Here is a 47,741-nt window from a genome sequence, read left to right on the forward strand (position 1 = left end):
ATGTCTTTGAACAGGTTGTTCTCAACATATACATTACTTGCCTGCTTCCCGATCATAACACCAGCGTAACCATAATCGTAAAACTCGTTGTTCTGTATGGTTATCTGTTTGTTAGAACTGGTAGCTGTACGGGTTTCCAGGTCAATTCCGTAATCCCTGAAGTTAGTGAACGTGTTGTTCTCGATGAGAACTTTCTCACTGTTCTCTATCTCCACAAGACCTGTACTGCCTGAGTGTCCCAGGTATGACTGGTCGGGGTTACTGAATGTGAAACCTGTTATCCTGACTTCTGTTGCGTCATTGATGCGGAATACACTGTAACCTTTCAGCACAGCATCGTTTCCGATCATTTCAATCCCGGATTTCAGTGAAACCGATGAGCTGACCATATATGTCCCTGCATCTACCAGGATGGTACCCTGGTCTATCGCATTGACCGCAGCCTGTAAGGCTTCCACATCGTTGCTTCCGCTGTATACGACCTCTCCGTTATTTGTCTCTACGACCGTTGTTCCGGCGTTCCTGAAAACACTGATATCGTATGCTGCATCCCCGTCACCACTATCTTCCGGTGTGGTGGCAGGTGGAGTCACAGTTCCGCTATCTTCCTCAGTGTTATCCGGGGTACCCTCTTCATTGTCCGTGGGAGGGGTTTCGGGTTCCGGCTCAGGTTCATCCAATGTGACCAGTTCCATGCCCCCATTGAGAGTATAGAACTTCGATATGTCCTGATTCATCAGATTTACCAGGTATCCGTGCCCGAACTTGGAGTACGTGTAGGCGTTGTAATCGGCAGAATCATCGAAGGTGTTGTTACTGAGCGTGAGCGTGTTATCCTGTATTATAGGAAGCATCTTCACACCCATCTTTGCACCTGCTATCTGCCTGATATCCTTTATCTCGTTATCCTGCATGACCACGTTGTCCGCATCCTGCAGGTTGATACCGGTCTTACCTACTCCGGCGATATCATTGTTGTTTACAACAGCATCGTCAACATTCTTTAACACGATTGCACCCTCGTCTCCTTCCAGCCAGTTGTTGACATCAACAATTGTATTGTCGGAGACATTTACCTTGAAGTAGGGCTTAACCACTGTTCTGGCGCTGTTTCGCCCTCCAAGCACGTAGATGCCTGAATCCTGTTTTTCCGCAGTGAAGTCGCCCTTGATGTAGTTTCCGGTAACGGTGACATCATGCACGGGTACAGGATATTTATCATCGCTGTTTATTTGTGCGACTGATATTGGTATCCTGCAGTCTATGATCTCATTGTCTTCAATGAAAAGATAGTTCGCACCGTGACTATCGATACCTTCCCACACGGGATTGTTCTCGATTGTATTGTTCCTGATGTAAATGTATTCCGAATACTGGTAAGTGCTGCTTCCCTTGGAAACCGCAACACCATAGGAGTTCCCGCTAAGTTTTCTTGTATTGATGTCTTTGAACAGGTTGTTCTCAACATATACATTACTTGCCTGCTTCCCGATCATAACACCAGCGTAACCATAATCGTAAAACTCGTTGTTCTGTATGGTTATCTGTTTGTTAGAACTGGTAGCTGTACGGGTTTCCAGGTCAATTCCGTAATCCCTGAAGTTAGTGAACGTGTTGTTCTCGATGAGAACTTTCTCACTGTTCTCTATCTCCACAAGACCTGTACTGCCTGAGTGTCCCAGGTATGACTGGTCGGGGTTACTGAATGTGAAACCTGTTATCCTGACTTCTGTTGCGTCATTGATGCGGAATACACTGTAACCTTTCAGCACAGCATCGTTTCCGATCATTTCAATCCCGGATTTCAGTGAAACCGATGAGCTGACCATATATGTCCCTGCATCTACCAGGATGGTGCCCTGGTCTATCGCATTGACCGCAGCCCGTAAGGCTTCCACATCGTTGTTTCCACTGTGTATTACATTTCCCTCGCTTGTCTTGACGACTGTTGTGCCAGAGTTCTTAGAAACACTTATGTCGTGTTCTATGCCACTGACATCGCTCGTATCATCACTTTCATCCGGGGTCGTGGCCGGTGGGGTCACAGTTCCGGTATCAGTATCTGATTCGCTTGTCTCGTCAAGGGGACGGGGTTCCGGCGGAGTCAGTGGTGGATCGACTGTTGATGTGGTCGGTGTGGAGTCCGTCAGGACTGTGAGTTTTAAGGCACCACCGAACTTTGACTGCATCTCGTTCACCAGCGTTGCGCTGTATGTATAACCGGAGTTTGCATATCCATGGTATCCCACGGAGCTGTCAAAACTGTTGTCTCTGATGGTTGTGCTGAAGCTCTTCTTCACAGCTTGCATCTCTATGCCCTTTGTAGAACCTGATATCTTAATGAGGTTCTTTATGTCGTTATTCTGAACGACCAGGTTATCAGCGTTCAACAGGTTGATGCCAGTGCCTCCAACACCTATTATGCGGTTGTTATCAATGATTCCGCCGTTGACGTCCCTCAGGACTATGGCTCCGTCATCGCTGACCAGCCAGCTGTTCACATCCATGATGGTATTGCCGGAGACATTTATGTTTGTGTATGGCTGAGCATAGTTGCGCGCGCCCAGAACATGTATCCCTGAATGCTGTTTATCCGGAGAGTTCATGTTCCCTTTCACATAGTTCCCGGTAATCACTATATCGTGGACAGGCAGGGGATAGGTCCCCTCATTGGTCTGGTAGGAGACGGCGATTGGCACTTTACAGTCAATAACTGTGTTGTCCTGGATATAGACATGGTTTGCACCATGGCTGTCTATGCCTTCCCATACAGGATTGTTCTCTATCCAGTTGTGCCTGATATAGATGTGCTCCGGGTGCTTGTAAGAGTTACTTCCCTTGGCAACAGCGACTCCATAGGCATTTCCATTCACTTTCCTGGTATTGATGTTCTTGAAGGTATTATCCTCCACATAAATGTGATAGGATTGTTTCCAGATCATAACACCGGCATAACCGTAATCAAGGAACTCATTGTTCCTGATGGTTATCTGCTCGTTGCTATGGGACGTGGAACCCACGGCCACATTAACACCATAATCCCTGAAATTGTGGAATGTATTGCTTTCTATGAAGCAGTTCTTGCTGTTCACGATATTGATGAGACCGGAGCTGCTTCCAACAGACCCGTACAACTGGTCAGGACCGGTGAATTCAAGTCCTCTCACTTTGACATTTGTTGCACTGCTTATCGTGAATATCTTGTAACCTTTAAGCACGGCATTGTTCCCGACTAACTCGATATTGGACTTCAATGACACAGGTGAGCTGATCATGTATGTCCCTGAGTCTATCAGGATAATGCCATTGTCAATAGCATTGACTGCGGCCTTCATGGCTCCTACGTCGCTGTTTCCGTTGTAGACCACCGTTCCATCACTTGTCTTTACAAGTGTTGTACCGGAGTCTTTAGAAATGCTTACCGTGTAATCGATATCTTCGGAGCTTCCTGTTAGGGCTGCTGAAGAGATCACTGCTCCTAAACTTAAATTAAGGAACAAGAAAACCATGAATAGGCTTATCGTTTTTCTTGTAGCATCCATTTTTTGACCTTCTCAACTCATGTTTTTCATTAAAAGTGTTTTTTGTAGTAATCCAGGTCAACCTGTCCGAAACATGCTCATTGATTCAGTATAAAATTCTTCCAAAGACTCTTCGGCGAAAATAAATTTCCACAAGTCCTTTTTATATGACGAATCTTGTATAAATTATGGCATATTGTGACAGGCTTTTTCTAAATATAGTTTAAACTATATATATGCTATCAGAGGTAAAAAAGCTACCAAGTTTGCCTAAAACGCATTCAAGAGCTTAAAAAATCTCTGTATGCCAGGTTAGGCATTAGTTACATCGTATACTAATTTCCATGCTAATTCATGGTTTAAAAAAGATACTTTCTCTTCGAACTTTCCTCCGTTCAACAGCAAAAAGAGAGAAAAATGTTTCTTTTCGCGATCAAAGCATTACCCGGGTATTTTTAAAGAAAAATATTTTTGCTTCCTGTCCCACTATTTGACAGGGAGAATTGGGACAGGTCCATACACTTTTCGGTAATATCTGCAGAGGCATCAAAATGGATCTGGCATTCTGCAGAAAGATCTATAGCGTTATCTTCTATATCTATCACATAGTCTTCTGTCACATGTGACACACTGATCGCACTTCTTGGTTCCAGTATTGTGACAAGTTCCTTGATCCTGTTCTTTTGCACAAGCACATTGTTTGCGTTCTCAAGGTTTATGCCGGTTCCTCCGACCTTTGATATACTGTTGTTGTAAATAAGTACTTCATCAACATTGCGTACTACTATCGCACCGTCATCCCTGTACAGCCAGTTGTTGACCTCTGTAATGGTGTTATCCTTCAGAACTACATTGATGTATGGCTTGACAACTGTTCTCGCATTGTTGCGTCCACCGAGAACATAGATACCTGAATCCTGTTTTGCGGCATCGAAGTTACCCTTTATGTAGTTACCTGTGATAGTTACGTCATGTAAGGATTCTGTGTATGTATCATCTTCAGTGATGTGTGAGACTGATATCGGTATTCTGCAGTCTGTAACCTCATTGTTCTCTATGTAAAGATGGTTGGCCCCGTGACTGTCAATACCTTCCCACATAGGGTTGTTCTCCACGATATTGTTCCTGATATAGATGTATTCTGCATACTTGTATGAAGTACTCCCCTTGGCAACAGCTATACCGTACGAGTTTGTATTCAGCAGCCTTGTGTTGATATCTTTGAACAGGTTGTCATCCACGTAGATCTGACTGGACTGTTTACCGATCATCACGCCACAGTAACCAAAATCAAGGAATTCGTTATTCTTAATGGTTATCTGCTGATTATGGTCAGAAGTGGAACGTGTTACGAGATATATGCCGTAGTCGTTGAAATTGCTGAAAGTGTTGTCCTCTATCAGGCAGTTATTACTATTAGCTATCTGCAGGACACCATAACTCCCACTGCGTCCGGCATACTCTTCCAAAGGACCTTTGAACTCGAAACCTTTTATCCTTACATTGGCCGCGTCGTATATCCTGAATACCTTGTAACCTTTGAGTATGGCGTCATCACCGATCAGCTCTGTGTTCGATCCGATCAGTATTGTTGAAGTGATCGTATATGTTCCCGGCCTGACAAGGATCGTTCCCTGGTCAATGGCTCTTGCCGCAGCCCTGATAGCACTTGTATCATCGCCTTCGTAAAGGACTGCCTGTGTACTGTTATCAATAACCTGCGTCACAGTTCCGCTCTTCTCAACAATGATATCAGGTACTGGCTCTACTTCTTCTATTTCAGTTTCTTCTTCCGTTATTCCATATGTGTAAGCAAAGTACGCTACAATAATAATGAGCAGGAACACTAGTACTAACCCTATCTTTGATCTATTCATTTTTACCCCCGCCTCCGGTATTTATGATCAGTCTACTATAGGTAACTTATTTATTAAAAAATGATTGTCAGAACTCTCCGGGAATGGATAATAACCTTATTTATTTTTTTTAATCCTGCTGAAAATCGTTACTATTCAAAAAAGATTATATATGAGTTAGGTGTAATAGTTAAAGGGGGTAAAAATGAGAGTTCTCATTGATATAGGACATCCTGCGCATGTCCATTTCTTCAAGAATATGGTATTGGAGCTGGAAAGAAATGGTCATCAGGTGCTTGTAACTGCCAGGGAAAAAGACGTTACTGTGAATCTGCTTGAGTCATGCGGCATTAAGTATGAGGTCCTTAGTAAGATTGGTTCTGGAAAAGGTAGTCTTATCCGTGAATGGGTTTCAAGGGACCTAAAACTACTTAAGGTCGCAAAGAAGTTCGATCCGGATATCCTGATGGGTGTCCTTAATCCATGTGTAGCGCATGTGGCATGGCTTACCGGAAAGGCGTCATTCATTTTCACGGATACTGAACATGCCAAACTTGCGAACTACGTTACACTTCCTTTTGCAGATCGGGTGTTCACTCCTTCGTCCTATGCGCGGGACCTGGGGAGTAAGCAGATAAGGTATAATGGATTCCATGAGCTTGCGTACCTCTATCCGGGTTACTTCGAGCCGGACCCGGATTTCTTATCAGATCTCGATCTGAAAGAGGATGACAGGATAATAGTGCTCAGGTTCGTTTCATGGGGGGCAAGTCATGACATTGGTCAGCATGGGATCACAAATAAACTGGAACTTGTTCAGAAGCTGGAAAAGTACGGAAAGGTGTTCATCACCTCGGAACAGGAACTCAATGGAGGCCTTGAGAAATACAGGATATCTGTCAGTCCTGAAAAGCTACATGATCTCCTTTATCACGCAAGCCTGTATCTTGGTGATGGTGGTACCACGGCTGTGGAAAGCGCGATACTTGGTACGCCGGCGGTGTATGTTTCATCCCTTGTGGGGACCATGGGTAACTTCACTGAACTCGAGACTAAATACGAAATGATCCACTGCTTCAATAATTCAGAAGAGGCTCTCAGAAAAGCTATCGGGATACTCAGCGATCCTGAATCAAAAAAGCAGTGGGCGATCAAGAAAGATAAACTCATCCGGGATAAGATCGATGTGAACGAGTTTATAATGGGGCATATCAATCAGATCTCCGGCAGGGCTAAAAAAGAGGGACCTATCCTAGATAAGATCGATGTGAGCAAGTTTGGAATTAAACATATCGATCTGATCTCGGACAAGGCTAAAAAGTAGTTCCAGGTGTCGTAATGTACGAATCGATAAGGCATAATCCGGATATATGGGCTAAGTTCATCGGCAAGGACGAGGAGCTGATAATGCACTCTGGTGTAGACAGTTGTTTTGATTTCGGCCGCTGTCAACTAAGTGATGTCTTATCTCCCGATGTATCCCGGTCTTTGATAGACAGCGGGTTTGAAGTAGTCCTGCCGGAAGAAAAGAAATTTGCTCTTTGTCTGACACACGATGTAGATGATATATATCCCCCTCTGCCGCATACTTTGCTTTCCATGTTCCATTCGGTAAAAGGTGCGAACATGAGTCAGTTGAAAAAACATGCTTTATGGAGGTTCAACGGCAAAGATTATTCTCCGTATCTTAATTTCAGGGAGATAATGGATATTGAGGAAAGCTACGGAGCAAAGTCATCATTCTATTTCCTGACTGCAGAAAAGGATCCTCGCCGGTTTCGGTATGATATCGAGGACGCAGGCAGCTATATGGGAGAGATTATAGACCGGGAATGTGAGGTTGGACTTCACGGTGGTTATTTTTCCTATGCTAATTATGATGATCTTGTAAAAGAAAAGCAGAAACTTGAAAATGTTCTTGGTAGTGAGGTGATAGGTTTCAGGAATCATTATCTGCGTTTTAAGATGACCGATTCATGGGAGGTCCTTTCAAAAGCCGGGTTCAAGTATGATAGCACACTGGGATTTAATAATGCAGTGGGTTTCAGGAATGGGTTGTGTCACCCCTTCAGGCCCTATGATGCCGGGACAGGTAAATCACTGGACATTCTGGAAATCCCTCTTATAGTTATGGATTCCGCACTCTTCAATTGTACCAGCTCTTTTAAGGATTCCTGGGAGCTTATAAAGGGGATACTTGATACCGGTGAGAAGTATAACGGCATAATCACTTTGTTATGGCACAATAGTTCCTTTAGTACGCCTTTCAGGAAGGACTGGAGGAATCTTTACATAAAGATACTTGATTACTGCAATCAAAAGAATGCCTGGATAACAAGTGGTGAAGATATTTACAGGTGGTGGGATAATACATATATCAACTATTCATGATCCGCAAGTGTGGGATACATTTGTTGAGCAGAGCCCTTACGGGACTATTTTCCATAGATGGGATTTTTTGCATACAGTGGAGAAGCATACGGGATATACGCTTTATCCTCTGGGCATGTACATAACAGAGGAACTGATCTGCGTGATACCTCTTTTCTTCAGGAAAATACATGGGGTCAAGGTTGTCTTTTCCCCTCCTCCGCAGACCGGGATACCCTATCTTGGTTATGTGCTGAGTTCGCGGCTTGATGGCATGAAACAAAGCAAGCGGGGGCAGCGTATGTATGAGATCGGAGAGCTGTTCGCAGAAGAGATCAATCGTCTGGGTGCTAACTATGTATCCATTTTACTGACACCGTCATTTACTGACATCAGACCTTTCAAATGGCATGGTTTCATGATCGACCCTTTATACACTTTTGTGATCGATCTGCAAAAACCACTTGAAGATATATTGAAGGAGTTCAACGTCTCGAAAAGAAAGATCATTAAAAAGAACGAGAGCTCAGATATGCAGCTTGTAGAGGACAAAGATGTCTCTCTTTTGTTCGATCTCTCTGTACAAAGATATGATGAACAGGGGCTCAAGTTCCCTGTCACGAGCAAAGCCTATATTGAGGAATTGCAGAGGCTTTATCCTGATCAGGTGAAAGTTTATTACATAAAGGATAAGGATGGCAACACTCTTGGGGCCGTCATGACAACGGAACACAGACGTGTGACATTATGGATCGGCAGCGTAAAACCAGATACCAAGGCTCCTGTTAATGAGTTCTTATACTGGGAATTCATTAAGAAAAGCAAGGCTGAAAATTACGAGCTGCTTGAACTGGGGGGAGCAGACATTCCCCGGTTGTGTGCTTTCAAATCGCAGTTCAATCCAACAATAGAGACAAATTACAGGATATTCAAGAAAGACATGGTGGGGAAAATGGCAGAGTGGACCTATCTGAATGTTTGTAAAAAGAGCAAGTTCTGACAACTTACCTGTTTGGTGGCAGCATATATCTTAATCCGGGGGGTTGAATATTCATATATCTATTGTTAATGATCAGCAGGTATGGGACCAGTTTATAGACGAGAGTTCTTACGGGACCATCTTTCATAAATGGGATTTCCTGCGGACCGTGGAGAAACACACTGGTTGCGAACTTTATCCCCTCGGTGTGTACATAACAGAAGAATTGATATGTATAATTCCTATTTTTTTTAAAAAATTCAACGGTATAAGGATGGTATTCTCTCCTCCTCCTCAGTCAGCAATCCCCTGTCTTGGTTTTGTAGTGAGTCCCCGTTGTGACATCATGAAACAGAGTAAGAAAAGCATGCATATGTATGATATGGGGAAACTGTTTACAGAAGAGGTCGACCGGATGAATGCAAACTATGTTTCCATTGCATTGACGCCGAAGTTCCATGATGTCAGACACTTCAAATGGAATGATTTCACGATCGACACAATGAGCACATTTTATATTGACCTGCAAAGGCCTCTTGAAAATATATTCAGGGGTTTCAGTTCTTCAAGAAAGGATGCAATTAAAAAGCTGGACAGGTATGACCTGGAACTGGTGGAGAGTGACGATATTTCTTCGTTCTATGACAGCTCGGTTGAAAGGTATAGGAAGCAGGGTCTTAAGTTCCCTGTTGCAGGTAAAGAATACCTTGAAGAACTGCGCAGCCTGTACCCTGACGAGGTAAAGCTGTACTACATCCGTAACAGAGAAGGCGATCTCCTGGGCAGCCTGATGACCGCAGAGTATAAGAGAATAACCATGTGGCTGGGAAATGTAAAGCCGGAGGCCAGTCTCCCTGTGAATGAGTTCCTGTACTGGGAGCTTATCAGGAAGGGCAAGGATATGGATTATAATGAGCTTGAGCTAGGGGGTGCGGATGTTCCAAGTATTGCAGCATTCAAAGCCCAGTTTGACCCTTCTCTCCGGATGAAGTACAGGCTTGTCAAAAAAGATTGGATCGGTAACATAGCAGAGTGGGCATTCTTCAACATCTATAAGAAAACTATCTGAAAGGATCGTGGCCTGGAGGGTGTGTCAGACCCTTATTCCGCCATGAAACCCTGTCTGTCAATAAACAGGCGCATCCACAATTCCACTGATATGCATCGCCATATTTCTGTTCCTACAAATATACTGGAAGACTTGCCTTCCACCAGTTTCTCATACATACCTCTTACCATTTCCCCGTCCCAGTACCTTCTTTTGCGGAAACTCTCCGAGTCAATGATCCTGTGGATGATGTCTCTTACTGCTTCATCCTTCAGCCAGCTCTCCTCAGGTGTTGCAAAACCTATCTTATCATGCCTTGAGAGTATGCTTTGAGGCAACTCTCCCTCCATTGCCTGCCTGAATGTGTATTTTGTGACTCCGTCATGGATCTTTTGTCCCGGGTCCATGGAGAACAGATATTCTACGAACCTGTGATCCAGGAAAGGTACTCTGGACTCAATGGAGAATCTCATCGAATTCTTATCCTCGAATCTGAGCAGATGTGGCAGTGAGTATGTGGCAAGACTGCTATAAAGTGCTTCATCCAGCGTGTAAATGTCCCATCTTTCATCCTTCCTGTCCTTATGCTCTGTGACAAAATCAGATGACAGGAAAGGCACTTTCCGGTTATTATAAATGAATCTCTTGATGCTTGAAGGTGTCATGCGAAGGAAAAGGTATATAATTGGCGAAAATGACCTGGACTTGGCATAACAGCTATTAGCCTCTTTCAATAAAAGAGAGAACTTGAACCGTTTAAGTAACTCATAATAATAGTACCCATGAAAATAGTGATAACCTGCAAGGACCTCATCCGCTCCCTGGCCATCCAGAAGTACCTTCATTCCATTATCGCTGGCAAGTTTCATTACTCTGTATTGTCCGTATACACTTGTCCCGCTGAAAGGCTCTTCCTGGGCAAGGAAAAGTTCCTGCAGATCGTTGATAAGTTCTGAAGGTTTCGGACTGATACAGAAGTTCACCGAGTTGGCCATGTTGTTGATCTCCTGCTGGTACACTCCTTCATCAATGGAATTACCCGGAAATCTCAGGGAGAATGTTTTGATCTCTGCATCAGGGTCTACCTTTCTCATGGTCACGACCACCGCTGATGAGTCAATACCTCCGCTAAGGCAACTTCCCACTGGTACATCTGAAATAAGCCTTTTCCTGACAGAATCCGTGAATATCTCTTTTACCTTCAGGTGATCGTTCTCCTCCTTTACAGACTTTGTCTTTACATCATAATACTGATCGATATCTATTTTTTTGGATGAGAGGTCGAATATCATGTTGTGACCCGGCATGAGTCTTTTTATACCGGTGAAAAAAGTGTCTTCACAGTGATCTGTCAGATTGAAGTAAAGATAGTCAAAAACGATAGCCCTGTTCTCCTCTCTGGGAATGTCATGTTCAATAATTGCCTTGATCTCCGAGGAAAATATGAATCTGTTTCCGTCAAAATGATAATACACCGGCTTTATGCCAAACCTGTCTCTGCTAAGGAAAAGGATGTTCTTTGTCTTATCATAGATGCAGAAAGCCCACATCCCGTTGAAATGCTGTACACAATCGGCTCCGTATTCTTCATAAGCATACAGCACGACTTCAGTGTCGGTGTGGCTTCTAAAGTCATATCCTTTTTCAATAAGTTCTTCTTTAAGTTCTAAAAAATTATATATCTCTCCGTTGTATACCAAAATTATTGTGCCATCTTCGTTTGCCATGGGTTGGTGTCCCTTTTCTGACAGGTCCTGAATGGACAGTCTCCTGTGGCCCAGAGATACTTCATCATCCAGATAGCTTCCTTCATCATCCGGTCCTCTGTGTTTGATAGACTCGCACATTCTATTAAGTATCAACTCATCATTCCAGTTAAATCCTGCAATCCCACACATGTAACCACTCTCCGTAATTTTATAATGACCGGAAAACCCCTTTTCCGGATGTCTGTGATCTTATTCACCCACGAATTCCTGCTTTTCGATGAACAATCTCATCCATAATTCTATTGATACGCATCGCCATATCTCCGTTCCCACGAATATGGCAGATGTTTCTCCTTTCAATAATTTCTCATACATATCCCGGACCTTTTCCCAGTTCCAGAAATCTCTTGCCATAAAGCTCTTTGAATCTAGTATCCTGTGAACAATGGGAACCACAGCTTCGTCCTTTAACCATTTCTCTTCAGGGGTCTCAAAACCTATTTTATCATGCCTTGAAAGTACGCTTGCCGGAAGATCATCCTCCATTGCCTGTCTGAATGCGTATTTGGTTACCCCGTCGGATACCCTTAGTTCATTTGGCATGGATAACAGATATTCCGCAAGTTTGTGATCAAGGAAGGGAACTCTTGATTCGAGGGAGAATCTCATCGAGTTCTTGTCAACGAACCTGAGAAGATGCGGGAGTGCATAGAACAAAATGCTATTGTACGCTGCTTCACTTAAGGATGATATGTGCCATCTCATGTCCTCGCGTGCTGCATTCTCTTCAATGAACCTGCGGGCTAAATGTGGCGCTTTCTGATGGTTGTACAGATATCTCTTGATGCCGTCGGGTGTCATGCGCAGGCCAAGATAGGTAAGAGGTATGAATGACTTCGATTTAGAATAATATTGGGTTGCCTCTCTTAATAACTGGGAAACATCGAATTGTTTGAGCAGTTCATAATAATAATATCCGTTAAAGTAGTTACTTCCGGAAAGTACCTGATCGGCTCCCTGCCCATCCATCAGTACTTTTACACCTTCATCGTGTACCAGTTTCATTATCCTGTACTGTCCATATACACTTGTTCCACTGAAGGGCTCTTCCTGCGTAATGAACAGGTCCTGCAGATCGTCTATAAGTTCGGAGGGCTGGGGAGTAACACCGTAATTGGTCGAATTTACTTTTTCATATACATCTTTCTGGTATGAAGCTTCGTCTATCGCCTCTCCCGGGAATTTCATGGAAAATGTTTTAATTTCCGCTTCAGGATTGAGCTTTCGCATCGTAACAACGATCGATGATGAATCAATGCCTCCGCTCAGACAGCTTCCCATGGGAACGTTACTGATAAGCGCCCTGCTGACTGATTCTGTGAACAGTTCCTTGATCTTTCTAGGGTCGTTTGCATTTTCGACTATATTTTCCTGAACATCATAATAACGTTCGATCTCCAGCCTGTTGCCCGCAAGATCGAATATCATGTTATGGCTGGGCATGAGCCTTTTTATACCGGTGAAAAAGGTTTCTTCACTATGATCTGTCAGATTGAAATACAGGTAGTCAAATATTATACTCCTGTTCTCCTTTCTGGGAATGTCATGTTCGATAATTGCCTTGATCTCCGAGGAGAATATGAATCTGTCTCCTTCAAAGTAATAATACATCGGTTTTATGCCAAACCTGTCTCTGCTAAGGAAAAGGATGTTCTTTGTCTTATCATAGATGCAGAAAGCCCACATCCCGTTGAAATGATGGACACAGTCGGCTCCGTATTCTTCGTAAGCACGCATTATGACTTCAGTATCGGTGTGACTTCTGAACTTATGTCCTTTTCCGGCAAGTTCTTCTTTTATCTCCGGAAAATTGTATATCCTTCCGTTATAGATCAGAAGTATTGTACCGTCCTCATTGGACATAGGTTGTTGATTATTTCCGGGCACGTCCAGTATTGCAAGTCTTCTGTGCCCTAGAGATACGTGATCATCTACATATGCTCCCTTTCCATCCGGGCCCCTGTGCCTGATCGATTCACACATTTTCCTGAGTAGTGACTCATCCTTCCAGTTAAAGCCTATAACCCCACACATTTTACCACACTATGATACTATGTTTATTCCCTTATAAGAATTACTGATAATAGTTCGTATTTTTATTTCAGCAAGATTAATTCTTTCTTATATCCTCATAGTTTTTTATCTGAATCTTGAGAATTGTAATGAGTAACTCATATATAGGTTGCAACGCTGTTTGACTCGTATATCTTATTATACTCTTCAAGGGATGCCCACAGTTGTGAATCTTCAGGATAGTAATAGTCCAGTATTGATTCCATAGTGGGAGTTGAAATGAACTCTCCATCTTCTATCGTGGCTAACTTCAACGGCCTCTTGTCCAGTTCACCTGTCCTTATCAGTATGGGTTCTGAACTGTTTGCTCTGAGGAAATCATTTTCAGACGGGTCCACTTCCAGTATGTGGATTTTTTCCATATATGGTGCTGTTTCCATGTACCTGTGTGTCACAAAATCTACCATCACTCTTCCCTCTGATAAATAGCCTGCATGGTCGAAACCGTCTGTTTCTTCTTCGGTCAGATAGAATGTATAGAAGGGCCTTTTGACAATCGGATTATCTGATGCGACAAAATCATTGGATACTGACAGGAATACCAGGACTACGAACAGCAGGATCAACACCCTTTTGGTATTCTTCTTCGATCTCAGGTAGGTTGTGTAAAATCCAAAGGCAGCAACAATAACGATGAAAATGAATGTGTACTCTCCGAATCTCTCTATATTGAAGTGTTCTCCAAATTTGCTTATAAGAAAACCAGGACCGGGGAATGATATAGCGGTGGTGAGCAAACCTGTCAGACATATCATCTTTGCAGGTTCGGATACATTTTCCCGTTTCATAGCTTCCAGCGTTCCAATGAGCACGAAGAAGAGTATGGGGGAGTATTGCAGATAATTGAACAGTTCCTGAAAAGGAGCCGTCAGGACCGACTCGGTAGAAATACTGGTCGGGGCAGGGGCCGTGAGGTTATTGATGATCATGGTAAAAAGGTCTGTTGCAATGTATGCCCAATAGCCGAGTGTTGCAACCACAGCAAACGCCAGATAATCAAAATCAGTTATTCTATGATCCTTGCTTACACTATAGATCCTCTGGAGTGCATACAACAATAGCAATACTATGAGCACGAAGGGTATGGACACAGTGTGATATGCGATTATAGCTACTGTGATGAGAAGTGCCAGGAATATTCTCCGTGAATCTCTGTTATATAACAAGGCCAGTATCAGTAATACCTCAATGAACGATATAGTGCTTCTTGCAATTGCTGCCAGTCCGTATTTGAGGATCTCGGGATAGATAGCAACAAGCAATGCGGTGATGAGTGCCAGTTTCTCTTCCCGGAATATCTTCTTTGATAACAGGTAGGCTGCTGGAGGAATGAACGCAAAGATTATACCGTTTGTCAGATACATGACCTTATATGCTGCGATATCAAGTGATGTAACCATATATGCCGAGGCACCAAGTATGTGCCAGAGAGGGAACGAGGAGTAGAGGTCGAAATTCTCGGTAATGCGCCCTCCATCGACCAGGATCTCTATCATCCATGTGTGGAAGAAAACATCTGTTCTTTCTATAAAGAAAGAGTAATTCAGGTTCACCCCCCAGATTATATCAAGCAACAGGATCATAATCTGGAAAAGTATTATCCATGATCTTTTCTGTGAACTTTTGAATAAAAGTATCTGGGCCAGTACAAGCAGGCCCATTATAGCGATCACTCCGTAGTAACTGTATGGCCTTACAAGGTTGCTATGCAGCAATATCAACGATATGCTGAAGAATATAAAATAGGCGGACAGGAATAACTTAAAATACTCCTCTTTCATTTCCAAAAGATAGTCTGTATTTTTGCTCTGCACCGCATATATGAGAGGTGCCAGAAGCATTGGAACTGCCAGATATGTGCCAAGGAGGGTCAGGTTAGGCTGCCCCATTAAAAACGGTATTGCAAGGCCTACAAATGCCATTACATAACTTCCAAATAGAACCAGCCCAAAGGTGGCCCTGTACATCCTTTTAGTACCCCTAATATTAACAACCCCTAAACCACTATTCAATTTTTAATTATATGATTTAAATCCATCCCTCTTTTCTTGAGATTCTCAATGTGACCAACGTAAGGACTATGTAAGTGATCATCCACGCGTAGCCAAATCCCAGTATCCCGTATTCTGCGAGCAGTATATATGAAAGCCCGATCAACATTAAGAACCTGAGAAGATTGATCTTGATTAGTTTATTTACCTTCATCTGTAAGTTTAATATGGGGACAAGGAAATTATGCAAAGCTACAAAAAAACTTGACAATACAAGGATCTGAAGCAAGGGTAAAGATTCGATATAGTCTGCTCCGAACAGCTGCAGTATGGTGGCACCAAACACATATATAAAAATTATACTGGGAACCAGCAATACGAGCACGGCTACTCCTGATCGCATGAGGTTTCTTTTAATGCCTTCTCCGTAGCTACCCTCTATGAAAAGTGAGGTACTAATGGCCGTGGGTGCTATCCAGATAAGATTGCTTACGGCATATGCGATATAGTACAGGGCAGCTTCTTCCTTTCCGACAAGGCTCAATATGATCGTAGGCATTAACAGGGAAGGACTTTCATACAGCAGGTTGGAAATGTAATTTCCTGAGGAGAAGGTGAATGATTCTTTCAGGAATACTTTGTCGATCTTGGCTTTTAAATTAGCTTTTTTACTTAACAGGTGAAAGCTGAAGATAGTTGAAAGTATGTATGTAATGCCAATGGCTACGAATATTCCGAAGTTTCCCAGATATACAAGAGGTATGAGCAGTGGGACCCTGGAAGAAAGAACAAGGTTCTGCAGGAAGAAATCCTTTGTATCCCTCAGTGCTTTGAAAGCTTCTCCTGACATAAAGAACATCGAGTTCGCCACTACTGTTAATAAGAAAAACGCGGCATAGCCTGTTTTCTGAAGAAGGGATATATTGTGGAGTACATTATTCACGATCAACAGGTATATTATCGCTACAAATGCAGACACTATGGTAGTTATTATAATGGAAGTGTTCAGAACGCTCTCTTTTGCGCTTAAATTTATAAAACGTATAAGCGAGAAATTAAAGCCCATGCTGGAGATAAATACGATCAGCCCGAGGGTGGATATCAGTGCAGTTGCAACACCTACTTCCCCTGTAGGGTACAGCCTGGCAGCTATCAGCCAGAAAAGGAAACCTACCCCGACATTCAATAGCCTTCCCAGTAGCAGGAATATTGAGTTTCGGTAAAGCGGATCTTTCAGACTGGCAGTAAGATCCTCAACATTTATTCTACGCCCCCCTATAATGGGACTTAGTATCTGTAACCATTTCATATGTGTATCACTTATAAGTAGACCCGGTTCAAAGAAATCTGAATAACCGTTGTTAATTATCAGAAACGGTCCTACTATCTATTGTTATTGGTAATTGATATTCATTGACCCAGTATTTGCATTATATAGAGGCTAATGGTTGCTATAAACGCTATCGTCAACGGCAAGATACTCATTCGGAAGAATGAACCAATATCTTTATTCCATTCATCGGATGCCTTTAGCATCTTTCTGGAGGCAAGCAGGACTATGAGGGCAAGAGCTCCGAATACACTTTGATCAGAAAATCCACTATTTATACTTATATTAATTGCTTCTGTTGCAGCATTCTCCGCCACGCCCGAATCTATTAAAACACTGGGATGTATAAGCACCGCTAACGTTCTACCCACTCCAACTAACTTTGTATATAAGGACAGATAACATTAGTCATTTAATGAACTTAACTTTTACTATCTAAATCAAGTAATTCACTAATACAGAAAATATGGGCTCTGTAGAAAACCTAATCGTGATCAAGATCATTGGGCTTAATCCTGTAATTATACTCATAAATTAGTGGTACATTCCAAATTATAGAGATTCTGAATTATTGCCTGAATATTGAGGATTTCTACACAGCCATTTTTATCTCTTATTAAGGACTTTTTTGAATATAATTACAAAAACCCTTAAATACCACTTCCACCCATCTCATCCATAATGTCAAATTCTACCACAACTCACACTTTATGCAATGTATCTGTAGTAGTGGTAGTGCTACACGCTTGAGCATGATAATAGAAACTTTTCTGGCTCAAGCGCGCTGTTTTTGGTTAATTTACTGATTAGTGTATCCTGTGCCGGAATCGTTTCTTTCCACGGAGAATCTAAATGAAAGAAATGAATGGAGCAGAAATCTTAGTTAAATGTCTGGAGGACCTGGGAGTCAAACATATCTTTGGTTATACCGGAGCAGCGATACTCCCTGTATTCCATGCTCTCCGGCAGAGCGATATTGAGATCGTAGTCAATTCCAACGAGCAGTCATCGGCATTCAGCGCGGCGGGGTATTCGCGATCAAGCGATCAGGTCGGTGTTGCCGTGGTCACATCCGGACCTGCCATTACCAATACTCTCACAAGCGTTGCAGATGCTTTTGGTGACAGCATCCCTCTGCTTGTCTTTGCAGGGCAGGTCCCCGAGCATAAGATAGGCACCGACTCATTCCAGCATATCAATGTCAAAGGGGTCTTCGGGGATGCAGCCAAGAAGGTTATCCAGCTATCAAATGATGATAACATCGAAGCAATAATCAAGGACGCCTATTACTATGCGATGTCTGGAAAACCAGGGCCTGTAGTCATAGATGTTCCTCTGGACAAACAGCAGAAGATGCATGAATACCAGTATATGAACGTCCTGAGGTTCGAGGAGAGTTATCACGATGACAGGCACCTGTGCGAGGAGCAATGCGAAGAGTTCTACCAGATGTTCCTTAACTCCAAAAAACCGCTTCTCTATCTTGGAGGTGGCCTGAACTCAGAAGCAGGAAGCCATGCAATCAGGAAATTCAATGAGTATTTCGGGATACCCTCAGTTAATACTCTCATGGCAAAAGGTGTCGTTGATGCAAGGAATGAGCTCAATCTCGGAATGCTGGGAATGTTCGGCACACCCTGTGCAAACATGCTGATTCAGGAGAATGACTTCTTTTTCGCTATCGGTGTCCGCTGGGATGACAGGGTTGCGGAAAAGGTCGGATTCGCAATAGGTACCGACATAGCCTACATTGACATCAATCCTGAGAAAATGCACCAGATAAAGATCGAACGCGGCCCGAAGTTCACATTCATAGGCGATGCTGCCACGGCTATCCGGGACCTGCTGAACTACGCTAAAAAGCACAACATCACACTTGATATACATGAGTGGCAGGAACGTGCCAGATCTCTGAAAAGGTCTTGGCCTCTTGATCACAACCGGGAATCCGGATACATACAATCCGCCGAGGTCATGGCTCTGCTCGCAACTTATGTTGACGGGAACACAAAGATAACCACAGGTGTCGGTAACCACCAGATGCTGGCGGCCCAGCATCTGCCCATGCAGAAAGCAAAATCCTTCATGACATCCGGGTCCTTCGGCACAATGGGCTTTTCCATGCCAACATCCATTGGTGTCCATTATGCGAACCCGGATGCGAGGGTTATAGCCATAGACGGCGACGGCAGTCTCAGAATGAACCTTGGAGAATTGCATACTATAGCATCACTCGATCTGCCTGTCAAGATACTCATGCTGAACAACAGAAGCGACGGTATGGTCCAGAATCTGCAGGATGCAGCCTACGAAGGTGCCAGGACAGGAACACAGAGAACAAAGGATGTCCATTTCGCTGAAATTGCAGAATCATTTGGCTTCAGTTACGCAAAGAGAATAAACGACAGGAACGACCTGAAAAATGCCATGAAAGCATTTCTGAATTCAGAAGGGCCATGTTTCCTGGAAGTCTGCACGGACAGGGAAGAGATCCTGTACCCGAAGGTCCCTGCAGGAGGAGCTTATAAGGATATGATCCTGGGACCGTATATTAAACAGGTATCTGCTGGTACGAAAGATTGAATCCATCTGCCGCAGATCATAAGTGTGCATTTATAGAAAAGAATATTTATAAAAAAAGCGTTTAGCAACCCTGTAGAAATCCTTTATGCTCAGGTATAAAGGAGAATTCTGGAAATATTTTTATGTATTGTAGGATATTGGAAGTATCCGGCGGTCCTGTCTGGATGAAAACGGCCCATATATGCTACCTACATAGCTCATTTAACGAAACACATTAGTTCAATTCGGTGTAAATTATGAAAAAAACGATAATAGCAGGCATATTGCTGGCAGTCATACTGACTGCAGGTTGTACAGGTATTGGCAGCAGTCCGGCAAGAACAGTGGAAAACTTCGTTTTGCAGTTCGAACAAGGAAACTATGATGCCTGTTATGACCTGATGTCATCCAGCTACAGGCAGGATACAGGGCTTGCAGATTTCGTGAATATTTGCAAGGATGCGAATCCTGACAAGTATGAGTTCATAGAAGTGACAAAGGAATACGTTGGTGAGGATGCTGCAGTAGTAGATGTGCTTGTAAACGAATCCTCTGTCGCTATAAAGTTCTCACTTAAGGATTTTTTTGAGATTGAGCCGGAGTATGAGAAGGTCACAGAACAGATAGAACTGGTAAAACAGGAAGACGAATGGAAAATAACCAGATTCCCGTATGCTCTTACCTGAACGATTGCAGAGTGAGGATTAAACTTTCATTTCCATAGTTTGGTGCTTTGACTTGCAGACACTTTTCATGTGATGCATGCAGAAAGGGCAATAAGAGATGAGTGTATCAGCCTTATACTGGAAGAGATAAAACTGATCAATGCAATTGAATTTACCTTCAATAGGACTATTCCTTTAACTCCAGTAATCCTCATCTCTTTTTTCATCACAGTGCATCCTGAGGATATCAGGATAAGGATATAAAAGGGTATAATCATTGATATTCTCACTATCATAATGGAGCACATAGAGCCGGAGAACTTCCTTAAGTGCATCTTCGTCTATCCTGCACTCCATATAGTTTCGAAGCAGATCCTCAAAGAGCTCTTTTTCGCAGGATGACATGGACCTGGCGAACGGGATACAATGTATCGTGCAACAGCAGCCCTGGATCCAAGGTTTCCGGGTTTCTGCATAAGGTCTTTGAATAAAGCCTGATAAGCCGTAAAAGTTCTTTCATACCCGATGCAATCAGCTTGTTTTATCAACCCGCACATTTTCCTGTAAATATTGCTATTGTAGAAAGAAAACAGGAAATGGTTCCTTTCATTGAACTTTATTAGTTCTTCCAGTGAACCGGAGCTTTTGACACGCCTGAGATCAGCAAATGTATATAGTTGGGTCAGAAAATGATCACGTATCCTCTAGTTACGTAACCTGTCATCCTCTTCCATAGGATAGCCTGTGTACTTGGCAAGAATCTTTTTTGCAAAAAAACCCGGACCTTTTTCAATAACCGGTGTCATCTCTGTTACGGAATATACTTTAACGTTCCTGATACCTATAGTAGGAGAACCGGACTTGAATACAAAACCATCCACATAACCCAGCCGATGTATGAAATTCTCTGAATAATCGTTCATTTTTTCGGTAACGTCTTTACCTTACTGTCTTTGGCTGGACCAGACTAGATACCTTGTTCCTTCACAATTCTTATGGGTTCGCGAGGAACCCCGAGGCCAATCTCAACTTCAGGACATACTTTAATGAAATCGACCAGAGGCTCAAGGTCTCTGACAATTCGTGAATGGATCACCTGACCGTTATACCGCACACTAGCAAAATCAAGGCATTTGCTTACAAGTATTATTGGCCGGGGAAATCCTGAAAGTCTTTTGTTGTTCCCATGTCCCTAATTGCCCTATATGTGATATGATGTCCTTGTATTTCTCTTGTTAGAAGATTAGTAATTTCCGGAAAAAGAAGCTAAAAGAGCTGTCAGGAACTTCCACAATTTCAATACGGATGGAATGTGCAGTCTTTCATCCGGAGAATGAGGGTTCTTGATCGTAGGCCCGAAGGATATCATATCCATATCCGGGAACTTCGAACCTATGACAGCACATTCAAGCCCGGCATGTATTACTTCGGTACGTGCTTGTTCACCGAAAGTCTCCATATAGATTTTCTTAGATCGCTGCAGAAGAGACGAATCAATATCCGGCTGCCATGCAGGATAACCGCCATTGTGAAGGACAATAGCACCTGCTGAACTTGAGATATCTTCTATCTCTTTCGTTATTTCAGACAGCCCCGCATCTGCAGAACTGCGCTGAGTGGATATGATAGCAAGATATTCATCCTCCATCCTCATGGTTGCAAGGTTGTTTGATGTTTCCACAAGCCCTGGCACATCCTCCGACATCCTTGCAACACCATCAGGCAATTGTACCAAAAGGTCGATGATCTTTTTTGCCAGGTCTTTTTTCAGTGAAGTATTTACATCCTTGTCCGCCTGTTGTGTAAGTCCTATAGATAACAAGGGGTCATTCTCACGATAATCAAGCCTTGCACCTTTTTCAATATCCCGGATGACTGAGAGGGCATTTTCATATTCATCCTGAGAAATTGCAAACAACGCCTCTGCATGGCGTGGAATGGCATTATGAGCCGAGCCACCTTCAATATTAATCAAATAAATATCAAAACTCGCAAGCAGAGTGTCAAGACTTGTTGCCAGGAGTTTGTTGGCATTGGCTCTTTTCTCGTGTATGTCCACACCAGAATGACCACCAGCCAGCCCGCCAACGGTCATCCTGCATAGAATGTGACCTTCGGGAACAGGTGTGTATTCCAGAGCAATGCGTATGTTCGTGTTCAGTCCGCCTGCACAGCCGATAATGAACACACCCTCATCCTCCGAATCAAGATTAAGTAATATCTTCCCGGAAATGAAATCCGGCATCAGTTCATTGGCACCAGTAAGACCGGTTTCCTCATCGACCGTAAAGAGCAACTCCAAAGGAGGATGAGGCAGATCTTTATCCTTCGCAAGCACCAGTGCGAGGGCAAGAGCAAACCCGTTATCAGCACCAAGGGTAGTACCTCTGGCTTTGAGCCAGTCACCTTCAATATACTGTTCAATCGGGTCCCTTGTGAAATCATGTGAAGAATCCGGATCCTTTTCACATACCATGTCCATGTGGCCCTGTATCACAATAACAGGTGATCTTTCATATCTCTTTGAAGCAGGCACTCTGATAAGGATGTTGTTGACACTGTCGAACTTTACGTTGAGGCCGTTGGCTAAAGACCATTCTTTCAGCCAGTTAGCGATTTTTTCCTCATGCCCCGAACATCTGGGAACACAGTTAATCTCTTCCAGCAAGTCAAGTATTTCCTGTGTGACACGGTCCATATTTCTCATCTTTTGTCCCAGAATCTTATTTGCATTTTAATACTCTTAAAGGATTCCTCACCAGGAATGAGTGATAAATAATATATCTGTGGAACAGGTACTGGTAATACAATGGAGGAATGGGAGCTGAGACCGTGAAAACCTGTGATTGTATAAGCGTGATCCGAGGGGATATAGTAGAGCAGGAAGTAGATGCAATCGTCAACGCAGCAAATAATTCCCTGCTTGGCGGGGGAGGAGTTGATGGTGCAATACATTTAGCTGCAGGCCCCGGGCTTCTTGAAGAGTGCAGAACGCTTGGCGAATGTCCTACAGGCGAGGCGCGGATAACCCAGGGTTATTGGCTTCCCGCAAAATGGGTTATACATACTGTTGGCCCTGTGTGGCAGGGAGGAAACGCAGAAGAAGATCTGTTGCTCGCAAATTGTTACCGGAATTGCCTTGAGCTCGCAGCCGGGCATGATGTCAATAGTATAGCCTTCCCGGGAATTAGTATCGGAGCCTACGGTTTCCCTGTTGATAGAGCTTCGATTATCGCTGTTAATACCATAAAAGGATTTATAGCGGGCAATGATCTGCTGACAGACATCAGGCTTATTTGTTTCAGTGAATCAGCATATTCCTATTACTCCAATGCTGTGAGCAATATCTTCAGTTAACAGTAACATCAGTTGTGGAATATTAGCATTGGATGCTGAGGTTGCACAATTTCTTCGGGTTTTCCTTTTGATCATTTATCAGTTGCACGTTTCCTTCATTTCCATATTGTAAACAGGGCATTAAGAGAGATCCTTAAAAAAATATTTATGAAAGCTTTTTCTTTTAAGGTATATGAAAGTGTTAGTGGTCAAAAACATTCCAGAAGAAGGGCCAGGCATCCTTAAGGATATTATGGATGTTAACCGGATCCTGTATGATATCATTGACCTTGACTCCGGTGAAATTTTTCCTGATCCGCAGAAATATGCTGCTGTTCTTGTATTTGGTGGTCCGGACAGTGCCAATGACAGCACTGAAAAGATGAACGATGAACTTAAGAAGGTCAGGAAAGCTGTCGAGAACGGAATACCGTATATGGGAATATGCCTGGGAATGCAGGTCCTTGTAAAAGCATGTGGAGGCAAGGTCCGCAAAAACGATATTAAAGAAGTTGGTTTTAAAGGTCCTGATAGTGAATATTTTAAAATCGATGTGTGCCCAGGCAGAGAAAAAGAAAGTCTCTTAAAAGGGCTGGAAAGTTCCCTTAAAATATTCCACCTGCATGGAGAAACTGTTGTCATTACCGATGAAATGGAGTTGCTTGCCACCGGGAAGTTCTGCAGGGACCAGGTAGTGAAGGTCGGAAATAATGCTTACGGATTTCAGGGGCATTTTGAACTGACATCTCATATGCTGGATATGTGGCTTAAAACCGATCAGGATCTGAAAACGCTTAATGGCGATGATATCAGGAACGATTTCAGGATTATCCATGAAGAGTACAGGGATAATGCTGAAAAGCTATTCACAAATTTTCTTCATATAGCCGGACTTATATGAAAATGGGGAAGTGACCTTGAAAATACTAGGTTCGTTGAAGACTGACAGACTTATCGTACGGGGGTACATAACCGATGACCTTGAAGACCTTATAATTTATTGAATAACAGGGAAGTCATACGTTACACCGATATGCCGGCAAGGACATTCCATGTTGCAGAATGAGGGCTGCGAGACATGAATGAAAAACAGGAGCTTTTTTATACACATGTCCTAATAAATATATATAAATATAATTATTGTCATATTATATTCCGTAAGATTAAAAGGTGTACGGATGCAGGAACATAAAAATAATGTGTTAGCAGGAAGGACCGCATTTCTTATAACTGCTGTTACGATCATATGTTTAATGTGGGGTTCACTGCCGGCATTTGCTGAAACCGTCGTGAGCATCGCTCCCTCGAGCCCGACAGTACAGACCAATCAGAATTTCAGCGTCTATGTCAGTATCGAACCTGAAACTACTTTTGTCGGCGCACAATTGAACATAGATTTCGATAACTCATTGATAAAAGCAAGCAATGTTATGGAAGGGGAACTATTCGGAAATGAGCAGATTCTGTACATCTTCAATGACGGGACGATCGATAACCAGGCAGGGACAATCAACGGTCTGTATGCAGTGATAAAGGGAGGAAGTCAGATAGATGAGGGCGGTATTTTTACGGAGGTCGAGTTCACCAGCGGTGACCGGACAGGTTACTCGGATCTGTGCCTTTCAAATGTGATATTGAGCAACTCCGAAGGACAGGCCATTCCTGTCACCGTTGAAAGCAAAAGAATTACGATCATCAGTTCCACGAACGGGAAAGATCCTAATGTAGAAAAACCTGAATCAAGCTCCGGCAGCGGAGGTTCCGATACATCGGAGGACGTCGGGAACATCGATCTTAAAGAGGTAAAGAGTGTCTATGTCCTCAGTGATATGGACATATCCTACGTGTTCAATGAACAGGGGAATCCTGTCAATTCTATTTCCTACCATTCCGTTAAAACCGCAGGCCAGATCACAAGTACTATCGAGGTCCTGAAAGATACTTCGGTAACTGTTACAGACACTCCTCCGGGAAAAGTCTACAGACATATCAATATATGGGTAGGAAAACAGGGATACGCAACCGAAGAAAATATAGAGGGAGCTGTGATTGGTTTTAGTGTTCCGAAAGAATGGCTGGCAGGTAATGGCATTGATGCTGACCTTATCCGCATGAACCGGTTCAGTGAAGGTAAATGGAATGAACTGGAAACAAATATTGTCGGAGAAAATACCGATTCTGTTCTCTTTGAAGCCAGAACACCCGGGTTTTCACCGTTTGCAATCACCGCCTTCGGGACATCTTCATCCATTAAACGGGACAATGAAGTTGTTCTACCGGACGGAGATATCGATACGGATGAAAATGCCGAAGTGTACGCTCTGGAAGAACAGGGATCAATTACAGGTGAAATTGCAGATGACACTAAAAAACTTGGCTGCAATACATTGTTGTTGCTGATGACAATTCTGATTTTAATAGCGATCCTGAGGAAAGAGTGAACTTTCCCCAGGATAGAACTTATTTCATTGACATTGTTGCATTGCAACCTGTGACTCATGCTATACTACTATTGTTGGTCAGATTTGTCGCATTACTATTGGAACTATCCGGAGTTTCTGTGTTATTGTTCGAAGCGGTGTCGTTACCAGCGGTATCCTGTGCGGAAACCTCAAGCAGAATATCAAGTTCCTGCACGGTTTCATCACTGACTTCCCCTCCAAGTATCCATGCAAAGTTGAACACCTGCTGAGAAGGATATATCGGTTCGGGCTTAATAACCTGCAGATAAGATCTCATGGTATCCGGGAGTCCTCCCCCGGATTCCGTCATGAGAAGGAAACCATGTTTTCCCATATGTGACAGTACTCCGCTTGGTATTATGACCCTCCAGTCGTCGGGGTCTGCAAGCAGCATATTATGCCCCGGCTCCGCATAGCCCCAGCCCACGCTCCTGGGCCTGAATCCCACATACCAGGATGTCCTGTGCCCACTGTCCTTGTATCCTGCCCACCTGACCGCCATCTCCTGAGGTGTCTCGCCGGGAATGCGCTGTACATGGCCATATTGAGAAAGATCTGCCATAGTCTCATCATCAACAACAGATGACGGAGCGAACACATATATGTAAGGATAGTAGGGCCAGCGTTTCTCAAGCATCCTGCGTGTCTCATCCGGCACCCCTTCGGGAGTCACATAGGCAAAAGCATCACCCTGATGTGCGTTCCAGTTCGATGCAGGGTATGCATATTCTAGGGCATCCGTAGAAGCGATAAAGACTATCTGCCTGTGATTGGATTCAAGGACTGCGATATACTCGTCCACCGCTTCAGTAAGCTCAATAGCGTCTGATGCATATATGGTACGGGGTTTCATATCCATATTCCTGATTTCTTCTGCCACACTCCGATCAATGTCTCCCACTATATACACCTGCACATTATTATCCATCATTACCCCTTCGGGCTTAAGACGCTCAAGTTCGTCCCTGGTCTCAGTGGGTATCGTTGTGTCATTCCCGGTGACGAACAGCATTGGTGCATTAACCGGGAAGTGCTGCAGACGTGTTGTCGTAATTGCAGCTGCCGGGTCATCATCCCTGACAAGGACCACAGCACCTGGCCTGTCCTTATCCTGGGCGGAGGCATAGATTGCCTGGGAATATGCTGTTGTGGTGCTGAGATAGTCCTCACCTGAAAGCCTGGCCGTAGAACCTGTTAATCGGAGCAGTTCCTCATTCTGCATGGTACTTGCATCAAGAGGTTCCCCTGAGGACTCCCACATTGATACATAACCCAGTATCATAAGAAGTGTAAGAATCACCACTGCAAGCAAAGTGTAGATCGGCCTGATCACATTTCCCCCTCCTTCCATCCTGATCTAACCATTAAGTAATTCGGTATCAGGGCCACAAAGAAGCCAGCAGCCGAAGCAACCCATAGAGGAGTTACCCATAGCCATAGATTCTCGTTGGTCATCCAGCCCCGCCACATCATGACATACCAGGCGACCGTGAACATACCTACAGAAGCACTGACCATTGAGACAATTACTATAGGAAGCGCTTTTCTGAATCCTTTGAGGTAGCCCGTCCCATGCATGTCAGCCATCATAGGTCCCATGTAGAATAGGGATGAAAGTATGATTGCGGGAATCACCATCACAATCCACATGATAGTTGTCATCGGGGAACCCAGCCAGTATACCGATGTGAATTCAAAAGTTCTCATTAGAGGCAGGCCGAAGAACTGGAAGAGGTACATGGAAGCTATCATAAAGGACATCCCAAAGCCCAAGCTCATTATCGTGGCCGATACTGCTCTTGCCCATGGAGGACGGGTGAACTTTGGCATAGGTCCGGAAGTTATGGGTCTTTCATGATAGGAAAGCAGAAAAGCCAGGACACCCACCGGCCCGAGCACCAGGATCGCCATTGGCCAGTAGAGCCTTGGGTAGTAGGAGCTATAAGGCAGGCGTTTTGGCATGATGAACAGAGCCCACACGGCTCCGAAAAGTCCTATCACGAACCAGGACCATCCAAGAAAAGCAAGTCCACTCATGCCTGTTACCTGGTCCTTGAAGGAGTGAACCTCAAGTCCGAGATCAGCCCTTGCCTGTGCGTTGTAGCTCACACTTTCCGGCCCTCCCACAACTCTGACATTCATGAAGGGGCCATCCGAAGGGAAATCGAAGAAATCAGGGGACAGCCTCCAAAAATATTGATCCACATAATCATTCAGGTCTCCTGCTTCGGTGTACAACAAGGGTCCGTAATTTCCCTGGTATGCCATCGGTAACCCTGCTGCAGCAAACTCAGGTGTTTCCGGGTTTGCAAGTACGAAGTTATAATATCCATCGAAATGGTATGACTCATCCATGCCCCATCCGAAGTTACCCCAGCGGCTTCTTGCCCATATCAGGGAATGCTTGTAGATGTTCTCATCTGCTACCCGGTTTACTTCCCCGTAAACTCCCAGTTCCTCAAGAGAACTGTCCGTAAGCAGACTTTCCGGAGCAGCTACAAGTATCAGTTTTTCACTGGCAGCATTCTCAGCACCATTCCCGAGTGCTTCCTGCAGACTCCGGGGAATCAAACCTTCCTCCACAGGTACCACCGGTACCCTGAAATACGCTGCCGCATATGCTGCAGGCAAAGCATAAGCGGGTTCATCCGCTGAAACAACTACAATGAAAGGGCTGTCACCCAGAAGTGATAAGGACTCCTCTGCAAGTGCGTTCGTGTCAGCCGGTTCAGCCCCTTCGGCATCATATACCAGGATCTGATCCCTTTCTGAAGCCATAGGTGCCATCACTGCGGCCGCGAGGGGATCTGCAGACATTTCCAGTGCAGGGGGTGAGAACATCTGTGTCATGTAGTTCCCCACCTGAGCCGGTGTATCTCCGGGCACTCTCTGTACGTTCTTGAGAGTGTACCCTATACGCGTGTCCTGATCGGCTCCGTTCCCGTAAGCTGCCGAAAGGACCCAGATGTATCCTGTGGCACTGAGGATCACTGCAACTACCAGCACCGCAATTATCCAGCTGATCCATTTATTCACGTTCTGTTCCTGTCCGTCTTTTGTGCCGTCAGTCCTTCGTACATTCTCAGCAGAGATCAGCGAGCCTATAAGTCCGCCAAGACCTGCACCAAATATTATCAGGAAGATCGTAACTGTGATGTAAGGTGCTGCAAAAAGGGGTTCAAGCCGTGGAAACGGAATTATGCTGTTCTCTGCAGAATATCCTATGAGCCCGAAAACAAGTCCACCAAGAATTATCCCTATTAAAGTAATTAAAAGAGATTTTGACGTAAAAATACTGCTTTTTCCAATTGATTCAGAGTCATCACTCCTGGTATGACTATTCCCTTCGACCATATCTTGCCCCCATATAGATTTTGGCTGCCATTCAATTCACTCCCCGATTCAGGCAGCCTTCAGTTACGATTTATCAGTTTACTGTAAAGTGTTTGATAAACATTGTATAAAGCATTAATTCTAACAGTACCTTTCTTAGCGAATTGAATATGTCGAAATTGACTATCTCGCCAGCTAAGCGCGATCATTTGGAGTTAGAGAATACAGTATCACAAAAATGTAGAAAGATATTTTTAGCCCTTTAATTCTGCAACCCGGTGTTATCCCGAAATTGGTGTACGAAAGTATGTCAGGATCTATCAAAGTTCTTCTTGAATTTTTGACAGGACTTCTTTTACCTGTGAGGTCTCAAGGTCCAGATTCTTGTTCTTCTGTATGCCATAATCTGTCAGAAGGATGTGGCTATCAACATTAATACTGCCTGTTCCCTGATAACCTTTGCACAGTTGACCGGACAGCCATCAATTACTATGATTCGTTCACACCCTTCAGCAATCTCAGCAATCCGGACCTTCGGCCACCAATGCCTGCCGTGCACATCATATTGCCGACACCCTTTTTATGCAGTTCTACAGCAAGAGCATTACTCAGCTGTCCTACATTAGATGCACATTCACAGGGAAATATGCCTATGCTATCAGACCCGCATGAACATTTTTACTTTTTCAGCCATGATTAGCATCTTCTTTCAGGATATCCATTTTTTGACGCTATCGACAGTCGGGACCTTGCCTGCAATCTTCACATCGCCATCCACAACGACACCCGGAGTCAGCATCACACCATAGGAGAGGATCGTATCCATGTCTTCCACTTTCACAATCTCAGCATCGGTGCCGGTTTCAGCTACCGCCTGTCCGACTATCTCCTTTGTCTTCTTGCACTTAGCACAACCAGAACCCAGAATTTCTATTTTCATACTTACACCTCTTATTTAAGTTAGATTATATCTTGATCAATGTTTGATTAATACCTTGTATAGTATATTCGTCATTTCAACAGATGGTAGCTTTATTATTCACATGTATGCTGAGCTATCAGTATCCCCTCTTTAAGGATCCAATGTTTCAAATAATGTTGAAACTGTATATATAATTTGTGGTTTCAAATGTTTTTGAAATACTAAACCATTTAAACCTCTAAAACAAATCAGGACATATGTCGTTCAAATCTATAGGAAAAGTGATCAATTTTGCAGATGAAGAGACAATGGAACTGCTTTCATTGTGGAAGGAAGCAGTCAGTGAGATAGAGCTTGATAAGCATGTTCAGGCATCATCATACATATTTGAAGAATATACACATTATATCGTAGTCCATGATCCTCTGGACATGGAATTTTCACAGAAAAGGGATGAGTGGAACAAAAGATTTTCCAGGGAAATCGGAGTTTCCGTTGTCAAACTTGTGAAACATACTAGCAACAAGCTATATTTCAAGGGTCTGCTTGCCACAAACAACTCAGCAGTCTACGGGATAGCCCCATACACAGAGTTTGATCATCCGGAAGCAAGTTTTCCAATTCAGGGAATGGATAAGCTCAAAAGAACAGTCTTTTCCGAAGTCATACCACTCATCAGGGGAAGTAATATCCTTGATGTTGGATGCGGCCTCGGGGCCGCAAGCATGGAAATAGCAAAGCAACATCCTTCAGCCAGTGTCCTCGGAATCGACATCCAGAAGGGAATGATAAGGCAGTGCCGTTTGAATGCAGATATCTATAATATAGATAATGTCCGGTTCGAAGCCACCAGTGTTTACAAACTACCTTACGAAAGCAATAAATTTGATACTGTGACATGCTTTTTCATGTTGCATCACCTGGATGATATTCCCAGAGCCCTTGAAGAGATCAAAAGAGTACTTGCAGACGGAGGAAAGGTACTTGCAGCCGAACCTCTGGACCACCATCATGGCACAAAGAGAGAAGGAAGCGACTGGATAAAACTCTTTGAAGAAGCCGGGTTTTCTGCAGATTCCATTAACATCAGCAAGGCTGCCTTTATTGAAGCAAAAGTCGCAAAATAGGCAAGAGGAAAAATCGGGTGCTTCTGCGCCCGATAATCTAAAGCCTGCGTGCACACACGGGACAAAGAGGTAAACTGCGTACATTTTAGCAGAAAAAAAACCAGAATCGAAAGGTTAAAGTATGCCCCTTGCTAACCAATAACATTCTTATTTTTCAGGAGATAAAAAAATGTTAGGTATAGATGACCCACAAATTTGGATTGCATATGTATTATGTTTCCTGAGTGCAATCGGGTGTATAATATATGGCGCAATCAAATGGAATGACGGACAGGATGAGGAGGCTTGCTGATGGCGGTAGATACATCAATACTTGGTATTGCTGTGCTCATTTACATGATAATAGTATTCTATCTGGGATGGCTGGGATATAAACAGACCAAAGACACAGATGACTATATGCTGGCAGGTCGCAAGATAAACCCCCTTGTCCTGGCACTGTCCTACGGCGCAGCATTCATAAGCACCTCTGCTATCATAGGCTTTGGAGGGTATGCCGGAGCGTTCGGTATGGGTGTACTATGGCTTGTTTTTATGAACATCTTTGTAGGCATATTCATAGCATTCGTGCTTTTCGGTTCAAGGACCAGGCGTATGGGAGTTAACCTTGGAGCAGTTACCTTCCCGGAACTTATCGGAAGAAGGTTCCAGTCCCGTTTCATCCAGGGCTTTTCCGGTGCACTTATCACAGTTTTCATGCCTCTGTATGCAGGGAGTGTGCTCATCGGAGGAGCACGTTTCATGGAAACAGCCCTTAATATCCAATATAACAATGCAGTACTCATTCTTGCAATTATAGTAGCAGCTTACGTTATAACAGGCGGACTTATCGCAGTTATGTATACCGATGCCCTCCAGGGAGGGCTTATGTTCATCGGGATGATCATTCTTTTCGTTCTCACATATTCAAGACTTGGAGGAGTGGTGGAAGCACACCAGTCACTTACAAGCATGGCCTATCTCGTACCTGAGAACCTGGCAGCCATCGGTCATACCGGATGGACCTCAATGCCCGAATTCGGATCGGACATCTGGTGGACACTGGTGTCTACGATCATACTTGGAGTCGGCATAGGCGTGCTTGCACAACCCCAGCTTGCAGTCAGGTTCATGACTGTGAGGAACACACGCTCGCTCAAAAGGGCTGTGCTCTCAGGAGGACCTTTCATATTCATGATGGCAGGGGTCGCCTACATCGTGGGTGCACTTTCAAACGTCTATTTCCTTGATACCAGAGGAATGATCTCACTGGATGCTGCAGGCGGGAATATCGACCTTATCATACCGGAATATATCAATAGTGCAATGCCTGACTACTTTGTGGTTTTCTTCCTTCTGACATTGCTCGCAGCAGCCATGTCAACACTGAGCTCCCAGTTCCATACTATGGGAACAGCCATTGGGCATGATTTCTACAGGGAGTTCGTGATGAAAGGAAAGACCACCAAAACAATAAGCATAACAAGAGTAGGAATTGCAATAACGATTCTGATAAGTGTTGTGCTCGCATATATACTCCCGATAGGAATAATCGCAAGGGCAACAGCGATATTCTTTGGACTCTGCGCTGCAGCTTTTTTGCCAATGTACACAGGAGCACTCTTCTGGAAACGCATGAACAGATCAGGAGCAACGGCAAGTCTGCTAGTAGGAACTTTCGGCAGTATTTTCTGGCTCACTTTTGTACATGCCAAAGAAGCAAGCGCACTGGGCATTAGCAGAGCCTTGTTCGGCGTGGACACAATACTTACAGGCACATGGACATTAGTGGATCCGATACTCGTAGCCACGCCTCTTGCCATAATTACTGCGATAGTCGTAAGCCTGGCAACAAAGCCGGATTCGCAGGAACATATTGAGATGTGCTTTCAAAAATAACTTTACCGGCAGGCAACTGCCTTTTAACCTTTTTTAAATAGCATCTCTGTTATTTCGGCCCGTCTCATAGTGGTTATATCAAATGCTGTTTCCATAGATTTAAATAGTGGTGCGTGATAACACATAACACAGAGAAAACATCATGATTTAATATTAATAAAAAGGAGATGAAAAATGCTTGGAATCGATGACCCCCAGATATGGGTAGCTTACATCCTTTGTTTTTTAAGTGCGATCGGATGCATAATATATGGCGCATTGAAATGGAATGATGGACAGGACGAGGAGATCTGCAGCACAGTAAGAGCATCTGGCAGATCGGATGAAGAGGTTTACTGATGCCAGTAAGCACACCTGTTCTCGGAATTATCGTACTGATCTACTTAATGGTCATTTTCTATTTAGGATGGCTTGGATACAAGAAAACGAAAATGACCGAGGACTACATGGTTGCAGGCAGGAAGATCCACCCCTATATCCTGGCTGTTTCATACGGAGCTACGTTTATAAGCACATCTGCAATAATAGGATTTGGTGGTGCCGCAGGTGCCCTTGGTATGGGCTTGCTCTGGCTGGCCTTTATGAATATCGTGGTAGGCATATTCATAGCGTTTGTGATATTCGGCAAGAGTACCCGCCGGATGGGTTTGAAGCTGAATGCGGTCACATTCCCGGAACTGCTTGGCAAAAGATACCAGTCCCGTTTCATACAGGGGTTCTCCGGGGCTCTCATAGGCATATTCATGCCCCTTTACGCAGGTATTGTTCTGATCGGCGGTGCAAGGTTCGTTGAAGCGACACTTAATATAAATTACGATGTTGCCGTACTTATTCTTACTATTATTGTTGCTGCCTATGTTATAACAGGCGGACTTATTGCAGTTATGTATACCGATGCCTTGCAGGGAAGTCTTATGTTCATCGGGATGGCATTCCTTATCGTCTTCACCTATATCGAGCTGGGCGGTATCAATGCTGCACATACGGCACTTACGGCAATGAACGGCATGGTTCCGGAAAGTCTTGCTGCCGGAGGCCACCTCGGATGGGCATCTATGCCTGCTTTAGGATCACCTATCTGGTGGACCCTTGTATCAACACTTGTACTTGGAGTGGGGATCGGAGTACTTGCACAGCCCCAGCTTGCAGTCAGGTTCATGACAGTCAAGAACGATAAAGCTCTCAACAGGGCCGTACTTGTTGGAGGACCCTTTATCCTTATGATGACGGGCGTGGCTTTCACAGTCGGTGCACTTTCCAATGTTTACTTCTTCGACAATCTGGGACAGATATCTGTTGCAGTTGCAGGCGGGAATACAGACCTGATAATGCCTCAATACATCAATAGTGCTATGCCGGGTATCTTTGTCGTTCTGTTCATGCTTACCTTGCTTGCTGCAGCGATGTCGACACTGAGCTCCCAGTTCCATACTATGGGAACGGCTATAGGACATGATTTCTATCGTGAATTCATTAAAAAGGGAGAGCTCGGGCAGACAATAAATGTCACCAGGATCTCCATAGCCCTTACCATCCTTGCAAGTGTCGTGCTTGCATATGCCCTGCCACCCAGCATAATTGCAACTGCCACGGCAATATTCTTCGGGCTCTGCGCTGCTGCATTCCTGCCGATGTACACAGGAGCACTTTTCTGGAAGCGTATGACAAGAGAAGGCGCTATCGCCAGCTTACTGGTAGGAACATTCGCCAGCCTGTTCTGGCTCGGGTTCGTGCATGCAAAAGAAGCGGTACCTCTTGGTATCAGTCAGGCGCTCTTCGGAAAAGCTACACTGCTCACCGGCACATGGACAGTAGTGGACCCGATACTCGTAGCCACACCCCTGGCCATAATTACTGCTATAGTCGTGAGCCTGGCAACAAAGCCAATACCAGTTGAACACCTTGAGAAGTGCTTTGAAAGAGAGATCAAGAATTAATGGGCATAAAAACCCATTGTCTTTTTTAATTTTATATATATTTATTTAGAATTTGTTATACACTAAAATAGATAAAATCGCTGGAATTGAACTATGGAACAATTTAAAAAAGCGAATTTTGAGGAAGGCAAAAGTCATATGACGAGAACTAGAGGGGATATATGTTTTCTATAATTATAATCGACTTTTGCCTAAGGTACTTTCGACATGATGAAATATAAACCTAACCATAGGACCTCCGAATAGGGAAAGTCAGTTACGTATTTTCATACCTGAAGAATGATACTTTCATTTACATCCATTAGAACAACGTCGGTATCTGATACCTTTTTCACACAGGATACGAAAATATGAGGATCCTGTTTTATTCTTTCATAGGTGTTATAGTGCATGGGAATTGCTATTTTTGGCTGCAACATCCTCACCGCAAGTGCGGCATCTCTGGCATCCATTGTATAGCGTCCTCCTATAGGAACTATTGCGACATCGGGACTGTAAAGTTCAGATATCAGTCCAATGTCCCTGAAAAGACCTGTATCTCCCGCATGGTATATGGAAACATTTCCGGCACGGATGACAAAACCTGCTGCTTTTCCCCCGTCAATGGTCCGACCAGATTCATCTATGGAAGAAGAATGGCATGCATCCGTCATGGTAACATCAAAACCACCTATATTTATCCTACCTCCTATATTCATCCCTTCGGTAAGTACGTCCTTTGAGCGCAGGTACTGGGAAAGTTCATGAATGCATACGACTTTGCAACCTGTCCTCCTTGCAATCTCCACAGTATCTCCCAGGTGATCACGGTGACCATGAGTCACGGCAATAACATCAGGTTCAAGCTCGGAAACTGAAACTGTTGCTGCAGGATTACCAGTTATGAAAGGGTCAATAAGAATCTTTTTCTTATACATTATTTCAAAACAGGAGTGTCCAAGCCATGTAAGTCGTACTTTATTCATATGCACAGAGTAGCTTTTTAGAAATAATAATTTTGTGTCAGAATGATTATATCCTTGTAGTAAAATATACAAATTGTATTTATGGAAATCGGAATTGTTATCCACGGACCGGATATTGTGGATTCCGGTATGGCATGTGATATTATTAAGATATTACAGGGTTTTGGAAGAACGGATTCCAGAATAGCAGGCGCCATCGGCAAGACTGCAGTACTTGATGCCCATCTGGAAAAATACATAAATATAAGTTCCTCGCTTAAACCGAGTGAATGCATTGAAGAATTTTTCCTTACAAAGGATGCCGTTGTTTTACTGAACCAGGGAAAAAATGTTGAAAATGGCCGGATATTTGGCAATATAGTAGTTTCTAATATCAAGGACAGGAATAAGAAACCACTCATCCAGATCGAAAGTCCTTCAAAACCCGGTGGAGAGGTCATTCCATGGAACATTTGTTCGGTTGCTCTTGCAACTCAACTATCACAATTGCTTGGGACTTACCTGTCAGATGTCCCGCATGTTGTCATACCCATCCGGACAGAAGACCATGGCCGCAGGATAATCAGAAAGGTCCATGGAGTGCATCCGGGGGAGAAGATATTCATTAATGGTATTATTGTAGGCCAGGCAATATCAGAAGACATAAATATCGTCACAGAAGACGGGTTCATTACAGAAATCAAAGGGGCTCAGGTCAAAGAACATGGACTTGAAAAGCTTCATGGTTATGAGAAAAGAGGATCGATCGATATCACAAGATGCTGGATAAAAAGTGGCCCCTTGCGAGGCAATGGGTTTTTAGCCCGCAGGCATATTCCGGTTTTAGCCGGGCTAAGTGATTCGAGTACGATAAGCATGGAGCATATAGAAGTACTGCCTGCCATGATAAAGGCAGTGATCATCGATCATGAAGCTGAAAGAACATTTGAGCTTGCGGATAATGCACAGGTGGCGATTACTATTGGAGATGATACCACCGAGATAGCTGGGGATATTCTTTTCAGACTGGAAATACCGATCATAGGGATAACCGACGGAGACCTCGATGGTTTTTCCCACAGGAAACATATTCACCCGGGTTCTGTGATATTCAGGGTCAGTGATGGGCATGATGATATTATCGGCAGGAAGATCAGGTTGGAAATATTCAGGGGATATAAGACTGGTTCTTTTAATTCTATTATTGAATTAAAGGAGAAAGTAAGACTACTTGCCAACAGACACATAAAATTCAGTAGAAATTATTAATTTTTTTTCACTTTAAATATGAGCATATATAACTTTAAATATAATAATTACATATTATGTAGTAGAGCTCTATTATGAGCAAGATATAATAAGGGGTTATTATGAAAGACTATGAAGTCAAAATACTGGATGACACAGACTATAAGTTCATTGAAGCTTTGAAAAGTCTGGGAATGTCAAGAAACGTCGCAACAACACTCACTTATCTCTCGAATGTCCCGGAGGCATCCTCACAGGAAATTGAGATGAGTACCGGCCTCAGACAACCGGAAGTGAGTGTGGCTATGAGACAGATGCGTGAAAGGAACTGGATAGATATCCACAACAAGAAAGCAATTGGAAAAGGTAGGCCTACTAAGATCTACAAGCTCTCAGCACCTGTTGAAGATATCATCAAACACTATGAGCGTAAGATCATAGAAGATACGAAAACAACAATGGATGCTATTACTAAACTGAAGGACATTACTCGTAGAATGTGATTTCTTTAATTGTGCCCGGTAATATTTAACCCTGAGATGCTATGCACATTATGGTTAAGTTGCCGGACACGGCCATTCCATCAAATGGAACGGCCTGCCCTTCTTTTAAAATAAGAACTGTTTCCTGATTTATATCAAGGATTTCCAGTACTTTTTCATATGTAGTGCCTTCCGAAACTTCCAACTTTTTGCCGGAGACATCGGAATTGAGTACTTCAATGTTCAATCGTATTTTCAATCTGCGGCTTCACCACCTTCAGATACTAGGTCATTGAGGTTTTCATGTAGCAGTTTTTCTTCAAGTTCTACATTTTTCTTTTCACCTTTACGTTCATAACCTCTTTTCTGGAACTTTGACATACTAAAGCACCTCAAATAACATGTGCTTCAATAGGCTTTAATCTTTTCGGAACCGGAAAGCAAATGTGAGATTTCCTGAATGTCATGTGGTTAGCTTAAGTTAAACAGGACAGTTCTTTCAAAATATCAGTAACTCACCAGTATGTTAATATTATATAAGGAGTGAATTTAACAGGAAAAATATCAGCTGAGCCATATATATGAACAATGGAAGAAAAATTCAGCTATCCGGAGATTTCCTGAAAACACTTGAAGGTAGAAATTCTCTTTTCCTGTATGGAAAAACAAAAATAACCGGGAATGTAAGTGATCTGATCATACATCACTGTAACTTTTTTGCAGGGGCAATTATTCATATGCACCTGGATAAGTCCTCTGGTATTCCAACTGAATTGATGGACCGACAGATAATACAACTTCCAGTTTCAAAGAATCTGACAAGCACAATGATAAAACTGGAAAGACTTGTTTCAGACAAAGTTCACCTGATAATTCTTGACAGTTTAGAAGAACTGGCACTGGAGGTTGGTATGAAACCGTGTTCCAGGTTCCTTTCAGTACTCTTCAGGAAAAGCAGGGAACAGAACAGGACCGTTCTATCTTTTTATAGAGAAGATACCATTGATGCCAACTCAGCACAATATATCACCAGATCGTTCGATAATATTTTCCGAACTGATGGGAACAATATATTCAAACAGGGCAGTGATGTCAGGACATGTGATACGTTGCCGGATAATAAGAAATCCACAGACCCGCATATTAGCACAGAGATGGAAAAGATAAGAGATATATTCAGGCTGACGCCTGAAGAGCAGAAAGAACTGGATAAAATTGTAGGTGACAGGATCAGGGAGTTCAGTATTTCCTGAGAACATACAAATGTAAAATCAAACTAGAGAGATGTCTGCTCAGATATCATACGAACTTTTCAGCAATGGTCTTCAACTGTAAACAGTAGTCACATTCCGGGTCTTCCTCCATGACGAGCTTCCTTGACCAGGCACGTGCAACGTAATCATCAAAGGTCATCGACCCCAGCAGATATGTGCCAAGTTTATTGCTGAAATCTTTAATTACTTCTTCTATCTCCTTTTGTTTATCCCTGGGCGTCCTGTTGAAGAGCAGGTTCGCCTTGGTGCCCAGCTTGTCTGCCATATTGGAAAGGATGTAGGTTCCCCTTATGTCCTGTACATCGATCGTACAGATAATCGTAGCCTTGTCAGCAAGGTTCATAGTCAGCAGACTGGAGCGATTTATGCCCGGACTGCAATCAAAAATTAAATGCTCGATCAGAAGGTCCCTTTGCAGGGCATTGATGAGCTCGGACATCTTTTCCCTGGCTTCTGCCGGTGTATCGAACAGTGAAGAGATATCTTCCTCACACGCCCTTGTGGGTACGATGTAGAGCTCAAGTCCATCGCCATCATATTCATAGATGATGTCTTCTGCCCTGCACCTGCCCTGCAGGAAATCTATAAGTGTCATATCATATTTGATATTGAAGAGCGAATGAATGCCAGGACCATTCACGTCAGTGTCAACAATACATACCTTCCCACCTCTCTTCGCAAGCAAGACTCCCAGGTTTCCGACAAAAGTAGTCTTCCCCGTACCCCCTTTATATGAATGGAAACTTAATAGCATATCCTTCACCCCAGTAACTGATCCAGCTTATCTTCTACTTCCTCGACTGCCGACCAATGATTATCCTTATCTTGCGTGGCCTTTTTCTTCATAGAATAATATATTTTTTTACCTTTTCTATCCCTCTCAAGCCAGCCACCCCTATATAGTTCATTGAGATACTTGTTTTCGATGGACCTGTGCCTCCCGGTAACAAGACTCACTTCATCAGCAGTACAGGACTCTAATTTTGAAACAGCAAACAACGACTTTCGGATGGAGTCAGGAACAGTAAGAAAAACTGCCATTTTATCTTCGATCGGCGGAGAAGAGTATGTTTCAAGCTTAGATAGACGTGATTCCATTATTTTTAAACGCCTGTCAATATCATACAGATACTCCAGAATATCAGTATTATTTTGTGGATCAGACATGGTTATCAACATAATAAAGTGATGTATCTACTCTTTATCAAATTTAATAGATGTGATAATATATAAGTCTACTTAGTTTTTTTTATATACGGATCACATAGTCCATATGAATATCCGATTGGAGTTAAAAACAATATCTGAATTTTTCTGCAGTTCGATAAATATATAAATAAGCACAGCATACCCATGACGGGAGATTGATATGAGAAGTTCATCTTTTATAAAAGGCCTGGATGAGATTCTCTGCGGAGGGTTTATTCATCCATCTGCGATCCTTGTTGCAGGAAGCACAGGTTCCGGCAAGACCAACATCTGTCTTCAGTCACTGTTCGAAGCCGCAAAACATGGAGAGAACTGTGTCTACATATCACTACTTTCCGAATCCGAAATAAAGATCACACGCTTTCTTTCATCCTTTGATTTCTTTTCAGAGGACGTCCTTGATTCAGGAAAGCTCCGGATCTGTCCTATCAGCGCAGATACCATTTCCAAAGGTGATTTCTCAATATTTGAATACATAAATGAACATGTGCTTGATACTTCACTCTCCAGGGTTGTCATTGACCCTATAACGATCCTTGCTGAAATAGACAGCACCTTCGAAGAGAGACAGTTCAGAGGCTGTGAGCTTAGAACTTTCATTCATAATCTTTTTTATGAGTTTGAGGAGAGGGGTATCTTACTGATGGTTACTGGAGAGATCCCTGAAGAAGAAGTTGCTTCCAGTACCTGGTCATATATGGTTGATACGGTCCTCGAACTAAAAAGGATAAAACAAGGGAAGAATGTCCACCGACATCTCGAAGTGATCAAGACCAGAGGGAGCGATTTTGTTCCAGGGGAACATGCATTCCTTATTACTTCCAGCGGGATGAACCTGATACGGGAATGTTAAGAATTACTTACAAAACTTTTTAAAAAGAGATTCATTTCGTTTAAAAGGTTCCCATCAAGCAAATGACTTGAATTCATGAGAAGGGTCTCAAATCTGATAATATCTTTTTTACTTATTGCTTTGCCCATGTTAGACATGAACATAAGGGATTCGTAGGAATCAATTAGCTCGGGCATTACCATCCGCGGATAATTTCCTGCGATAATCTTCAGAAGAACTCTTGCCTTGGGATATGAAAGAAGCAGGTAGTTCTTATAGCGTGATGAGACAGTACAATCATTGCCACTGACCTTTTCAAACATAAGTTTCTCTTTGAAGAAGCGGGCCGCATCAGCATTATCTGGCATCGTTATGATATTTGACCTCAGGCATTCCACGGCAATTGCAAAAAGCAGTCGGCCTATTCCAATGTGTCTGAAGGAGGGATGAACCTCTATACTTCGAAGTAAATAGACAGAATGCCTGACAACACTTTTCTTTCCTTTGTGCACCCTTTCAACATCATCTGCAATCTTTTCGAAGCGTGCAAAACCTAAAAGCCTGTCCCGGTCATCCGTGGCAGCAAAGAGAGCATGCCCCGAGCTCACGGACCTCTTAAGCAGAAATTCATAAGGCATGCCGAATTTTTTATGAAAATAATTGAAACCTGATAAGTTGGCCCGCCCGACTTCAATAATAAAGTTATCCACTGCGGACTCTGACCCTATCAATCCGTAAGAGATACTCCCGGCCCTGTGCAATACAGACATATCATCAATCGACATTTCAATTCCATTTTTTTCAGACATTTATCATTTCTTTCAAGGTTAAATACGTATACCTGCCTTTCTTAAAAGATGTAAGGAGTTGTGCCTGCTCCATACGTTCTGCAATCGAAGAAAGTTCATCGGAACCGATTGTACAGCCCCTCGAATTTATCTGATTCTCAAGCTGTTTCAGGGTTACCGGACCAAAGCTGGTCAGTTCCCCGATAATCAATTCCTCATAACTGCCAGTGGCTATTTCCAGATTAGCATCCTCTGTGATCTCTCCGGCTATTGAGACGTCATGTGCCTTTGAATCAGGATTCTTTAAATTTTCCACCTGTTCACGCAATTGTACAACCTCGGCCTGAATGCTGTTCAGCATTTCGATACTTACCATTGTTTGTTGCTGCTCCTGTATTGATACAAGTGACCCCTTTATTTCTTCCTTGTATGCATCGAAAGAATTACATATCTGAAGAACCTCCGAGCGGTCTATTTTTGACTCAAGCCACCCTTCAAAACAGGATATATCCATACCCATGGCTGTTTCCGCAGCATGCAAACTACCGTGTTCACCTGTTCTGTCAGAGGAGAGGGCCGATGCCAGAGTATTGTTCAGTTTCTTTAATGCCTTTGTATGAAGATTAATAGCTTTTGCAATATCTTGTATCTGATCATTTATCTCATCGATATTCGTGGAATTCGACTTTATGTCATCCAGCTGGGTGTTCTGCAATTCAGCTATGAACTTTACATTCTCGGTCAGATCGGTAAGTTCACTCGTAGCTTTATTGATCTCTGACCAGATGCAGTCAATTGACCTTTCATGAGACACCACCTTCTCAACAGTATATTCACGGCTTCCTGTCTCTACAAAGGACCGGAAATCCTGTGAACTGTAATTCGGGACATGTTGCAACAGCAATTTAAATAATTCTACATATGTCTCATGAATCTGTTTTACGGAAACAAGCTTTGAGGAGGTTGCATCTGAAAGGCCTTTCACCCGGAAGATGCCATTTTCAAAATTGAAAAAATCTACACCCGCACTGAAATTACGCACTTTGTCCCTGGCATTCTCAACTATATCTGTTGATTCCCGGTCTCCGAAGATATTCAGCATTGCATTATACAGGTCGTTGAGGGTCTTTGCATAGGTGATCTCAAGCACGTCAGGAGGAACTTTTGCAGCATCAAGTACTTCGGCATTGATAGAATCCTCTGCTTTGACAACTCTTCTAAGACGTTTGGAAAATACATCAAAATCTCTTCGCAGCTGCTTGAATTCGCTTAAACCAGACCTTGCAGACAGTTCACCTTTGATGGAGGATATGTCCTCAGACTGTTCATCCAGATCTACATTCACTTTTTCATGAAGCTCTGCAAACTTAGCCTCTAATTCAAGATATTTCTCTTCCAGCCCGGAAAAGTATATGTCATGTATAGATAAGCGTAAATCCTGAGAGCCATCCATTGTTTCACAATCACCTGTGGTCTCATTTCCAGTCCCATCAGGAACAGGAATGCATTCCCTGACATCGTCATCTACTTCCGGTCCTGGTACTTCCTCCGGAATAATAATATCATTTTCATTGTTCACCATGACACCTCATACAAATGACTCCAGTTTGTGTTTAATGTCAGGCATCCATTCAGCTTCACACATATCAGCAACATAATCGCCGTGAAGCGGACGTATCTGATCTCTGATGATCATCTCGACAAGTAAAGGCCACAGGTCTTTTGTCATCCACTTGGGAGATGAGGCTATTTCATTGAATGCCATTGCAAGCACCTGTTCTACCTCACCCCTGCCCATTACACCTGTTATCTTCTCCTTGATATCGGCAAGTATTTGCATGTTCTTTTTATACTCGGATGACTGGGTATACATTTCATTGAACACGATCTTTGAAAGCTCCCGTAGTTCAGAGGCGACCTCCTCTGAATAACTTGAGAGCTGGTCACCAGTCATGGGTCGCTGCTCGAATATATGCTGTATCACCTGTCTTGAAACCTCGATCTTGCCCATATCTTCCGAAAGGTCGGCCTTTCCAGTGAAAAGAGATATCAAAAGAGCTCCTTTGCCTACTGAAGAGAATATAACCGTTCCGAAATCATATTCAATGACGGATTGACGCAGACCCATTGCAAGCTGCTGGCTCACGTGGAGCAGGTTGTGACTGATCAGGTTCGTCAGTTCAAATATCTTCGGCCCTATGCTATCAGGAATATATGAAGCATATATCCTGCCATCGGCACCTGCAAATAGTAATACATCGACCTCACTGTCCTTGTAGGTCCTCTTTAACTGTGAGACCAGGGCAAACTTCAGAAGAGATACATCTTCCAGATCATCCTTTGTCTTTTTGGCCACCAGGTTCACCGTACCTTAATTAACTACTTATTGTATCATTTCTTCCAGTTCACGCAGATCATCTATCTCTATCAGACCTTCTTCTTCAGCATCCGCATTCTTTTCTTCAGGGATGTCCTCCGTAATTTCAGCGGATCCGTTTGCAGACAGCTCACCAATGTCAAGTTGTACATCCGAAGGCATGCTCTCTTCTTTTCTCCGGGCTATCTCCTCCCGTGTGAGTGCATCAGTAAATCCCTGAGATTCAAAGAATATCTGCAGTGTCTCTTTCGGCGAGAACGGATATGACCAGTTTTCCTTTACATATGCCAGGCGCTCAAGTACCGTCTCATTGGCTCCGAGATCAGCGGCGGTCCTGATAGCCTGGTCGAACAGGTCATCATACTTGCGCATATCCTCTGCGGATATCAGTGGAGTGGTCCTTACAACAACTCCTATGCCACGCACAAATATATATGGATATACTTCCTCACCGTGTCTTGTGGCACGCATCTTCACAATCTCAAGCGCCCTGTTAAAAGCACCGCCTATGGGACGGTATGTAAGATGCACCGCGCCGTCTGACATGTATATGGGTATAAGAACATCCTCGCCAATGGTTTCACCGGGTGCTGCGTGTTCCTCTGTCGTGATAAGAACAGGACCCAGCTGTTTCATTGTATAGAACAGCTTAGTAATGATCTCACGCTGTTCCTGCTTATCATTCACCGACCATATAAGAGGCGTAAGAGGATCGATGACAACACGCGTCTTAACAGAGTAGTTCTTATTTGCCTCCACAAGTGCCGGTAACTGTTCATCGACAAGTTTTACGAAATCCTTCCCTTTGGAATGAAAGAAGAACAGTTCTTTCTCGTAGTACTTGTCAAGATTGAAACCAAGCATCCTTGCCTCCCGCATGATCTGCTCAGGTGGTTCTTCCATACTGATGTACAGGGCATTCTCGCCATGTTCCAGTCCATATGTGAGATACTGCATGGCAAATGTAGATTTTCCAGTACCGCTTGAACCCACTACAAGCAGTGTGGTATTATCACGGACACCTCCTTCGATAACCCGGTCCAGGCCTGAGATACCAGTTGGAATTCTTACTTCCTTATTCATTCCAGTCCCTCCAGATCCGTTGCCTCAGCGTCGAATTCCACCATATCTCCTTTATCGATCGCCAGGATAAGGGATTCATTACTGTCAAATGGAAAACTTTTCTCGATATAGATAGATTCTATTGCAGAACCCATAACTAACATGCGATCACTTATGTCAACCCATCCTGCATCCGTTTTTTGGAGTACGGTATTAAGTAGTACGTTGTCACTATCATGATCTATTCTCACACAAATTCCCCTGTAATGTGAAGTTCGTGTAATTACACGAACATGCACTCCGGTGAAATCTAATAAATGATCGTCATTTGGATCTTTTCTGATACCTGGCATTTTTGAGCCTCTTAATTTTTCTTCATTTTAGCCATAAGTTCGGCAAAACTATCCACTTTTTTCGATTCTTCCTGTAACTTCGGGTTTTCCCCGGTTGCCACTTTTTCCGGAGGATGGGGTGTTGCTGCTGAAGAGCCCTGCACCTTCTGTGCCATTTCACCGAAAGCTGCCCCGAAAGTACTATGCTGTGCGGCAACAGCAGCAAGCTCTTCTTCTGTCTTCCAGGGGGGATCGAATACCTTTTCCCGGACATTCATATTTCCTGCAAACTGCATGTAGGCATTCCCGATCTCAGAAAGTTTACCGTTATCCAGCAATTTGTACACTGTCAATGCTTTCACTCTTTCAATGAGCTCATTCTGGTCCACTGGTGGCCTGATACCCGAAAGGATCATCTTATCCTGCTCATCCAGCATTATCTGATAGGCTGATATGGGCTGCAAAGCTACTTTGAACTTGCATACAGGATCACCGTTTTTTATACACTCGGTCTCTTCCACGGAGCATTCTAGCTCCAGCTCCTCCGTAAAGAACCTGTGCAGTGCATCGGTGGTGGCCACACATACTTTCTGGTTGTTCAAGGCGGGATAGCAATTACAGATCGGATTGTTCGGGACCGCAAAGATGTAATTCATCGGAGCATACGAGATTAGCTGTATTGACCCAAGCCCGATCTCATTAAACAGTTTCATGTGGAACTTGTAAAGCGAATTTAACCTGATAGCATCGATGGTAAAGCATTTCAGGAATTTGCGTGTCTCGTTCCAGGGAACTTTTGCCTTGGGGAATCTATCACTTATATTTTGCTGGACTTTGAGAAGTGTACCAAAGGCGCCCATTGACTGTGCAAAACTGCCTTCGGACATAGCTGGCGGACTGCCGGCAGAATCGGTCATAAAAGGAGGCAATCCGGGAGGCATATTGCTCATAACTGCCCCTCCCCGGACAAGATCAATTCAAAAAGATGCATTTTACATCAGCTCCTGTATTTGTTTCTGCCCTTGTTCAGTCAGAGTTCCGGAATTATCACATAGACCCTGGTCCCTCAGGCTCTTAAAACTTTCAGCCAGTGTCTGGCTATCGGCCCCGGTGAAAAAAGCCAGCTTCTGCATATCATTGACACCTGTGTATAACATATATAGTAATTTTTTATCGATGTCCGAAAGCGACTGCTTTTTCGGTGGAGTGCCGCACATTGGCTGCAGATAAGCCTTCAGAGTACTTACTACCGCTTCATTACCTGCCAGCAACGCTACAGAAGATGCACTCGCACCCTGGACAACATTGGAGGGCTGGAGATAATCTATGATGAGGACATGTGTAGTACCTATTGATTTTTGTGTCTTCATACGGATCGAGTCCGTAACCTCCCTGCCTACCATGGTAATGTTCGGCAGAGGTATGGTAACCCATCCGCCACCTTCGGAGAACCACAGATTGAGATTTGTAAGGTAAAGAACACCTTTTTCCCAGTTATCCGAATACAGGGAATTACCCATCATTACTGCTTTGAAAATATAAGTCAGATCTACTTTTGCTATACCCTGCTCTTGAGCCATACGGAAGAACCCCGTTAAAATTAATTATATATCTTATATTATAATTATAACAAATATTGTATTGGCAGTATTAATAGCCTTCTATTGAAAACAGGAATAAATCTGATTCCCGGAGATATACTTGATTGTGCCAACCTGATCAACTCTATTAATCTATTCCTGCCAATAGAAAATATGATCTTATTTTTCTTCTCAGGGAGATGTGGCCTTTTAGCTAAGCAATTTATTTGCTTTTTCAGCACGAAAAAGCCGGAAATACTTCTTTTAAGTAAAGAAAATTTTGGCTCTGTAGAAAACCTATTTCCTACTTAATTTAGTCCGTAATCATTTAAAAAGGATAAAACCCCAAAGTGTTAACTTGCTAGCGAAAACACAAAGGGGATGTTTAGTGTTTTGTCTAATAAGTACTTAAACTTTGTTGATGCAGCGCTAGCTGCATCAGGAAACTCACATT

44 protein-coding genes and 1 pseudogene are annotated in these 47,741 nt (G+C 43.4%); 18 read left to right on the forward strand and 27 right to left on the reverse strand.

Translation table 11 applies throughout. From position 1 onward, the window contains the following. Positions 1–3,542 (reverse strand): right-handed parallel beta-helix repeat-containing protein (locus CUN85_RS10990; RefSeq protein ID WP_135390369.1); only part of this gene is annotated, 3,542 nt, incomplete at its 3' end. Between the two features lie 434 nt (positions 3,543–3,976). Next, positions 3,977–5,398, reverse strand: a complete 1,422-nt coding sequence (locus CUN85_RS10995) for a right-handed parallel beta-helix repeat-containing protein (protein ID WP_135390370.1) — start codon at positions 5,396–5,398, stop codon at positions 3,977–3,979. Between the two features lie 184 nt (positions 5,399–5,582). On the opposite strand from CUN85_RS10995, the gene CUN85_RS11000 reads away from it, so the two are divergent. The 4 genes from CUN85_RS11000 (at position 5,583) to CUN85_RS11015 (ending at position 9,795) form a co-directional block, all read left to right on the forward strand. Next, the gene (locus CUN85_RS11000) at positions 5,583–6,701 is read left to right on the forward strand and encodes a DUF354 domain-containing protein (protein ID WP_135390371.1); all 1,119 of its coding nucleotides are present in this window, start codon (positions 5,583–5,585) and stop codon (positions 6,699–6,701) included. Between the two features lie 14 nt (positions 6,702–6,715). Continuing rightward, positions 6,716–7,768, forward strand: coding sequence for a polysaccharide deacetylase family protein (locus CUN85_RS11005; RefSeq protein ID WP_135390372.1), 1,053 nt, complete (start codon positions 6,716–6,718; stop codon positions 7,766–7,768). Positions 7,769–7,844: 76 nt separating this feature from the next. Further along, positions 7,845–8,747: a GNAT family N-acetyltransferase gene (locus CUN85_RS11010; protein ID WP_235856310.1), complete on the forward strand. Its 903-nt coding sequence runs from the start codon at positions 7,845–7,847 to the stop codon at positions 8,745–8,747. A gap of 43 nt (positions 8,748–8,790) precedes the next feature. After that, positions 8,791–9,795, forward strand: a complete 1,005-nt coding sequence (locus CUN85_RS11015) for a GNAT family N-acetyltransferase (RefSeq protein ID WP_135390374.1) — start codon at positions 8,791–8,793, stop codon at positions 9,793–9,795. Positions 9,796–9,827: 32 nt separating this feature from the next. Here the strand turns inward: CUN85_RS11015 and asnB (CUN85_RS11020) are convergent, their stop codons facing one another. The 5 genes from asnB (CUN85_RS11020) to CUN85_RS11040 all read right to left on the reverse strand — a co-directional run bounded on the left by asnB (CUN85_RS11020) (position 9,828) and on the right by CUN85_RS11040 (position 17,308). Next, positions 9,828–11,672 (reverse strand): asparagine synthase (glutamine-hydrolyzing), encoded by a 1,845-nt coding sequence (asnB, locus tag CUN85_RS11020; RefSeq protein WP_135390375.1) that lies wholly within the window; start codon positions 11,670–11,672, stop codon positions 9,828–9,830. 60 nt (positions 11,673–11,732) lie between these two features. After that, positions 11,733–13,577: an asparagine synthase (glutamine-hydrolyzing) gene (asnB, locus tag CUN85_RS11025; RefSeq protein WP_135390376.1), complete on the reverse strand. Its 1,845-nt coding sequence runs from the start codon at positions 13,575–13,577 to the stop codon at positions 11,733–11,735. Between the two features lie 137 nt (positions 13,578–13,714). Further along, complete coding sequence (locus CUN85_RS11030; RefSeq protein ID WP_135390377.1) at positions 13,715–15,538, reverse strand: hypothetical protein; 1,824 nt, start codon at positions 15,536–15,538, stop codon at positions 13,715–13,717. 106 nt (positions 15,539–15,644) lie between these two features. Further along, on the reverse strand, positions 15,645–16,916 hold the full coding sequence (locus tag CUN85_RS11035) for a lipopolysaccharide biosynthesis protein (protein ID WP_135390378.1): 1,272 nt from the start codon (positions 16,914–16,916) through the stop codon (positions 15,645–15,647). Positions 16,917–17,017: 101 nt separating this feature from the next. Continuing rightward, positions 17,018–17,308 (reverse strand): hypothetical protein, encoded by a 291-nt coding sequence (locus CUN85_RS11040; RefSeq protein ID WP_235856305.1) that lies wholly within the window; start codon positions 17,306–17,308, stop codon positions 17,018–17,020. 481 nt (positions 17,309–17,789) lie between these two features. On the opposite strand from CUN85_RS11040, the gene CUN85_RS11045 reads away from it, so the two are divergent. Further along, positions 17,790–19,520, forward strand: a complete 1,731-nt coding sequence (locus tag CUN85_RS11045) for a thiamine pyrophosphate-binding protein (RefSeq protein WP_135390379.1) — start codon at positions 17,790–17,792, stop codon at positions 19,518–19,520. Between the two features lie 236 nt (positions 19,521–19,756). Beyond that, on the forward strand, positions 19,757–20,185 hold the full coding sequence (locus CUN85_RS11050) for a DUF4878 domain-containing protein (protein ID WP_135390380.1): 429 nt from the start codon (positions 19,757–19,759) through the stop codon (positions 20,183–20,185). Positions 20,186–20,359: 174 nt separating this feature from the next. On the opposite strand, the gene CUN85_RS11055 is transcribed toward CUN85_RS11050, so the two are convergent. The 4 genes from CUN85_RS11055 to CUN85_RS11065 form a co-directional block, all read right to left on the reverse strand. Next, positions 20,360–20,569 (reverse strand): DUF1722 domain-containing protein, encoded by a 210-nt coding sequence (locus CUN85_RS11055; protein ID WP_135390381.1) that lies wholly within the window; start codon positions 20,567–20,569, stop codon positions 20,360–20,362. 299 nt (positions 20,570–20,868) lie between these two features. Further along, positions 20,869–21,087: a hypothetical protein gene (locus tag CUN85_RS13545; protein ID WP_268921639.1), complete on the reverse strand. Its 219-nt coding sequence runs from the start codon at positions 21,085–21,087 to the stop codon at positions 20,869–20,871. A 44-nt stretch (positions 21,088–21,131) separates the two neighbouring features. Continuing rightward, complete coding sequence (locus CUN85_RS13550) at positions 21,132–21,278, reverse strand: DUF523 domain-containing protein (RefSeq protein ID WP_268921640.1); 147 nt, start codon at positions 21,276–21,278, stop codon at positions 21,132–21,134. A gap of 129 nt (positions 21,279–21,407) precedes the next feature. Beyond that, positions 21,408–22,862, reverse strand: a complete 1,455-nt coding sequence (locus tag CUN85_RS11065) for an aminoacyl-histidine dipeptidase (protein WP_135390382.1) — start codon at positions 22,860–22,862, stop codon at positions 21,408–21,410. Between the two features lie 119 nt (positions 22,863–22,981). Between CUN85_RS11065 and CUN85_RS11070 the strand changes: the two genes are divergently transcribed. The 3 genes from CUN85_RS11070 (at position 22,982) to CUN85_RS11080 (ending at position 25,941) form a co-directional block, all read left to right on the forward strand. Then, positions 22,982–23,521 (forward strand): O-acetyl-ADP-ribose deacetylase, encoded by a 540-nt coding sequence (locus CUN85_RS11070; RefSeq protein WP_135390383.1) that lies wholly within the window; start codon positions 22,982–22,984, stop codon positions 23,519–23,521. 172 nt (positions 23,522–23,693) lie between these two features. Then, on the forward strand, positions 23,694–24,401 hold the full coding sequence (locus CUN85_RS11075; RefSeq protein WP_135390384.1) for a type 1 glutamine amidotransferase: 708 nt from the start codon (positions 23,694–23,696) through the stop codon (positions 24,399–24,401). A gap of 277 nt (positions 24,402–24,678) precedes the next feature. Then, positions 24,679–25,941: a PGF-pre-PGF domain-containing protein gene (locus tag CUN85_RS11080; protein ID WP_135390385.1), complete on the forward strand. Its 1,263-nt coding sequence runs from the start codon at positions 24,679–24,681 to the stop codon at positions 25,939–25,941. Between the two features lie 55 nt (positions 25,942–25,996). On the opposite strand, the gene CUN85_RS11085 is transcribed toward CUN85_RS11080, so the two are convergent. The 4 genes and pseudogenes from CUN85_RS11085 to CUN85_RS11100 form a co-directional block, all read right to left on the reverse strand. Continuing rightward, a complete protein-coding gene (locus CUN85_RS11085) occupies positions 25,997–27,295 on the reverse strand; it encodes a cell wall-binding repeat 2 family protein (RefSeq protein WP_205804440.1) in 1,299 nt (432 codons plus the stop codon). Further along, positions 27,292–29,316: a DUF4396 domain-containing protein gene (locus tag CUN85_RS11090; RefSeq protein ID WP_135390386.1), complete on the reverse strand. Its 2,025-nt coding sequence runs from the start codon at positions 29,314–29,316 to the stop codon at positions 27,292–27,294. Before CUN85_RS11090 ends, CUN85_RS11085 begins: the two co-directional genes overlap by 4 nt. A gap of 388 nt (positions 29,317–29,704) precedes the next feature. Further along, positions 29,705–29,949 (reverse strand): annotated as a pseudogene (locus tag CUN85_RS13590) (putative zinc-binding protein). A 55-nt stretch (positions 29,950–30,004) separates the two neighbouring features. Further along, on the reverse strand, positions 30,005–30,235 hold the full coding sequence (locus tag CUN85_RS11100; RefSeq protein WP_135390387.1) for a thioredoxin family protein: 231 nt from the start codon (positions 30,233–30,235) through the stop codon (positions 30,005–30,007). Positions 30,236–30,474: 239 nt separating this feature from the next. Here CUN85_RS11100 and CUN85_RS11105 point away from each other — a divergent pair, with 239 nt between their 5' ends. The 5 genes from CUN85_RS11105 to CUN85_RS11115 all read left to right on the forward strand — a co-directional run bounded on the left by CUN85_RS11105 (position 30,475) and on the right by CUN85_RS11115 (position 35,159). Continuing rightward, positions 30,475–31,344, forward strand: a complete 870-nt coding sequence (locus CUN85_RS11105) for a class I SAM-dependent methyltransferase (RefSeq protein ID WP_135390388.1) — start codon at positions 30,475–30,477, stop codon at positions 31,342–31,344. A gap of 169 nt (positions 31,345–31,513) precedes the next feature. Continuing rightward, positions 31,514–31,636 carry a symporter small accessory protein gene (locus CUN85_RS13595; RefSeq protein WP_328591276.1) on the forward strand — a complete coding sequence of 41 codons (123 nt, stop codon included), beginning with the start codon at positions 31,514–31,516 and terminating at the stop codon, positions 31,634–31,636. Beyond that, positions 31,636–33,222 carry a sodium:solute symporter family protein gene (locus CUN85_RS11110; RefSeq protein ID WP_135390389.1) on the forward strand — a complete coding sequence of 529 codons (1,587 nt, stop codon included), beginning with the start codon at positions 31,636–31,638 and terminating at the stop codon, positions 33,220–33,222. Before CUN85_RS13595 ends, CUN85_RS11110 begins: the two co-directional genes overlap by 1 nt. Before the next feature lie 174 nt (positions 33,223–33,396). Further along, positions 33,397–33,561, forward strand: a complete 165-nt coding sequence (locus tag CUN85_RS13055) for a symporter small accessory protein (RefSeq protein WP_167848865.1) — start codon at positions 33,397–33,399, stop codon at positions 33,559–33,561. Next, positions 33,561–35,159, forward strand: coding sequence for a sodium:solute symporter family protein (locus CUN85_RS11115; protein WP_135390390.1), 1,599 nt, complete (start codon positions 33,561–33,563; stop codon positions 35,157–35,159). Before CUN85_RS13055 ends, CUN85_RS11115 begins: the two co-directional genes overlap by 1 nt. Positions 35,160–35,425: 266 nt before the next feature. Here the strand turns inward: CUN85_RS11115 and CUN85_RS11120 are convergent, their stop codons facing one another. After that, positions 35,426–36,124, reverse strand: a complete 699-nt coding sequence (locus tag CUN85_RS11120; protein WP_135390391.1) for a metal-dependent hydrolase — start codon at positions 36,122–36,124, stop codon at positions 35,426–35,428. Positions 36,125–36,205: 81 nt separating this feature from the next. On the opposite strand from CUN85_RS11120, the gene CUN85_RS11125 reads away from it, so the two are divergent. Further along, positions 36,206–37,372 carry a DUF2117 family protein gene (locus CUN85_RS11125; protein WP_135390392.1) on the forward strand — a complete coding sequence of 389 codons (1,167 nt, stop codon included), beginning with the start codon at positions 36,206–36,208 and terminating at the stop codon, positions 37,370–37,372. Positions 37,373–37,473: 101 nt separating this feature from the next. Continuing rightward, positions 37,474–37,854: a transcriptional regulator protein gene (locus CUN85_RS11130; RefSeq protein WP_135390393.1), complete on the forward strand. Its 381-nt coding sequence runs from the start codon at positions 37,474–37,476 to the stop codon at positions 37,852–37,854. 25 nt (positions 37,855–37,879) lie between these two features. Here the strand turns inward: CUN85_RS11130 and CUN85_RS11135 are convergent, their stop codons facing one another. Both CUN85_RS11135 and CUN85_RS13555 read right to left on the reverse strand, forming a co-directional pair. Beyond that, positions 37,880–38,080: a hypothetical protein gene (locus CUN85_RS11135; RefSeq protein WP_235856307.1), complete on the reverse strand. Its 201-nt coding sequence runs from the start codon at positions 38,078–38,080 to the stop codon at positions 37,880–37,882. 8 nt (positions 38,081–38,088) lie between these two features. After that, a complete protein-coding gene (locus CUN85_RS13555) occupies positions 38,089–38,214 on the reverse strand; it encodes a hypothetical protein (protein WP_268921642.1) in 126 nt (41 codons plus the stop codon). A 200-nt stretch (positions 38,215–38,414) separates the two neighbouring features. On the opposite strand from CUN85_RS13555, the gene CUN85_RS11140 reads away from it, so the two are divergent. After that, complete coding sequence (locus tag CUN85_RS11140) at positions 38,415–39,086, forward strand: hypothetical protein (RefSeq protein WP_135390395.1); 672 nt, start codon at positions 38,415–38,417, stop codon at positions 39,084–39,086. Positions 39,087–39,132: 46 nt separating this feature from the next. Here CUN85_RS11140 and CUN85_RS11145 read toward each other — a convergent pair whose 3' ends face one another. Together CUN85_RS11145 and CUN85_RS11150 are read right to left on the reverse strand one after the other, a co-directional pair. After that, the gene (locus CUN85_RS11145; RefSeq protein WP_135390396.1) at positions 39,133–39,861 is read right to left on the reverse strand and encodes a MinD/ParA family ATP-binding protein; all 729 of its coding nucleotides are present in this window, start codon (positions 39,859–39,861) and stop codon (positions 39,133–39,135) included. Between the two features lie 5 nt (positions 39,862–39,866). Beyond that, positions 39,867–40,274 carry a hypothetical protein gene (locus tag CUN85_RS11150; protein ID WP_135390397.1) on the reverse strand — a complete coding sequence of 136 codons (408 nt, stop codon included), beginning with the start codon at positions 40,272–40,274 and terminating at the stop codon, positions 39,867–39,869. Between the two features lie 202 nt (positions 40,275–40,476). Between CUN85_RS11150 and CUN85_RS11155 the strand changes: the two genes are divergently transcribed. Continuing rightward, positions 40,477–41,169, forward strand: a complete 693-nt coding sequence (locus CUN85_RS11155; protein WP_135390398.1) for an RAD55 family ATPase — start codon at positions 40,477–40,479, stop codon at positions 41,167–41,169. Here CUN85_RS11155 and CUN85_RS11160 read toward each other — a convergent pair. The 7 genes from CUN85_RS11160 to CUN85_RS11190 all read right to left on the reverse strand — a co-directional run bounded on the left by CUN85_RS11160 (position 41,166) and on the right by CUN85_RS11190 (position 47,287). After that, positions 41,166–41,957, reverse strand: coding sequence for a GNAT family N-acetyltransferase (locus CUN85_RS11160; RefSeq protein ID WP_135390399.1), 792 nt, complete (start codon positions 41,955–41,957; stop codon positions 41,166–41,168). The genes CUN85_RS11155 and CUN85_RS11160 overlap by 4 nt on opposite strands. After that, positions 41,950–43,518 carry a hypothetical protein gene (locus CUN85_RS11165; RefSeq protein WP_135390400.1) on the reverse strand — a complete coding sequence of 523 codons (1,569 nt, stop codon included), beginning with the start codon at positions 43,516–43,518 and terminating at the stop codon, positions 41,950–41,952. Before CUN85_RS11165 ends, CUN85_RS11160 begins: the two co-directional genes overlap by 8 nt. 6 nt (positions 43,519–43,524) lie before the next feature. Then, positions 43,525–44,292: a hypothetical protein gene (locus CUN85_RS11170; protein ID WP_235856308.1), complete on the reverse strand. Its 768-nt coding sequence runs from the start codon at positions 44,290–44,292 to the stop codon at positions 43,525–43,527. A gap of 27 nt (positions 44,293–44,319) precedes the next feature. Continuing rightward, on the reverse strand, positions 44,320–45,396 hold the full coding sequence (locus CUN85_RS11175; RefSeq protein WP_135390401.1) for an RAD55 family ATPase: 1,077 nt from the start codon (positions 45,394–45,396) through the stop codon (positions 44,320–44,322). After that, positions 45,393–45,626, reverse strand: coding sequence for a hypothetical protein (locus tag CUN85_RS11180; RefSeq protein ID WP_235856309.1), 234 nt, complete (start codon positions 45,624–45,626; stop codon positions 45,393–45,395). The genes CUN85_RS11175 and CUN85_RS11180 overlap by 4 nt, the downstream gene beginning before the upstream one ends. Positions 45,627–45,739: 113 nt before the next feature. Next, on the reverse strand, positions 45,740–46,657 hold the full coding sequence (locus tag CUN85_RS11185) for a V4R domain-containing protein (protein WP_135390403.1): 918 nt from the start codon (positions 46,655–46,657) through the stop codon (positions 45,740–45,742). Positions 46,658–46,699: 42 nt separating this feature from the next. Then, positions 46,700–47,287, reverse strand: coding sequence for a hypothetical protein (locus CUN85_RS11190; protein WP_135390404.1), 588 nt, complete (start codon positions 47,285–47,287; stop codon positions 46,700–46,702). Positions 47,288–47,741: the final 454 nt, after the last annotated feature.

This window comes from Methanolobus halotolerans, from assembly GCF_004745425.1.
Classification (GTDB): Archaea; Halobacteriota; Methanosarcinia; order Methanosarcinales; family Methanosarcinaceae; genus Methanolobus; species Methanolobus halotolerans.

Coding starts and splice junctions, on each gene's coding strand:
- CUN85_RS10995 (WP_135390370.1), bottom strand. CDS start 5,398: ATGAATAGATCAAAGATAGGGTTAGTACTAGTGTTCCTGCTCATTATT.
- CUN85_RS11000 (WP_135390371.1), top strand. CDS start 5,583: ATGAGAGTTCTCATTGATATAGGACATCCTGCGCATGTCCATTTCTTC.
- CUN85_RS11005 (WP_135390372.1), top strand. CDS start 6,716: ATGTACGAATCGATAAGGCATAATCCGGATATATGGGCTAAGTTCATC.
- asnB (WP_135390375.1), bottom strand. CDS start 11,672: ATGTGTGGGATTGCAGGATTTAACTGGAATGATGAGTTGATACTTAAT.
- asnB (WP_135390376.1), bottom strand. CDS start 13,577: ATGTGTGGGGTTATAGGCTTTAACTGGAAGGATGAGTCACTACTCAGG.
- CUN85_RS11030 (WP_135390377.1), bottom strand. CDS start 15,538: ATGGCATTTGTAGGCCTTGCAATACCGTTTTTAATGGGGCAGCCTAAC.
- CUN85_RS11035 (WP_135390378.1), bottom strand. CDS start 16,916: ATGAAATGGTTACAGATACTAAGTCCCATTATAGGGGGGCGTAGAATA.
- CUN85_RS11045 (WP_135390379.1), top strand. CDS start 17,790: ATGAAAGAAATGAATGGAGCAGAAATCTTAGTTAAATGTCTGGAGGAC.
- CUN85_RS11050 (WP_135390380.1), top strand. CDS start 19,757: ATGAAAAAAACGATAATAGCAGGCATATTGCTGGCAGTCATACTGACT.
- CUN85_RS11055 (WP_135390381.1), bottom strand. CDS start 20,569: ATGTCATCCTGCGAAAAAGAGCTCTTTGAGGATCTGCTTCGAAACTAT.
- CUN85_RS13545 (WP_268921639.1), bottom strand. CDS start 21,087: ATGAACGATTATTCAGAGAATTTCATACATCGGCTGGGTTATGTGGAT.
- CUN85_RS11065 (WP_135390382.1), bottom strand. CDS start 22,862: ATGGACCGTGTCACACAGGAAATACTTGACTTGCTGGAAGAGATTAAC.
- CUN85_RS11070 (WP_135390383.1), top strand. CDS start 22,982: ATGGGAGCTGAGACCGTGAAAACCTGTGATTGTATAAGCGTGATCCGA.
- CUN85_RS11075 (WP_135390384.1), top strand. CDS start 23,694: ATGAAAGTGTTAGTGGTCAAAAACATTCCAGAAGAAGGGCCAGGCATC.
- CUN85_RS11080 (WP_135390385.1), top strand. CDS start 24,679: ATGCAGGAACATAAAAATAATGTGTTAGCAGGAAGGACCGCATTTCTT.
- CUN85_RS11090 (WP_135390386.1), bottom strand. CDS start 29,316: ATGGTCGAAGGGAATAGTCATACCAGGAGTGATGACTCTGAATCAATT.
- CUN85_RS11100 (WP_135390387.1), bottom strand. CDS start 30,235: ATGAAAATAGAAATTCTGGGTTCTGGTTGTGCTAAGTGCAAGAAGACA.
- CUN85_RS11105 (WP_135390388.1), top strand. CDS start 30,475: ATGTCGTTCAAATCTATAGGAAAAGTGATCAATTTTGCAGATGAAGAG.
- CUN85_RS13595 (WP_328591276.1), top strand. CDS start 31,514: ATGTTAGGTATAGATGACCCACAAATTTGGATTGCATATGTATTATGT.
- CUN85_RS11110 (WP_135390389.1), top strand. CDS start 31,636: ATGGCGGTAGATACATCAATACTTGGTATTGCTGTGCTCATTTACATG.
- CUN85_RS13055 (WP_167848865.1), top strand. CDS start 33,397: ATGCTTGGAATCGATGACCCCCAGATATGGGTAGCTTACATCCTTTGT.
- CUN85_RS11115 (WP_135390390.1), top strand. CDS start 33,561: ATGCCAGTAAGCACACCTGTTCTCGGAATTATCGTACTGATCTACTTA.
- CUN85_RS11120 (WP_135390391.1), bottom strand. CDS start 36,124: ATGAATAAAGTACGACTTACATGGCTTGGACACTCCTGTTTTGAAATA.
- CUN85_RS11125 (WP_135390392.1), top strand. CDS start 36,206: ATGGAAATCGGAATTGTTATCCACGGACCGGATATTGTGGATTCCGGT.
- CUN85_RS11130 (WP_135390393.1), top strand. CDS start 37,474: ATGAAAGACTATGAAGTCAAAATACTGGATGACACAGACTATAAGTTC.
- CUN85_RS13555 (WP_268921642.1), bottom strand. CDS start 38,214: ATGTCAAAGTTCCAGAAAAGAGGTTATGAACGTAAAGGTGAAAAGAAA.
- CUN85_RS11140 (WP_135390395.1), top strand. CDS start 38,415: ATGAACAATGGAAGAAAAATTCAGCTATCCGGAGATTTCCTGAAAACA.
- CUN85_RS11145 (WP_135390396.1), bottom strand. CDS start 39,861: ATGCTATTAAGTTTCCATTCATATAAAGGGGGTACGGGGAAGACTACT.
- CUN85_RS11150 (WP_135390397.1), bottom strand. CDS start 40,274: ATGTCTGATCCACAAAATAATACTGATATTCTGGAGTATCTGTATGAT.
- CUN85_RS11155 (WP_135390398.1), top strand. CDS start 40,477: ATGAGAAGTTCATCTTTTATAAAAGGCCTGGATGAGATTCTCTGCGGA.
- CUN85_RS11160 (WP_135390399.1), bottom strand. CDS start 41,957: ATGTCTGAAAAAAATGGAATTGAAATGTCGATTGATGATATGTCTGTA.
- CUN85_RS11165 (WP_135390400.1), bottom strand. CDS start 43,518: ATGGTGAACAATGAAAATGATATTATTATTCCGGAGGAAGTACCAGGA.
- CUN85_RS11175 (WP_135390401.1), bottom strand. CDS start 45,396: ATGAATAAGGAAGTAAGAATTCCAACTGGTATCTCAGGCCTGGACCGG.
- CUN85_RS11185 (WP_135390403.1), bottom strand. CDS start 46,657: ATGAGCAATATGCCTCCCGGATTGCCTCCTTTTATGACCGATTCTGCC.
- CUN85_RS11190 (WP_135390404.1), bottom strand. CDS start 47,287: ATGGCTCAAGAGCAGGGTATAGCAAAAGTAGATCTGACTTATATTTTC.